The sequence below is a fragment of the Pseudoxanthomonas sp. LH2527 genome (assembly GCF_022539275.1).
GTDB lineage: Bacteria > Pseudomonadota > Gammaproteobacteria > Xanthomonadales > Xanthomonadaceae > Pseudoxanthomonas_A.
The window spans coordinates 1-56,307 of sequence record NZ_JAKZBW010000006.1 but is presented as its reverse complement, the minus strand read 5'-3'; the positions used below and the strand labels follow the sequence as shown (position 1 = coordinate 56,307).

Below are 56,307 nucleotides of genomic sequence, written 5' to 3'. Positions count from 1 at the left end.
AAGGCGGGCCGTCAGACCACCCGGTCCCGGATTGGTTCCGCGCGATCAGCCGCGCTTGACCTGGCCGACCGGCGTGGGGCCTTCGCCCAGGAACTTGCGCGGATTGACCACGCGCCCGTTCTCCCACACTTCGAAGTGCACGTGCGCACCGGTGGAGCGGCCGGTGGAACCGGCCTTGGCGACTTCCTGGCCCACGCGGACCAGGTCGCCGGCACGCACGCTGAGGCGCGAGTTGTGCGCATAGCGGGTGACGTAGCCGTTGCCGTGGTCGACGTCGATGACGTTGCCGTAGCCGCCCTTCACGCCGGCGAAGCTCACCACGCCATCGGCCACCGACAGCACGGGATCGCCCACGCGCGCCTTGAAGTCGATGCCCTTGTGGTTCTGGCCGCCGCCGCCGAACGGATCGGCGCGACCGCCGAAGCCGGAGGTGATGTAGCTGTTGGCGATCGGCATGCGGCCGGGGGTCGCATTGCGGTCCAGCTCGCGGTTGAACAGCAGCGCTTCCAGGACGGAGAGCTGGCGGCCGGAGGCGGCGAACTGCTGCTCCACCTTGTCCACGCCGTCCTTCAGGTCGGCCGGCTTCATGTCGTAGGACACGTCGTTGCCGCCCACGCCCACCGGCTCGTTGAAGTCGAATTCGCCGTCCTGCAGCTGGCCCACGCGGGTCAGGCGCTCGCCGAGCGCATTCAGGCGGTTAGCCTGGGCCTGCAGTTCGCCCAGGCGCGCGGCCATGGCGTTGATTTCCTGCTGGGCGCCACGGCGGACCTGCTCCAGTTCGGCGTGCTGCCGCTCGGCGCTGGCCTGCAGCAGCGACACCTGCGCCATGCCGGCGGCACTGCGTCCGGCCACACCGACCAGCAGGCCGGCCGCCACCAGCACCGCGGCACTGGCCAGCGGACGTGCGTGGAACGCAAGACGGATGCGGTAGGCGCCGTGGGCCGATGCATGGGCCCACCAGGTACGCGTATTGTTTACGATGGTCTTAAAGCTCATAGATACCGATGTCTGATTCGAAGCCCAAGCCGCGCCGTGCCGGCATCGCGCAACCTGTCTTGCAGGCTGCCCTGACGGATGCCGCCACCGACCCGGTGCGTCGTGCCTTGTGGCTCGACGCCTTGGAACAGCAGCTTCGCCCCTGCCTTCCGCCTGCCCTCGCGCCGCATTGCCGGTTGGCGAACGTGGCGGGCAAGCGGCTCGTTTTTATCGTCGACTCGCCCGTGTGGAACGCCCGGCTTCGCCTGGCGGCACCCGAATTGATCAACGTGGCCCAATCCATCGGACTGGCAGTCACCGAAGTCACCGCCAAGACAAGTCCCGCGCCGCTCTCGAAGCCTGCGCAGCACCCGGTCGTACCCGTATCGGAGGCCTCCCGCAGAGGGCTGCAAGCGGCCCTCGACCTCCTGTCCGAACCGGACTCCGCCGGTGCATCCACCCCTGGGGGCGGTCATCGCAGGGGCCGGAAAATTTGACCCGGCCATCACGAGGGACGGGGCATGGTAGCGGCCACCGCCCGTCGGGGCGTTAGCCAGAAGTTAAAACGGCGTTATTTCGGGACCCAATCCCTGACCGGGTTCACAGTTTCGCCAAGGCGTAACCATTCCCTCACCTCCACGTGACGGGGGTGGGAAACCGGGCGACAACGGATTCACCGTCCCGACGGGACGGGGGTCTCAGACGGCCAGGGCCGGCGCCGCATAGGCGACCGGGGACGGCGCGGCACGGTCCTCGAAGGTCACTTCTTCCCAGGCCGAGGTCTCGGCCAGCAGGGCGCGGACCAGCTTGTTGTTCAGCGCGTGACCCGACTTGAAGCCCTCGTAGGCGCCCAGGATCGGGCGGCCGGCGAGGTAGAGGTCGCCGATGGCGTCCAGGATCTTGTGGCGGACGAACTCGTCCGTGTAGCGCAGGCCGTCTTCGTTCAACACGCGGAACTCGTCCAGCACGATGGCATTGTCCATCGAGCCGCCGAGGCCGAGGTTGCGCTCGCGCATGTACTCCAGGTCGCGCATGAAGCCGAACGTGCGTGCGCGCGCGACTTCGTTGACGTAGGCGCCGGTGGAGAAATCCACTTCCGCCCGCGACTGCGAGGCCGGAATCATCGGATGGTCGAACTTGACGGTGAAGCCCAGCTTGAAGCCGTCGTACGGCTCGAAGCGCGCCACCTTGTCGCCCTCGGTGACTTCCACCGGGCGGAGGATGCGGATGAAACGCTTGGGCGCGTCCTGCTCGGCGATGCCGGCGGACTGGATCAGGAACACGAACGGACCGGCGGAGCCGTCCATGATCGGCAGCTCGGCCGAGGACAGTTCCACATAGGCGTTGTCGACGCCGAGCCCGGCCATCGCCGACATCAGGTGCTCGACGGTCTGCACCTTGGCGCCTTCGCAGGTCAGCCCGGTGCACAGCGTGGTCTCGGTGACCAGCTCGGCACTGGCGGGAATCTCCACCACCGGCGCCAGGTCGATGCGCCGGAACACGATGCCGGTATCCACGGGGGCCGGGCGCAGGGTCATGTAGACCTTCTCGCCGCTGTGCAGCCCCACGCCCGTCGCGCGGATCACATTCTTGAGGGTGCGTTGCTGGGCCATCAAAGGAATTCGCAGGTGGGGGGAACCTGGGCGGGCAGCGAGAATATCACGCAGACCACTGAATCTTAACGGAAGAACCGGTCTGTCCCACCCTTGCAACAACGCGCTGGTAAGCGCGCCGGGAAAGGGCTGCCGGACCGGCGACGGTCCGGCAGCGAAGGGACATGGCAGTGCGACCACTACATCTACTCCCTCCCCCGTTCACGGTGGGAGGGTCGGGGTGGGGGCAAACCGAAGACCGGAACGTCGGCCCTTCGATGCGTTGCCGAAGATCGTCGGCGGCGCTCGCCCCCATCCCAGCCTTCCCCCGCAAGCGGGGGAAGGGGCACATCACATCAGTCCGCCTGGCGGCGCAGGAACGCCGGGATGTCCAGGTAGTCCGACGGCAGGTCCGCCGCCACCGGCGCGGAGGCCGGTGCCGACGGTGCCGGCGAGGCCGAGCCACGACGCAGGCCCAGGCCGCTGGTGGCGGCGCTGATCGGGTCCATCGAGAAGCCATCGTCGATCGGCATGCCGGTGGTGGCGTCGCGGACCAGCTTGATCGGCGCGCGCATCGGCTCGCGCAGGTCGCCGCCACGGCCGACCGGCTGGCGGGCGGCGTTGCGGTTCAGGCCGGTGGCCACCACGGTCACGCGCACTTCGTCCTGCATGTCCGGGTCCAGCACGGTGCCCACGACCACGGTCGCGTCTTCCGAGGCGAAGCCTTCGATGGTGCGGCCCACCTCGTCGAACTCGGCCATGGTGAAGTCGGGGCCGGCGGTGATGTTGACCAGGATGCCGTTGGCGCCGTTGAGGTTGACGTCGTCCAGCAGCGGGTTCTGGATGGCGGCCTCGGCGGCGGCCTGCGCGCGGTCGTCGCCGCGTGCCGAACCGGTGCCCATCATGGCCAGGCCCATCTCGCTCATCACGGTGCGCACGTCGGCGAAGTCGACATTGATCAGGCCCGGGCGGACGATCAGGTCGGCGATGCCCTGCACGGCGCCGAGCAGCACGTCGTTGGCGGCACGGAAGGCCTGGATCATGGTGGCGTTGCGGCCCAGCACGGTGATCAGCTTCTCGTTGGGGATGGTGATCAGCGAGTCGCAATGGTGGCTCAGCTCCTCGATGCCCTTCAGCGCGACCTGCATGCGGCGGCGGCCTTCGAATGGGAACGGCTTGGTGACCACGGCGACGGTCAGGATGCCCATTTCCTTTGCCAGCTGCGCGACGACCGGCGCCGCGCCGGTGCCGGTGCCGCCGCCCATGCCGGCGGTGATGAACACCATGTCGGCGCCGTCGAGGGCGTCGATGATGCGCTCGCGGTCTTCCAGCGCGGCCTGGCGGCCGACTTCCGGATTCGCGCCCGCGCCCAGGCCCTTGGTGACGTTGCTGCCCAACTGCAGCTGCAGCTTGGCGCCGCAGTTCTTGATCGCCTGCGAATCGGTGTTGGCGGTGATGAACTCCACGCCATCCACGCTGCCGTTGACCATGTGCGCCACGGCGTTGCCGCCGCCACCGCCCACGCCCACGACCTTGATCACCGCATTCGGGGCCATCTTTTCAACCAGTTCGAAATGTGCCATGTCCTTGTCCTCGTTTATTTAGTTATGTGTTGCTGGGTGGAACGGATACTTCGGTACTACTTCTTGCTGCAAGGAGTGAGGGGAGAGAAGTGAGGAGTGAGCAGAACACCCTCTCTCTCCACGTCGCCGTCTTGCTCTTCTCACTCCTCACTTCTCTCCACTCACTTCTCTCACCTCAGAACTCACCGCGATACCAGTTCTGCAGTTTCTTGAACCAGCTGCCCGCCTTGCCCGTGGGTAGCGACGGACGCCGGGGATGTTCGATCTGGCTGCCCATCAGCAGCAGGCCGACGCCGGTGGCGTGCACCGGGTTGCCGACCACTTCGCCCAGGCCGGTGACGTGCTGCGGGATGCCGACGCGCACGGGCATCTGCAGCATCTCTTCGGCCAGCTCGACCACGCCTTCCATCTTCGCGGCGCCGCCGGTCAGCACCATGCCGGCGCGCACGCGTTCCTCGAAGCCGGAGCGGCGGAGTTCGGCCTGCACCATCTCGAAGATCTCCTCGTAGCGCTGCTGCACGGCCTGCGCCAGCGCGTGGCGCGGCAGGCGGCGCGGCGGTCGGTCGCCGACGCTGGGTACCTGGATGCTTTCCTCCGCCGTCGCCAGCTGGGCGAGCGCGCAGGCATAGCGCACCTTGATCTGCTCGGCTTCCGGCGTGGGCGTGCGCAGCATGTGCGCGATGTCGTTGGTCACCTGGTCGCCGGCAATCGGCAGCGACGCGGTGTGGCAGATCGCGCCCTGCACGAATACCGCCAGGTCGGTGGTGCCCGCGCCCATGTCGACCAGCACCACGCCGAGCTCGCGCTCGTCGCTGGTCAGCACGGCCACGCTGGAGGCCAGCGACGAGAAGATCAGGTCATCGATCTGCAGGCCGCAGCGCTGCACGCACTTGCTGATGTTGGCGGCGGCGGACTGCGCGCAGAACACCAGGTGCGCATCCACTTCCAGGCGCACGCCGGTCATGCCGACCGGGTTGCGGATGCCTTCCTGCGAGTTGTCCAGCTTGTACTCGCGCGGGATGGCGTGGAGGATCTTCTGGTCGGCCGGGATGGCGACGGCCTTGGCCGCTTCCAGCACGCGGTCCAGGTCGCCCCAGGTCACTTCGCCGTCGCGGATCGGCACGATGCCGGGCGAGTTGCGGCACTGTACGTGGTTGCCGGAGATCGAGGCGTAGACCGAGCGGATCTCGCAGCCGGCCATCAGCTCGGCCTCCTCGATCGCGCGCTGGATCGACTGCACGGTGGACTCGATGTCCACCACGACGCCGCGCTTGAGACCGCGCGATTCGTGCGAGCCGATGCCGATCACTTCGATCGGATTGCCCGGTGCGTACTCGCCGACCAGCGCCGTCACCTTGGAGGTGCCGATGTCCAGCCCGACGATCAGCGATTTGTCACCCTTGCGATTCATGTTGCGAAACCGGGAGTTGAGAATGGGGAATGGGGAATCGATGCGTGGGGACGTCGGACGGAGGCAGGACGCGGCATGAACGCGCCGGATGTCGCAATCGGCGGCGGCAACGCCAATCCCGACTCTCCATTCCCGATTCCCGGCTTCGCCCAGACAAGGGCGAAGCCATTGGTGTAGCGCAGGTCGGCGCGCACCAGCGGCTGCGCCTGCGCGGCCGTCAGCAGTTGCGGCAGCATCCGCGCGAAGCGGCCCAGGCGCGGACGCGCGTCGGTGCGGCCGACGACGACCTGGGTGCCGTTGCCCAGCAGCAGCGACCAGCTGCCGCGTGCATCCATCACCAGCGTGGTGACATCCAGGCCCATCGGCGCGAACAGCTGGCGCGACTCGTTGTACAGCGCGGTCACTTCCTGCACCTGCGAATCCGGCCCGCCGAGCTGCGGCAGCTCCAGGCCGGTCAGCTCCTTCGGCATCGGGAACAGGCGACCGTGCTCGGACAGCAGCTTGTCGTTGCCCCAGCGCGCGAACGGCTTGTGCTCGGTGATGCGCACTTCCAGCACGTCCGGCCAGCGCTTGCGCACGTCGGCGCGCTCCACCCACGGCAGTTGCTCGACCGCATGCTTGGCGTCTTCCAGCCGCACCGCGAAGAAGCCGCGACGCGCGTGCGGCAACACCGCCGCCTGCAGCTGCGCCGCGTCCACGCGTGCCAGTTCGCCCTGCACGCGCAGCGTGGACAGCGGCCAGCGATCGGCGCCGATCCAGCCGTTGACCACGGCCACGACCGGCAGCGCCACCAGCGCCAGCGCGATCAGCCAGGTCAGGATGCGCAGGGCAGCGTTCATCAGCCCGCCACCTCCGGCACCGTCTGCTCGAGGATGCGCCAGCACAGCTCCTCGAAGCCGATGCCCACCTGCGCCGCTTCCTTCGGCACCAGCGAGTGGCTGGTCATGCCCGGGGCGGTGTTGACTTCCATCAGCAGGAAACGGCCATCGGCATGGCGCATCACGTCGACGCGGCCCCAGCCGCTGCAGCCGGCTGCACGGAAGCCGTCCAGCGCCAGCGCGCGGATGCGTGCTTCGTCGCCGGCATCGTCCAGGCCCGGGCACAGGTACTGCGTGTCCTCGGCGATGTACTTGGCGTGGTAGTCGTACCAGCCCTGCGCCGGCACGATACGCACCGACGGCAGCGCCAGATCGCCGAGGATGGCGACAGTGAACTCGCCGCCGGTGAGCATCTGCTCGGCCAGCAGTTCGCCGGGATACGACGAGGCGAATGCGACCGCGGGCGCGAGGTCGTCCTCGCCCTGGATCTGGAACACACCGACGCTGGAGCCTTCGGCCGACGGCTTGACGAACACCGGGAAGCCCAGCGTACGCACCGCCGCGACCAGATCGCCGCCGGCGGCAATGCGCACGAAGCTCGCCGTCGGCAAACCCGCGGCCTGCCACACCTGCTTGGTGCGGATCTTGTCCATGGTCAGCGCCGAACCGAGCACGCCGGGGCCGGTGTACGGCACGCCGAGCGACTGCAGCAGGCCCTGCAGCACGCCGTTCTCACCATCGCCGCCGTGCATGATGTTGAACACGCGGTCGACCTTGCCGGCGCGGATCGCTTCGACCAGCGCCGGCACGCCGTCCACGGCGAACGCCTGCACGCCGCGCGCGAGCAGCGCGTCGAGCACGTTCTGCCCGGAGTTCAGCGACACCTCGCGTTCGCTGGACACGCCGCCCAGCAGCACGGCGACGCGACCGAAGCGCGATGCGTCGGTGATGCGCAGCGGCGGCACGGTCAGCGCGCTCATGCGGGATCCCTCGCGGCGAAGCCGTGCGCCGCGATGTGCTGCGACATGTGGCCGATGTCGCCGGCGCCCATCAGCAGCAGCAGATCGCCGTCCTGCAGGACGTCGGGCAGCACGTCGACCAGGTCGCTGACCTGGCTGACGACCACCGGCTCGTTACGGCCGCGCGCACGGATGGCGCGCGCCAGCGACTTGGAATCCGCACCGGCGATCGGCTGCTCGCCGGCCGGATAGACCTCGCTCAGCACCAGCGCATCGGCTTCCGACAGCACGGCAGCGAATGCGTCGAACTGGTCGCGCGTGCGGCTGTAGCGGTGCGGCTGGAACGCGACCACCAGGCGCTTGTGCGGCCAGCCGCCGCGCGCAGCCGCGAACACCGCGGCGAGCTCCCTCGGGTGATGGCCGTAGTCATCGACCAGCTGCACGCGCGCGCCCTGCGGCGTGGCGATCTCGCCCAGGTCGTTGAAGCGGCGACCGATGCCGGCGAACTTCTCCAGCGCGGCGGCGATGTTCTCCGGCGACACGCCTAGCTGCCAGCCCACGGCGGCAGCGGCCAGCGCGTTCTGCACGTTGTGGCGGCCCGGCAGCGCCAGGCTGACGCGGATGCTGGCGTCCTCCGGCAGGCGCAGGGTGAAGTGCATGCGACCGCCTTCCTGCGTCACCTCTTCGGCGCGCACGTCGGCGTTCTCGGCAAAGCCGTAGCTCATCACGTGGCGCGGCGTGTCGGCGGCGATGGCGGCGACTTCCGGATCGTCGATGCACAGCACCGCCAGGCCGTAGAACGGCAGGCGCTGCAGGAACTCGGCGAACGCCGCCTTCACCCGCTCGAAGTCGTTGCCGTAGTTTTCCAGGTGATCGGCATCGATGTTGGTGACGATGGAGATCAGCGGATTCAGGCGCAGGAAGCTGCCGTCGCTCTCGTCGGCCTCGGCGACCAGCCACTGGCCGTCGCCGAGCTTGGCGTTGGCGCCGGCGGCAAGCAGTTGCCCGCCGATGACGAAGGTCGGGTCCAGTCCGCCTTCGCTCAGCACAGCCGCGGCCAGGCTGGTGGTGGTGGTCTTGCCATGCGTGCCGGCCACGGCGATGCCGCGACGGAAACGCATCAGTTCAGCCAGCATCGCCGCGCGCGGGACGATCGGGATGCGCTGGCTGCGCGCTTCCATCAGTTCCGGGTTGTCGTGCTTGATCGCACTCGACACCACCACGCAGTCGGTGCCCAGCACGTTCGACGCATTGTGGCCGCGCATCACCCGTGCACCCAGCGAGGCCAGGCGACGGGTCGCGGCGTTGTCGGCATTGTCCGAGCCGGAGACTTCATAGCCCAGCGTGCACAGCACCTCGGCGATGCCGCTCATGCCGGAGCCGCCGATGCCGACGAAGTGCACCCGACGGAACGCCTGCGCCAGGTTGCCGGTGTGCTGCAGACGGCGCTCGCGTGCGGCGGCGATCATGGGGTACCTCCGCAAGCGGAGGGAATGGGGAATGGGGAATAGGGAATGGGGAATGCGCACGCGCACTTGTCAGCCACGCCGCGATGCCGCGTTTCCATTCTCCATTCCCTATTCCCGATTCCCAGCTTCATAGCGCTTCTTCCAGAATGATGTCGGCGATGCGGTCGGCCGCATCGGTTTTCGCCAGCGTGCGCGCGGCCTCTGCCATCGCCAGGCGGCGGGCGGGGTCGCCGGCGAGGTCGCGCAGCGTCGCGGCCAGTGTCGTGGCCAGTGCCTCGTCCTGCTTCAGCAGTACGGCGGCATCGCGCTCGACCAGGTATTCGGCGTTGCGGGTCTGGTGGTCGTCCACGGCCTGCGCGAACGGCACCAGCACGCTGCCCACGCCGACCGCGCACAGCTCGGCGAGGGTGGAGGCGCCGGAGCGGCAGACGACCAGATCGGCCCAAGCGTAGGCTTCGGCCATGTCGGTGATGAAGGCCTCCACGCGCGCTGCCACGCCGGCATCCGCATAGGCCTTGGCCGCTTCGTCGCGCAGCTTCTCGCCGCATTGGTGGCGCACGTCGACGCTGCCTGCCGGCAAGGCCGCGATGGCCTGCGGAACCGCCAGGTTCAAGGCACGCGCACCCTGGCTGCCGCCGAGCACGAGCACGCGCATCGGGCCGGTGCGACCGGCGAAGCGGATGGACGGTGCCGGCAACTTCGCGATCTCCTCGCGCACCGGATTGCCGACCACTTCCTCGCGTTGCGGGAATGCACCGGGGAAGCCGGTCATCACCCGACGAGCGACCTTCACCAGCATGCGGTTGGTGAAGCCGGCCGCGCGGTTCTGTTCGTGCACCAGCAGCGGCAGGCCCAGCAGCCGCGCGGCAACGCCACCCGGACCGGCAGCGAATCCGCCGAAGCTCACCACCGCGCGCGGCGCGCGGCGACGCAGCACGAAGCCGGCCGCGCGGATCGCACGCAGCACGCGCACCGGCGCACCGAGCAGGGCCAGCGTGCCCTTGCCGCGCAGGCCGGTGATGGCCAGCGTATCCAGCGGGATGTCGTGCGGCGGTACCAGTCGCGTTTCCATCGCGCCGTCGGCACCCAGCCACACCACCGGCACGCCGCGCGCGCGCAGCACCTTGGCCACGGCGAGCGCGGGGAAGATGTGGCCGCCGGTGCCGCCGGCCATGATCATCACGGGAGCCGACATCACCGCGCTCATGCCAGCCTCTCGAAGGTCGGCTCGACGCGCGGTTGCGGGCGGCGGGTGCCGCGCAGCGTCTGCGAGAGCGATGACGCCACGACCGATGCGGGTGCAGGCGTCGCCGGGCGCGGATCGACCGGCGCACGCGGCGCCTCGTTGCCGCCCTGCACGGCCTCGCCCCGCAACGCGACCTGGCGCTGGGTGCGCTCCAGTTCGTACGACACGCGCAGCAGCAGGCCCATCGCCACGCAGGTCATCAGGATGCTCGAACCGCCGGACGAGATCAGCGGCAGGGTCAGGCCCTTGGTCGGCAGCAGGCCGAGGTTCACGCCCATCGACACGAAGCTCTGCATGCCGATCCACAACGCCACGCCGAAGGCGACATAGCCGGCGAAGTGGCGGCGCATCTCCACGCAGCGCAGGCCGATCACGAAGGCGCGGCCGACCAGCAGCGCATACAGCGCCACCACCAGGCAGATGCCGACAAAGCCGAGTTCCTCGCCGATCACCGAGAAGATGAAGTCGGTATGCACTTCCGGCAGGTAGTTGAGCTTCAGCACCGAGCCGCCCAGGCCGATGCCGCCCCACTCGCCGCGACCGATCGCCATCAGCGCATTGGTCAGCTGGTAGCCGCTGCCGAACGGATCGGCCCACGGGTCGGAGAACGAAGTGATTCGGCGCCACCGGTACGGCTCGGCGATGGCGATCACGGCCATGATCGGCAACCCGACCAGCACCGGACCGAACATGCGCGGCATGTTCACGCCGCCCAGCACCAGCATGCCGGCGGTGATGGCCAGCAGCAGCGAGGACGAACCGAAGTCGGGCTGCAGCAGCAGCAGTACCACCAGCACCACCACCACGCCCAGCGGCTTCAGCATCGCGGCCCAGGTCGCATTGACCTCGTCGCGGAAACGCACCAGATAGCTGGCGAGCCAGACGATGAAGAACACCTTCACCACCTCGACCACCTGGAAGTTCGACACGCCCAGGTTGATCCAGCGGTGCGCACCCTTCACGCTCACGCCCAGTCCGGGCACGAACACCATCAGCAGCAGCACCACGCAGCCGAGCAGCAGCAGGTGGTTGCGCGCTTCGATGCTCTTCAGTTCGGTGCGCGTCACCCACCACGCCAGTCCGGCGCCGGCCACCAGGAACATGCCGTGGCGGACCAAGTAGTAGAACGGGTTGCCGTGCTGGTAGATCGACGCCGACGCCACCATCACCACGCCCAACGACGCCAGCGCCAGCATGGCGCCGAGCAACCAGGGGTCGAAACGGCCCCCGATGGCTTCCAGTCGCGTGGCTTGGCGCGGCGTGTCGTTCATCAGCGCACCTTCAACGTGGCCAGGCCAACGAGGACCAGCACGACGGAGATGATCCAGAAGCGCACGATCACCCGCGGCTCCGGCCAGCCCTTCAGCTCGAAGTGGTGGTGGATCGGCGCCATGCGGAACACGCGCTTGCCGGTCAGCTTGAACGAGGCCACCTGTATCATCACCGACAGCGTCTCGATGACGAAGATGCCGCCCATGATCACCAGCACCAGTTCCTGGCGCACGATCACCGCGATGGTGCCCAGCACGGCGCCCAGCGCCAGTGCGCCGATGTCGCCCATGAACACCATCGCCGGATAGGTGTTGAACCACAGGAAGCCCAGGCCCGCGCCGGCGATCGCCGCGCAGATGATGGTCAGTTCGCCCGCCCCCGGCACCGGCGGGATCTGCAGGTAGCTGGAGAACACCGCGTTGCCCGACGCATAGGCGAACACGCCCAGCGCGCAGGCGACCAGCACCGTCGGCATGATCGCCAGCCCGTCCAGGCCATCGGTCAAGTTGACCGCGTTGGAGAAGCCGACGATCCAGAAGTAGGCGATGGCCACGAAGCCGACGCCGGCCAGCGGCAACGCGATCGACTTGAAGAACGGCACGTAGAACGTCGTGGCCGCCGGCACGTCGGCGTACAGGTACAGGTACAGGCCCGCGGCCAGGCCGAAGATCGACTGCAGCAGGTACTTCCAGCGCGACTTCAGGCCGTTGGGATCGCGCTTGACGATCTTGATCCAGTCGTCGTACCAGCCGATGGCGCCGAACGTCAGCATCACCAGCAGCACCACCCACACATACTTGTTGCGCAGGTCGCCCCACAGCAGCACCGACAGCAGCACCGTCATCAGGATCAGCGCACCGCCCATCGTCGGCGTGCCGGCCTTGGAGAAGTGCGACTGCGGGCCGTCCTTGCGGATCGGCTGGCCGCCCTTCAGCTGGCCGAGCTTGCGGATCACCGCCGGGCCCAGCCACAGCGACAGCGCCAGCGACGTCAGCGCCGCGAGGATGCCGCGGAACGTCAGGTAGCCGAACAGGCCGAAGAAGTTTTCCAGGCTCTGCAGCCAGCGAGCCAGTTCAAGCAACATGCGGTGTGTCCTCCCCGGTGGACAGCAAGGCGGCGACGATCCGGTCCATCGCGCTGCCGCGCGAGCCCTTGACCAGGCAGCGCACGCCGTCGCGCAATCCGCCGCGCAGCGCGTCGGCCAGCGAGGCGTGGTCGTCGAAGGCGAGCGCGCCCTCGCCGAAGGCGGCGGCGGCGGCGGCACTGAGCGGACCCAGCGTGTACAGGCGGCGCAGTCCGGCGGCCTTCGCGCGACGGCCGGCGTCGGCATGCAACGCCTCGGCGTCGTCGCCCAGCTCGCGCATGTCGCCCAGCACCAGCCAGCCCTCGCCGCCCGCCTGCGCGCTGGCGGCCGCCAGCGTGTCGATGGCGGCGATCAGCGAGCCCGGATTGGCGTTGTAACTGTCGTCGATCACCACCGCGCCGTTCGGCAACGTGTGCGCGACCTGGCGACCGGCGACCGGCTGCGCGGCCGACAGACCGTCGGCAATGATCGCCAGCGACACCCCGCAGGCCATTGCGATGCCTGCGGCGGCCAGTGCATTGAGCACGTTATGCCGACCCGGCAGGTGCAGCTGCACCGCGATCTCGCCATGCGGCGCCACCAGCACGAAATCCGAACCGTCGGCCGTCGCGCGGATGTCGCGCGCGGTCAGGTCGGCGGTCGCCTCCAGGCCGAAGCGGAGGATGCGGCGGTCGGGCACGCGGCTGGCGAAATACTCGGCGAAGGCGTCGTCGGCATTGATCACCGCGGTGCCGTCGGCGGGCAGCGCCTCGTAGATCGCGCCCTTGGTCTCGGCCACGCCCATCAGCGAGCCCAGGCGCTCCAGATGCGCGGCCGCGATGTTGTTCACCAGCGCCACTTCCGGCGTGACGATGTCGGTCAGGTAGGCGATGTCGCCGGGCTTGCCCGCGCCCATTTCGTAGACCGAGAAGTCGGCGTCGTCCGGCGCCTCGATCACGGCCATCGGCAGGCCGATCTCGTTGTTGCGGTTGCCGGGATTGAAGTAGGCCACGCCGGCGCGCTGCAGGATCGACACCACCAGCGTCTTCACCGTGGTCTTGCCGTTGCTGCCGGTGATCGCGACCGTCTTCTCCACCCGATCGCGCTGCAGGCCGGCGGCGATGCGCGCCAGCGCCAGCAACGTATCCGGCACCACCACCTGCGGCACGTCGACCTTGACCTCGTGGTCGACCAGCACGGCGGCGGCACCACGCATGGCGGCGTCGTAGGCGAAGTCGTGACCGTCGAAGCGCTCGCCGCGCAGGGCGACATACAGGCTGCCCGGCACCAGCGCGCGGGTGTCGTGGGTCAGCGAGCCGATCACCAGGTCATCGCCCAGCAGTTCGCCGCCCGCCCAGTGCGCCAGCAGGGAAAGGGGAAGCCGCTTCATCGACGGTCCTCCAGCGCCTGGCGCGCCACGGCGGTGTCGTCGAACGGATGCTTCACGCCATGGATGTCCTGGTAGGGCTCGTGGCCCTTGCCGGCCACCAGTACGATGTCGTCGGGTCCGGCCTGCGCGACGGCCTGCGCGATCGCCTGCGCGCGGTCGCGCTGCACGAGGATCGCGTCCGGCTTCGCGAAGCCGGCCATGATGTCGGCCACGATGCGGTCGCCGTCCTCGGTGCGCGGGTTGTCGTCGGTCACCAGCACCACATCCGCCAGACGCTCGGCGATGGCCGCCATCTGCGGACGCTTGCCGGTGTCGCGGTCGCCGCCGCAGCCGAACACGCAGAACAGCCTGCCCTGCACGTGGTCGCGCAGGCTGGCCAATGCCTGTTCCAGCGCATCCGGCGTATGCGCGTAGTCGATGACGACCAGCGGACGGCGGTTGCCGGCCGCATCGCTGTCGCCGCCGAGCCGGTTCATGCGGCCGTGGATCGGCGCCAGCCGCGACAGCGTGCGCGCGATGTCGGCCGGCGTGTCGCCCAGCGCATGCAGCGCGCCGGCCACCGCCAGCAGATTGTCCACGTTGAAGCGGCCCAGCAGGCGCGACTGCACCGGCTGGACGTCGTCGCCGAGGACCAGGTCGAAGGCGATGCCGTTGCCGTCCAGGCGCAGCGCGTCCGCGCGCACGCTGGCGTCGGCCTGCCCGCGCGAGCTCACGCCGATGCGCTGCAGGCCATGCGGCAGCCGTGCGAACAGCTCGCGGCCATAGGCATCGTCGAGGTTGATCACGCCCGCCTTCAGGCCGGTGCGGAAGAACAGCAGCGACTTGGCGGCGCCGTAACGCTCCATGTCACCGTGGTAATCCAGATGGTCGCGGGTGAGGTTGGTGAACACGCCGACATCGAAATGCACGGCGTCCACGCGGCCCTGGTCCAGCGCGTGCGAACTGACTTCCATTGCGACAGCCTTGGCGCCGGCATCGCGGAACTGCGCCAGCAGCGCATGCATCTGCAACACCAGCGGCGTGGTGAAGCCGGTGGGCACCACTTCGCCGTACATGCCGGCGCCGAGCGTACCGACGGTCGCGCAGCGCACCCCGCGCAGGTGCCAGGCCTGCGCCAGCAACTGCACGGTGGACGTCTTGCCGTTGGTGCCGGTGACGCCGACCATCTTCATGTCGTGCGACGGAGCGGCATGGAAGCGGTCCGCCATCGTGCCCATGCGCGCACGCAGGCCGGGCACCGCGATCGCATCGCGCGGCGCTTCCAGCCCTTCCGGCACGGGCGGCTCGAACAGGATCGCGCTGGCGCCGTTTTCCTTCGCCTGCGCGGCGAAGTTCAGGCCGTGCGCACCGAAGCCGGCGATCGCGACGAAGGCGTCGCCGGGCTGCACGCTGCGGCTGTCCAGCGTCAGGCCACGCACGACGATGTCGCGCGGCACGTCCACGTCGGGCAGCAGTTCGGCGAGCGCCATCATCCGCCTCATCGCGTCGCACCCGTCGCCGGCAGGGCGGCCTGCGGCGCATCGAACGCGGACGGGTCCATCGTGTCGACCATGTCGTCGGCGATCGGCGTCGGCGCGGGAGCCGGCGCACTGCCGCCCGGCGCGTTCGCGTTCTTCGCCTGCGCAGCGAGCCATGCCTCGATGTCGTCCGGCGGCACGTCCATCAGGCGCAGCGTCCCGTCCATCACGTCGTGGAACACGGGCGCGGCCACCAGGCCGCCGTAGTAGCCGCCTTCCTGCGAATCGTTGATCACCACCACCGCGGCGAAGCGGGGATTGCTGGCCGGTACCAGACCGGCGAAGAACGAGGCGTAGCGGCCCTTCGCGTAGCCGCCGCCAGAGGCGATGCGGGCCGTTCCGGTCTTGCCCGCCACGCGGTAGCCGAGCACGCCGGCGCGCTTGGCGCCGCCCTGCGTCACCACGGTTTCCATCATGCCGACGACTTCACGCGCGATGGCCGGATCCAGCACCTGCGGCGCTTCGCTGCGCTGGCCCTTCACGAACGTCGGCGTGACCAGCCTGCCGCCGTTGCCCAGCGCCGAATACGCACGCGCGATCTGCAGCGGCGTCACCGCCAGGCCGTAGCCGTAGGACATGGTGGCCTTCTGCAGGCCGTTCCAGCGATCCGGCGGCGCCAGCATACCGGCGGACTCACCCGGGAACCCGCTGCCGGGCTTCTGGCCGTAGCCGAAGCTGTGGATGCTCTCGTAGAAATAGGCGTTCGGCAGCTTCTCGGCGATCTTGATCGACCCGATGTTCGAGCTCTTGGTGATCACGCCGGTGACGGTCAGCACGCCGTTGTTCCGCGGCACGTCACGGATGGTGTAACGGCTGTTCAACGCCATGTAGCCCGGATTGGTGTTGACCAGCGTCGACGGCGTCACCACGCCGGCTTTCAGCGCCGTCGAGACGGTCAGCGGCTTCATCGTCGAACCCGGCTCGATCATGTCGGTCAGCGCGCGGTTGCGGCGCGCATCCGGCTTCACCCGCTCGATCGCATTGGGGTTGTAGGTCGGCAGGTTGACCATCGCCAGCACTTCGCCGGTGGCCACGTCCATGATGACGATGGAGCCGCTGCTGGCCTGGTGCTCGAGCAGCGCATTGCGCAGCTCGCGGTGCGCCAGGTACTGGATGCGGCGGTCGATGCTGAGCGTCAGGTCCTTGCCCGGCTGTGCGGAGCGGATCAGGTCGACGTTCTCGACGATGCGGCCGCGATTGTCGCGGATCACCTTCTGCGCACCCGGCGTACCGCTGAGCCATTCGTCGAAGGCCAGCTCCAGCCCTTCCTGGCCGCGGTCGTCGATGTTGGTGAAGCCCAGCACATGGGCCATCGCCGGCCCCTGCGGATAGAAGCGACGGAACTCGCGCTGCGAGAACACGCCGGGAATCCGGTGCGCGAGGATCTTCTGCGCCTCGTCCGGGTTGATCCGGCGCTTGAGGTACAGGAATTCCTTGTCGGCCTTCTGCGACAGGCGGTGGGTCAGGTGGTCGAGCGGCACGCCCAGCACCTGCGCCAGTTCGGGCAGGCGGTCCGGCGCCTTCAGCAGTTCCTGCGGATTGCCCCACACCGATTCCACCGGCGAGGACACCGCCACCGGCTCGCCGTTGCGGTCGGTGATCATGCCGCGCGAGGTGGGGATGGGAATCTCGCGCAGGAAGCGCGCATCGCCCTGGCGCTGGTAGAAATCGTGGTTGATCAGCTGCACGTAGGCCGCGCGCCCGACCAGACTGACCGAGCACAGGCCCATCGCGCCGAGCACCAGCGCGAGGCGGCCGCGCAGGTTGAAGCGCGCGCGGTTGCGGTTCTTGGCGGGCGCGGCGGTCATGGGCGAATCACCACCACGTCGGCCGCTTCCGGGAACTTCATGCCCAGGCGCACGCGCGCGACCTGGTCGATGCGCGTGGCCTCCGCCACGGTCGCCTGCTCCAGCTGCAGGCGACCGAATTCGACGTTCAGCTCGTCGCGCGCGCGCTCCAGCCGCGTCACTTCATCGAACAGCACGCGATGGCGATGGCGCGCATAGACCACGCCGATCGCCGAGGCGATGTTGGCCAGCACCAGCACGATGATCAGGAAGCGGCTCATGCGGTGCCTCCTGTGGAGGCCGGGATTGGGGATTCGGGATTCGGGATTCGGGAAGCAGCCGCAGATGCCGAGCTGCGGCTACCGCCGATGCTCTTGTCCTTCTCTGTTGCGAATCCCGAATCCCCATTCCCGATTTCCAGCTTCTCCGCCACCCGCAGCACCGCGCTGCGCGCGCGCGGGTTGGCGGCGACTTCGTCGGCCTCGCCTTTCTGTCCGCTGCCGATGGCGCGCAGCGTGGGGACGAAGTCCACCGCCACCGGGAACCGGCGATTGGCCGGCGGCGCCTTGGCATGCTTGTTGACGAACTGCTTGACGATGCGGTCTTCCAGCGAGTGGAAGCTGATCACCGCCAGCCGGCCGCCGGTCTTGAGCCGCGCCAGCGCCGCATCCAGTCCGGCTTCCAGGTCCGCCAGTTCGCGGTTGATGTGGATGCGGATGGCCTGGAAGCTGCGCGTGGCCGGATGGATCTTCTCGCCGCGCGGCATGACCGACGCGATCGCGGCCGCCAGGTCGGCGGTGCGGGTGAACGGCTGGGTCGCGCGACGGGCGACGATGGCGCGGGCGATGCGGCGGCTCTGCTTCTCTTCGCCGTAGGTCCACAGCACGTCGGCGATGTCGCGCTCGTCGGCACGGGCGATCCACTCGGCGGCGCTCTCGCCGGACTCCGGATCCATGCGCATGTCCAGCGGACCGTCCTTGCCGAAGCTGAAACCGCGCTCGGCCACGTCCAGCTGCGGCGACGACACGCCCAGGTCGAGCAGCACGCCGTCCAGGCCGGCGGCGGTTTCGTCCCATTGCGCCAGCGAGGCGAAGCTGCCGCGGAAGATCGACACGCGCGCATCGCCCGCGAACGTCTGTTCGGCATGCGCGATCGCGTCGGGATCCTTGTCCATCAACAGCAGCCGGCCTCCCGGGCCGAGTTGTTGCAGCACGCCGCGCGCATGACCTCCGCGCCCGAAGGTGCCGTCCAGATATGTCCCGTCCTCTTTCACCTGCAGCCCTTCCATGACCTGCGTGTACAACACCGGCAAGTGCAGCGCTGGAAGGTGACCGGCCGGCGCGGACTGCCGCTTGCCGTCACCGTGGTTCACAAGCGCAGCTCGAGCATGTGCGCGCTCAGATCGTCGTCAGTGAGGGTCTGACGGATCTGCGCGTGATGCGCCTGTTCGCTCCAGAGTTCGAACTTCTCGCCCATGCCCAGCAGCACGGCTTTCTTCTCGATGCCCACCGCGCTGCGATGGCTGGCCGGCACGCTGATGCGTCCGTTGCCGTCCAGTTCGACCGGCGACGCGGCGCCGATCAGCTTCAGCTGCAGGCTGCGGTGCGCCTTCTGGGTGCTGGGGAGCTTGCTGACCTCGTCGCGGACCCGCTGCCAGACCTTTTCGGGATACAGGTACAGGCTGCCGGCCTCGAAGGGGTTGTAGGTGATGACCAGACGGTTGCCGCACTCGCGCGCGACAAGGTCGCGGTACGCGGTGGGCACCGCGAGCCGTCCCTTGTCGTCCACTGTGATGGCGGTCTCACCCTGAAACACAGGCCTTGCCTTCCCGACGCGCGAATGAGCGATCAATTGAACCACGAAAAACCACTGAAAACCCGGTTTTCCCTCTGTTGCCCACCTTAGCACCGCGCACAGGGTTGTCAACAGGAATGCGGAGCGGAAATCGCTTGGCGGATCAATGGCTTGCAGCGAACTTCAGAGACTTGTTCAAACCTTATCCACAAGTTGCTGTTTCGTCTCAAATTTTGATATTGAGGAACGATTCAGTGAGGTGACCGTCGTTTCACATCAAGCCGGGAAGGCCGGTGCCGGCCGGACTGGAACTGCGCAAATCCCCGCCGCAGAATCGGCCCATGTGCCTCGTCGCCCTCGCCTGGAAGGTCCACCCGCACTGGCGCCTGGTGCTGGCCGGCAACCGGGATGAATTCCATGTCCGGCCCACCGCCCCGCTGGCCCGGTGGGCGGCATCGCCGGCGCTGATGGCCGGGCAGGACCTGCAATCGGGCGGCACCTGGGCCGGGGTGGATGCCACCGGCCGGATGGCGGTGGTGACCAACGTCCGCGACCCCGCCATCCAGGTGCCGGGCGCGCCGTCGCGCGGGCAACTGGCGACGGGCTTCCTGCAGTCGCCGGACAGCGCCGACCACCGCGCCACCGGACTGCTGGCCGCCGCCGAAGCCTTCGCCCCGTTCAACCTACTGCTGGCCGACGCGACCGATTGCGAGTACGTCAGCAACTACCCCACGCCGCGGCGCATCACCCTCGCGCCCGGCCTGCACGGCCTGTCCAACGGCGACCTGGACGAACCGTGGCCGAAGACGATGGCGCTGAAGGCGCGCCTGGCCGACTGGGTGGGTTCCGGCAGTGACGATGTCGCCCCGTTGTGGGCCGCACTGGCGGATGAAACGCCCGCGCCCGATGACCGACTCCCGGAGACGGGCGTCGGCCTGGAACTGGAACGCATGCTGTCGCCCGCCTTCATCCGCAGCGCGCGCTACGGCACCCGCGCGAGCACCCTGATCGCGATCGACCATGCAGGGCATGGCTGGATCAGTGAGCGCAGGTTCGGGCCGGAGGGGGTGTTCGAGGGGGAGACGACGTTGCGGGTCGGGACCGGCGATTAGCGGGTTTTCTCGCACCCGTAGGTTCGCGATCGCGACTTACGTCGCTCCCACAAGGGAAACATCCGAGCTTCGCTTCACCAGCCCCCTGAGTCAGGGGGCGATCCGCACCGCAGGTGCGGATGGGGGTATGGCCGCGAGGGCCTGGGGCCCAAGGTTTGCGCCGCAAACCTTGGGGCTTTTCAAAGCGCCGGCGGCGCTTTGAAAAGCGGCGGAGCCGGCCGGTAAGCCGGGTTCTGTCGTGGACAGTCATTCCTCTAGGCGCAACGTCACCGTTACGCTCAAGCAACCTACCCGGAGACACTGCGGGCCGCAGCATAGCCTCCCTATTTGGTCTTGCTCCCGGTGGGGTTTGCCGTGCCGGTCCGTTGCCGGACTCGCGGTGCGCTCTTACCGCACCATTTCACCCTTGCCTGTGCCCTGCCACCCCTTTGCCGTCTCCGGGAACCCTTGGCCGGCTACGCCGGCAAGCGCGAGGAGAACCGCCGCTTCGATCAGCTGCGGCAAAGGGGTGACAGGGCCATCGGCGGTATCTTTCTGTTGCACTTTCCGTCGGCTCGCGCCGCCCAGGCGTTACCTGGCACCGTGCCCTGTGGAGCCCGGACTTTCCTCGGCATTGTTTCCAATGACGCGACTGTCTGGCCGGCTCCGCCGCGCGCATTGTCGCACAGCCTCCCTGCCCGGTCGGCAGCGTCGTCAGGCCAGTGCGTGAAGTGCCATGCCGGCGAGCGGTATCGCCACGACCATCCAGCCCACCGGCAGGCGCGCCCACACCAGCGCCACGAACCCCGCCACCACCACCATCGCGTCGGCGATGCCCGAGACCGCGCTGGACCACAGCGGATCGCACACGGCCGCCAGCAGCAGCCCGACCACGGCCGCATTGATGCCCGCCAACGCACTCCGCATACGCGGTACTGCGACCATCCGCTGCCAGAACGGCAACACGCCCATCACCAGCAGCCATGCCGGCAGGAAGATCGCGATGATCGCCAGCGCACCGCCCATCCATCCGCCGGGACCGGCCTGCATGGCGGCGCCCAGGTAACCGGCGAAGGTGAACATCGGACCCGGGACGGCCTGCGCTGCGCCGTACCCGGCAAGGAACGCGTCCTGCGACAGCCACCCCGGCGCCACCACGCCCGACTGCAGCAGCGGCATCACCACATGTCCGCCGCCGAACACCAACGCGCCCGCGCGATAGAACGCACCGAACACCGCCGCCGACGATCCCGTCCCCGACCAGACCCACGACGCCACCAGCAACAGGGCGAACGCCACCAGCGCCAGCACGCCCACCCGTCGCGACGGCACGCCCCGCATCCGCATCGGCGGCGAAGCGGTTCCGCCCACCCGCAGTCCCAGCCCCACCAGCGCACCGGCGACGATCACGGCGACCTGCATGCCCGCCATCGGCCAGACCCACAGCGCCGCGGCGCACGCCAGCATCAGCAGCCAGGTGACGGCATCGCGGCAGAACACGCGCGCCATGCCCCACACCGCCTGTGCGACGACGACCACCGCCAGCAGCTTGAAGCCGAGGATGAGCCCCTCCGGTAGCGCATCGCGCCACTGCGACAGACTGGCGCCCAGCGCCACCATCAGCAGCGCGGAGGGAAGCGTGAAGCCGCACCACGCGGCCAGCGCACCGGGCAGACCGGCGCGGCCCAGCCCCACCACCATCCCGACCTGGCTGCTGGCGGGCCCGGGCAGCACCTGGCACAGCGCCACGATGTCGGCGTACTCGGCTTCGCCCAGCCACTGGCGGCGTACCACGAACGCCTCGCGGAAATACCCCAGGTGCGCGATCGGACCGCCGAACGAGGTCAGCCCCAGCCGCAGGAATACGAGGAAGACACGCCAGGCCTCCATCACGTCATCCGCGCCGGCCGCACGCCGTCACGCGTCCGGCTTCATTCCGTACAAGGCCTTGCGCGGCGCGCCGGTGATCTCCGCCGCCAGCTTGGCCGCCGCCGAGGGCGGCAGGTGCTGGACGAGCAGCGCGTAGACGCGGTGACCCTCGACCAGGCGCGCCTCCAGGTCGTCGCCCGCCCCCTGCACCATCACCACGAACTCGCCCTTGCGCTGGTTCTCGTCGGCCTCCACCCGGGCGTGCAGGTCGGCCAGGGTGCCGTCCAGGACGGTCTCGAACAGTTTGGTCAGTTCGCGCGCCAGCACCGCCGGGCGGTCGTCGCCGAAGGCCGCGCGCATGTCGGCCAGCGACTCGGCGATGCGGTGCGAGGACTCGTAGAACACCAGCGTGCGCGTCTCGCCGGCCAGGGCCTGCAACTGTTCACGCCGCGCGGACGCCTTCGCCGGCAGGAAGCCCTCGAAGCTGAAGCGGTCGCTCGGCAATCCGGCCACGCTCAGCGCGGCGATGGCCGCGCAGGCACCCGGCAACGGGCTGACCTTGACGCCGGCCGCGCGCGCGGCGCGGACCAGCCGGAAACCGGGGTCGCTGACCAGCGGCGTGCCCGCATCGCTGACCAGGGCCAGCGAGTCGCCAGACAACAGGCGTTCGACCACGCGCTGCGACAGCGCTTCCTCGTTGTGCTCGTGCAGGGCCAGCAGCGGGGTGGAGATGCCGAAGTGCGACATCAGCTGGCCACTGCGGCGCGTGTCTTCGGCGCAGATCGCCGCCACGCCCTTCAGGGTCTCCAGCGCACGGGGCGTCAGGTCGCCCAGGTTGCCGATCGGAGTGGCGACGATGAACAGGGTTCCGGCAGGCATTCCAGTGGGGCTCGATGGCTGGGGGTAGAATCGTAGCCGGTTCCCCTGCCTGAACACCGACGATGCCCTTGGACCTGCCTGTCGCACGCACGCTTTCTTCCCGCATCCGTCCTGTCCGGACGTTGATGGCGCTGCTGCTGGTCGCCGTACTGGCCAGCTGCGCGACCACGCCGGGCGCAGCCCCTGCCACGTCGGCGACGCGTTTTGCTCCCGCCTTCGCCACTGCCGCGACCCTGGCGCGTCAGGACGCTGCCCTCAGCGGGCAGGCGCGTGCCGACAACGGGAACGAGATCGACCGCCTGCTGGCCACGCTCGACGACGCCACACTGGCCCGCGATGCCGCTGCCCTGCCGACCGGCGACCCGCTGTACACCTTCGCCGGCCGCGCCCTGCAGCGCCGCGGCCTGCCGCTGCCGCGCCCGTTCGATCGCGGTGCGCAATGGCGGTTCGACGCCGGCAATCGCCCGCCCGCCGAGGCCGATGGCTACCGCCCGCCGGTGAAGCTGGCGGTGCTGCTGCCGCTGTCCGGCAACCTGGCCACCGCCGCCGCGCCGGTGCGCGACGGCCTGCTGGCAGGCTACTACGGCGAGCGCCGCCGGCGCCCGGACATCCAGTTCTACGACACCACCGGCACCGCCGCCGGCGCCACCGCGGCGTATGCACGCGCCACCGCCGAAGGGGCCGATTTCGTGGTCGGTCCGCTCGGCCGCGACGAAGTCAGCGCGCTGTTCCAGCAACCGCAGCTCAGCACGCCGATGCTGGTGCTCAACCGCGGCACGGTCCGCGTGCCGGAAGGCAACGCGGGCTTTTCGCTGGCGCCGGAAGACGATGGCCTGGCGGCCGCCGAATACCTGTTCGCGCGCGAGCGCCGCGCGGCGCTGGTCATCGAAGGCGGCGACGACAACGGCCGTCGCGCCTCGCAGGCGTTCGCCGAACGCTTCGCCGAACGCGGTGGCAAGGTCACGCGGGTGATCCGCGTGCAGGACACACCGGGCGACCTGTCTGCCGCACTCGCCACCGCCGCGCAGGAAGGCGCCGACGCGGTGTTCCTGGCGGTGCGCGGCGGCACTGCGCGCGCGCTGACGCCACAACTGGCGCTGGCCGGCCTGGGCGACAAGACGCGCGTGGGTACCTCGCAGCTGACCTCGGGCACCGGCAAGCCGGAAGAAGACATGGCGCTGGACGGCATCGCCTTCCCGACCGACACCTGGACCTCGCGTGGCGTGCCGGCCCTGCCCGCCGCCAGCATGACCGGCGAACGCGTGCCGACCGCGCGCGGCCCGGCGGCCCGCCTGTTCGCGTTCGGCTACGACGCCTGGCTGCTGACCGCCTACCTGGAAAAGCTGGCCACGGGCGTCAACGCCGACCTCCGCGGCGCCACCGGACGCCTGCAGCTGGATGGCTTCGGCAACGTGGTGCGTACGCCCTCGTGGTCGACCTTCGCCGGTGGCCGCCCCACGCCGATCGCGGATGGCGGTTGACCGCCGCGCACGCGGGCACGCCGTCGAAGTCGCCGCGCGCGAGCTGCTGCGTCGCGCGGGACTGACCGACATCGCGGCCAACGCGAACTATCGCGGCGGCGAACTGGACCTGGTGATGCTGGACGCGACGCGGCCGGGCGTACCTGCGGTGGTGTTCGTCGAAGTGCGCTACCGCCAGTCGCAGGCCTTCGGCGGTGGCACGGCGTCCATCGACATCGGCAAGCGCCGACGGCTGGTGCACGCGGCGCAGCGCTTCCTGCAGGATCACCCGGCACTCGCCGACGCGCCGTGCCGCTTCGACGTGGTCGATGCGCAGGGCGATCCGGCATCGCCGCGTCTCGACTGGATCCGCGATGCCTTCAGGGCCGACGAGATCTGATCGACGGCACCTACAATGGCGTGATGGATGCATGCCTTCCTCCCGCCCTGCACGATGCGATGTCAACCCGTCTCGGCGACGGCTGGCTGACCGGTGAAGCCTGCCGCCCGTTCGGCGGCGATGATTCGCGGCGATGGGCGATGCCGGCGGCGGTCGCGTTGCCGCGCACACAGGACGACGTCGTCGCACTGGTCCGCCTGTGCCGGGCGCATTGCGTGCCGATCATCGCGCGCGGCGCGGGCACCGGCACGACCGGCGCGGCCGTGCCGACCCAGGGCGGCGTGGTGGTGTCGTTCGCGCGCATGGACCGCATCCTCGACATCCGCGCCGCCGACCGCTGCGTGGTGGTACAGCCGGGCGTACTGAATGGCGAACTGCAGCAGGCGCTCGCGCCGCACGGCCTGTTCTGGCCACCCGACCCTTCCAGCGCCGAGCTCTGCAGCGTTGGCGGCAATCTCGCCACCAACGCCGGCGGCCCGCGCGCGGTGAAGTACGGCACCGCGCGCGACAACGTGCTCGGCGTCGTCGCCGTGACCGGTGCGGGCGAGCTGATCCGCTGCGGCGGCGCCTACACCAAGGACGCCACCGGCTACGACCTCACCCACCTGCTCGTCGGCAGCGAGGGCACGCTGGCGCTGATCGTCGAAGCCACGCTGAAGCTCGCGCCCAGGCCGCGCGCGCAGGCCGGACTGCGCGTGCTCTACCGCGACGCCGCCACGGCGGCGGCAGCCGTCTCGCGGATCATGGCGCGACCGGCGACACCGGCGATGCTGGAGTTCATGGACCGCAGCGCCATTGCGCTGATCCGCCGCAACGGCAGCGATGTCCCCGAGGCGGGCGCCATGCTGCTGGTCGAAGCCGACGGCGACGACGACACCCTGCCCTATGCACTGCAGGCGCTCGCCGACGCCGCAGAAGGCGATGGCATGCTCGCGCTGGATGTCGCGCAGGACGGTGCCGCGCGCGACCGCCTGTGGGCGGCGCGGCGCGCGCTGTCGCCGGCGCTGCGCACCATCCGGCCAGGCAAGATCAATGAAGACGTGGTGGTGCCGGTCTCGCGCATTCCGGACCTGGTGGCGGCGATGGAAGCGCTGTCGCGCGATGCCGCGCTGCCCATCGTCGTGTTCGGCCATGCCGGCAACGGCAACCTGCACGTCAACATCATGTACGACGATGGCGACGCCGCCGAAACCGCACGCGCGCATGCCGCGCTGCCTAAGGTCTTTGCGCAGGTGCTGGCGCTGGGCGGCACGCTGTCGGGCGAACACGGCATCGGCCTGAGCAAGCGCGATTTCATGGCCGATGCATTCAGCGCCGCCACGCTCGACGCCATGCGCGCAGTAAAGGCTGCGCTGGATCCCGATGGCATCCTCAACCCCGGCAAGGTGTTGCCGCCGCGGAAACCCCTGTAGGAGCGACGTCAGTCGCGACCGCGCAATGTGCTGGCACGAAAAGTCGCCGACAGCCAACAGCGGTTCCGCCAAAGGCTTTGTCGTAGGGGTATGGCGATGACGATGTCCGGTCGCGACTGACGTCGCTCCTACAGTCGCCTTACTGCGCCGCAAAGTGATCGTAACCACGCCGCGCAGACGACCAGGGCCGGCCATCGGCGTGCACCGCCTGTACCCCCTCGCCTGCCAAGATGCGGCCGATGCGGGTGATCCGCAGGCCGAGCTGCGATGAGAGCGCTTCCACGCGCTCGCGCGCATCCATCGGCGCGGTGAAGCAGAGTTCGTAGTCGTCGCCACCGCTGGCCTGCATGGCAGCGCGGGTCGCTTCATCGAACGCCGCGCGCAAGGCCTCCGACATCGGCAAGGCATCGACCTCGACCTGCGCAGCGACGCCGCTGCGCGATGCGATGTGGCCGAGGTCGGCCAGCAGGCCGTCGGAGACATCGACGCAGGCGGTGGCGATGCCCCGCAACGCGCGACCCGCGTCCACGCGTGGCGATGGATGATCCAGTCGCGCACGCAGCGCAGGAACCTGCTCGCCGGACAATCGCGCCAGACCACCCGCCGCGTCGCCGAGCGTGCCGGTCACCCAGACGTCGTCGCCCACGCGCGCGCCATCGCGACGCAGGGCGCGGCCTGGCTCGACCAGCCCCATCGCCGTCACCGAGATCGACAGCGGACCGCGCGTGGTATCGCCGCCGACCAGCGCGATGCCGTGCTCACCCGCCAGATCGAGGAAACCATCGAGGAAGCCGTCGATCCACGCCGCATCCGGTTGCGGCAACGACAGCGAGAGCGTGCACCAGGCGGGCGCGGCGCCCATCGCGGCGAGATCGGACAGGTTCACGGCCAGCGATTTCCAGCCGATGTCGGCCGGTGCGGTGTCGTGGGGAAAATGGACGCCGGCATTCAAGGTGTCGGCGGTGACCACGAGTTGCAGGCCCGGCGGTGGCGCCAGCAGCGCCGCGTCGTCGCCGATGCCGAGCACCACGTCGTCGCGTGTGCCCACGCGGGCACGGATGCGGGCGATCAGGTCGAATTCGCCGGTCGCCATGACGTGATCAGCCGCGCGAACGCGCCAGGTCGATGGCGGCCTGGATCGCCGCACGCGCCTGCGGGCTGTTCTTCCAGCACGAAGCGCCGGTCAGGCCGGCCGCGCTGGCGACGATCCCGGAAGGCTCGGCGGCGGCCAGTTGCCGCAGCGAGGCGATACCCATCTGCTCCAGCCGTTGCACGACGGTGGGGCCGACGCCCTTCAGCGCCAGCAGCGCGTCGCGCTCGTCGGTGGCAAAACGCGCGTCGCCGCCCGCCACGTCAGCGCCGTGCCTGCGCCTCGGCAGGGCGCCACTCCACGGCGGCGTGATCGAGCACGCCGTTGACGTAGGTATGCCCATGCTCGGAGCCGAAACGCTTGGCGGTCTCGATGGCCTCGTTCAGCACCACGCGGTACGGCACGTCGATGCGATGGATCAGTTCGTAGGCGGCGATGCGCAGCACCGCGCGTTCGATGGGATCGACTTCTTCCACCGTGCGGTCGAGGAACGGCAGCAGGGCCTCGTCCAGCGTGGCGCGATGGCGGACGACGCCGCGCACCAGATCCTCGAAGTACTCGAGGTCGGCGATCTCGTGCGCCTGCTCGTGCGCGAACTGCGCGATGACCTGGCCGACTTCGCCACCCGACATCTGCCACGCATACACGGCCTGCAGCGCACGGCGGCGCGCACGCGCACGCGTGACCGGATCGACGCCGTCCTTGCGGTGGGGATGTTGATGTCGGCTCACGTCGGCTCCTGGACTGCGGGGTATTCGGGGGGTTGGCGCAACATCAGGCCAGCTGGCCGAGCAGGTGCGCCATCTCGATGGCGGCCAGCGCGGCTTCCTCGCCCTTGTTGCCATGGCTGCCGCCGGCACGCGCTTCGGCATCCTCGATGCGCTCCACCGCCAGCACGCCGTTGAGCACCGGCACGCCGGTGTCCAGCTGCACCCGCATCAGGCCGTCGGCGCAGCCGTCGGCGACATGCTCGTAGTGCCGCGTGTCGCCGCGGATGACGCAGCCCAGCGCGATGATGGCGGCATGGTCGCCCGCCGCGGCCAGCCGCGCGGCGGCCAGCGGGATTTCCCAGGCGCCGGGCACGCGCACCACGTCGATCGCCTCCTCGCCCACGCCGTTGCCGGCCAGACTCTGGCGCGCGCCGGCGACCAGCACATCGGTGATGCGCGGGTTCCAGCGGCTGGCGATGATCGCGAAGCGGGCGCCTGCGGGCGCGCTCAGATCGCCTTCGTAGTGGGACATGGCGGGTTCCTTGGGGGGTGGAGAGTCTACCAGCCGGGGCGGCGGCGGGTCCGGTCCGGCAGGTCAGGGCTGGACGTACTCGACCACGTCCAGGCCGAAGCCGGCCAGGCCGACCTGCCGGCGCGGCGTGCCCAGCACCCGCAACCGACCCAGGCCGAGGTCGGCCAGGATCTGTGCGCCGGCGCCGTTGCGACGCCACTGGCCCACGTCCTTGGCGTTGGCCGCCACCTCGGGCTGCTTGCGCAACCGCGCCAGCAAGGCGTCGGCGTTGCGCGGTTCGGACAGCACCACCATCACGCCCTGCCCTTCGGCGGCGATCGCACGCAGCGCGTCGGTGGCGTGCACGCCGAAGTCGTCGCGCCGCCAGTGCAGCAGGTCGCTCAGCGGGTTTTCCACCTGTACGCGCACCAGCGTGGGCGTGGCCTTGTCCGGCGTGCCGCGGACCAGGGCGAAGTGCAGGTCGTGGGCGATGCGGTCGCGGTAGGTGACCAGCCGGAACGGGCCGAACTCGGTCTCGATGGCGCGCTCGTCGATGCGCTCCACCGTGTGTTCGGTGGCCAGACGGTAGGCGATCAGGTCGGCGATCGACCCCATCTTCAGGCCGTGCTCGCGCGCGAACACTTCCAGCTGCGGTCGCCGGGCCATGCTGCCGTCGGGATTCAGCACTTCCACCAGCACACCGGCCGGCTCCAGCCCGGCCAGCAGCGGCAGGTCGCTGGCGGCTTCGGTGTGGCCGGCGCGGGTCAGCACGCCGCCGGGCTGGGCGATCAGCGGGAAGATGTGGCCGGGCTGGCTCAGGTCGCTCGGCTTTGCGTCCGGACGCACGGCGGTGCGCACGGTATGCGCGCGGTCGTAGGCGGAGATGCCGGTGGTGACGCCTTCGGCCGCTTCGATGCTGACGGTGAAGTTGGTGTGGAACTGCGCGGTATTGGTCTGCACCATCGGCGCCAGGCCCAGCTGCGCGCAGCGCTCGCGGGTCAGCGACAGGCACACCAGCCCACGTGCATGCGTGACCATGAAGTTGATGTCCGACGGCTTGACCAGCTCGGCGGCCATGATCAGGTCGCCCTCGTTCTCGCGGTCCTCGTCGTCGACGATGACGACCATGCGGCCGTTGCGGATCTCTTCAAGGAGTTCGGGGATCGGGGAAAAAGCCATCTTTCAGTGCTCGGATAACGGAAGAGAAGTCGTCATCCCGGCGAACGCCGGGATCCATCTTGATCTTGATGCTTGGTCTGTCTTGCCAGCGGAACAACAACGTCAAATTGGATCCCAGCGTTCGCTGGGATGACGGTGACGGATGACGGTGACGGATGACGGTGGGGGCGACGGTGTCCATCGACGCATCGGACGCCGCTCAGCGCGCGCCGAGCAGGCGCTCGACATAGCGCGCCACCAGGTCGATCTCCAGGTTCACCGCATCGCCGACGGCGGTCTGCGAAAACGCGGTATGCGACACCGTATGCGGGATCAGCGCGACCTCGAAACCCTCGCCGTCTACCTCGTTGACGGTCAGGCTGACGCCGTCGACGCAGATCGAGCCCTTCTTCGCGATGTACTTCAGCAGCGGCGCCGGGGCGGCGAAGCGCCAGCGCTGCGCGCGCGCGTCGTGGTGCACGGACAGCACGCGGCCGACGCCGTCGACATGGCCGCTGACCAGATGACCGCCCAGGCGGTCGGTCGGGCGCATGGCGCGCTCCAGGTTCACCATGGCGCCTTCCTTCAGCCCACCCAGCGTGGTCAGCGACAGCGTCTCGGTGGACGCATCGGCCTGGAAGGTGGATGCGTCGAACGCGATCACGGTCAGGCACACGCCGTTCACCGCGATGCTCTCGCCGAGCTGCACGGCGTCGAACGGCAGCGAGCCGACCGACACGGTCAGGCGGACGTCGCCGCTGACAGGCTCCAGCGCGGCGATGCGACCGACGCCTTCAATGATGCCGGTGAACATCAGCACACCTCCGCAAGGAGGACGGGGAAAGCACGGGGGAGCATGGAAGGCATGGAACGTCTCTCGCTGGAACTGAGCGGAGACGCCTCCGGGGCGCGAAGGCAAGCGCACGACGCCGCGCGGGCGCGCGGTTCGGCGATGCCGTCTTCTTTCATCCGGACTATGACCGTCGGCTCCGGCATCGGACCGGATCTGCTGACCCTTCGGTGACATTGGAAAGTCCGCACAAGGATGTGCGGGCTCTTGCGAGGGACTCGCATGTCACCCAGGCGCTCGCGGGCTCGTGGGCGTCCCTGGGGACGCGCCACCTACCGCCGGTGGGGAATTGCACCCCGCCCTGAAGACGTCGTTGGTGGTGTGCCGGCGGACCGGCCTGCGCATTCTACACGCCGTCCTGCGGACCGGCCCTTGAACGCAGCGTTCCGCCGTGGATTCACGCCTCGGCGGGCTTCCGGCGCAGGTGCAGGATCAACGGCCAGCGCATGGTGCGCACCCGCTGCGGATCGCCCCAGACCTCGGCCAAAGCCGGCGTGTGGGCATAGACGGGATCTTCGCCGGTGGCGGCGCGGTAGCTGCCGGTCGCCGACAGGCTGCCGAAATAGCCCAGCAGCGTGGGCAGGTTCCATTCGGCGGTCAGCCACAGGCGCGGCGTGGGCAAGAACTCGAACGGCCACACGTAGTCGCCATAGCCCATGTCCACGTCGGCGCGCTCGGGCGGCCAGTACGGGTCGATGTCGTCACGGACCTTCTCGGCCACCTCGGCCAGGTCGTCCTCGAAAATGATGTCCTGGTACGTCCATGCCGCCAGCACGCCGCCCGGCCGCAGCACGCGCTCGCAGGTGGCGAAGAAGCGGTAGCGGTCGAACCAGTGCAATGCCTGCGCCACCGCCACCAGGTCCACGCTGCCATCGGCCAGCGCCGTGGTTTCCGCCGCCTCGATGGCCAGACTGACGTTGCCATCCGGCGCATCCTTGGCCCAGTGGCGCGCGATCTGCGCGGCGCTGGGATCGGTGGCATGCACGTGGGCGAAGCGCGCGGCCAGCCCGCGCGTGGCCTGGCCACTGCCGGCGCCCGGCTCCCACACCTGCGCGGTGGCCGGCACGGCCGAGGCGATCACGTCGTACAGCGCCTCCGGGTAGGTGGGGCGCGAAGCGAGGTAGACGTCGGCGACGCCGGAAAAATGATCCTTGAATGCCATTCTGGCGGGCGGTCAGCGGGCGGGTTGCAACAGGAGGCGGTGATCTTCGCCAATCGTGCGGCTGTCGACAATCTCCAACTGCAGCCGGTCGGCCATCGCCTGGATGCCCAGGCCGCCGAACAGCGGCCGCGCCTGGTCGCCCAGCAGCATCGGCGCCATGTACAGCAGCACCTCGTCGGCCAGTCCCGCCGCCAGGAAGGCACCGGCCAGCGTGGCGCCGGCTTCGGCATGCACTTCGTTGATGCCCCGCACAGCCAGCAGTTCCAGCACCGCCTTCAGGTCGAAGTTGCTGCCGGTGGCCGGCGCCACCACCCGCTGCACCTCGACATCGCGCGGCGGCTTCGCCTCGGCGGTATGCACGTAGAGCGTGGGCGCGTCGCCCTGGCGCGCGTCGCCCTGGCGCACGTTGCCGCGCGCCACGGTGGCCAGGCCGGGATCGAGCACCACCCGCAGCGGCGGCTCGAAAGCCGTGTCGTCGCCGAAGCGCACCGTCAGCGACGGATCGTCGGCCAGTACCGTGCCCGCCCCGGTGAGGATGGCGCCGGCCCGCGCACGCCAACGCATCACGTCGCGACGCGAGGCCTCGCCGCTGATCCATTTGGAGTCGCCATTGGCCATCGCGGTGCGGCCGTCCAGGCTGGTCGCCAGCTTCACCCGCATCCACGGCCGGCCGCGCTCGATGCGCGACAGGAAGCCGCGGTTCAAGCGCCGCGCCTGCGCCTCCATCAGCCCCGCCTGCACCGCGATGCCGGCCGCACGCAGCCGGTCGAAGCCGGCCCCGTCGACCTGCGGGAACGGGTCGCGCATCGCCGCGACCACGCGCGTCACGCCGGCAGCGACCAGGGCTTCCGCGCACGGTCCGGTCCTGCCGGTATGCGCGCAGGGCTCCAGCGTGACGTAGGCGGTCGCGCCCTTCGCGCGTTCGCCCGCCGCCTGCAGCGCGAACACCTCCGCGTGCGGCCCACCGGCCTTCTGGTGCCAACCTTCACCGACGATCCCATCCCCCTGCACAATCACGCAGCCGACCATCGGGTTCGGTCGCGTGGTGTACGCACCGCGCTCGGCCAGCCGCAACGCGCGCGCCATGCACTGGTGGTCGAAAGCGGAGAAGGGGGTGTCAGTCATGCGTCGTCCGCGTGGGATCGAAGGGGGCGCCAGTATGCGCCACGCGCTCGTGGGGCCGGATCGACATGATCACCACCGGCGTGCCGTGCAGCGACGTGCGTTCGTCCGCCTGCCAGCCCAGTGATGCGTAGAAATCCTCGTGCCACAGGGTGAACAAGCGCAGCACGGCGACGCCCTCGCCCGCCGCGTGCGCGACCGCGGCTTCGACGAGACGCCGTCCGCTGCCGCACCCGCGCGCCTCCGGCCGCACGAACAGGCTGCCCAGCCACGGACTGCCGCGATCCTGCAACGCCGGCGCATCCTCGATCAGCAGGCTGACCGACCCCAGCAGGTCGTCGCCGTCCATCAGCAGCAGGGTGGTCGGCAGCGACGTGCGCGTGGCGTGGTCGTGGAGTTCGGCGGTCGCCACGTCCAGCGTCCAGTCGTCGTAGAGCGCGCCCCACTCCTGGTGATGCCAGCGCGCGAGCGATTCGATGCACGCCGGGTGCCGGCCGATCGCCTCGATCCGCACGGCTCAGCGCTTCTTGTTCTTGTCCGCGTGCTTGTCGAACGGGACCACGTCGCCGCCCAGCAGGGACAGCTGGCCGGCGGCAGGCAGGTCGCGCTCCAGCTTCTCGATCTCGTCGCGGAAATCGGCCACGTCCTCGAAACTGCGGTAGACCGAGGCGAAGCGCACGTAGCCCACATGGTCGAGCTTGCGCAGCTCGTTCATGACGAACTCGCCGATCTTGCGCGAGGCGATCTCGCGCTCGCCGCTCATGCGGATGGCATGGATGACCGCACGCACGGCGGCCTCGATCTGTTCTTCCGACACCGGCCGCTTCTGCAGCGCGCGGTCGAAACCGGCGCGCAGCTTGCGCGCATCAAAGGTATCCCGCCGGCCATCACCCTTGATGACCGCCGGCAGCTTGATCTCGATGTTCTCCAGCGTCGAGAACCGTTCCCCGCATGCCTCGCACTCGCGGCGACGACGGATCGTCGCGCCGTCCTCGGACACGCGCGAATCGATCACGCGGGTATCGGTGTGCTGGCAGAAGGGGCAGTGCATGGGTCAGGACCGGGAACGGGGATCAGGGAATGGGGAATGAGGCCGCTGCGTCACAGACGCGCTGCCGCGTTGCAGGGAGCGCCTCATAGCGTATAGCAGCATCGAAACAGAACGATGCCGCGCCAGGCACACATCGGCTTGTCTTGGCTCGACGAAGCCCAGGCGCAGGGCTAGCAGCACCTGCGTCTGGACTTCAGCGAGCGATCCGGCAGCCATCGCCAGAAACCGCAGGTAATCCTTTACTGAGCCACGCGCGTTTCCTTCTGCAATGCAGGAGGGCACTGAGACTACGGCCCGCTTGAGCTGGCTGACTAAGCCGTATCGCTCATCCGCCGGGAAACCCTGCACGAGCTGGTAGACCTCCTCAGCCAACACCATCGCCTCCTCCCAGACACGCAAGTCGCGAAAATCCGTCGCCATATTCCACCTCCCTGTGTGCTATCGGCTCATCCTGAACCGTCATTCCCTGTTCCCCGTTTACGGTTCCCGCATCAATCAGCCGTAAACCGGATACTTCCGGCACTGCGCGGTGACGTTGTCGCGCACCTTCGCCAGCACGGACTCGTCGGTCGGCGCATCCAGCACGTCGCACATCCAGTTGGCCAGGTCGATGCAGTCCTGCTCGCCGTAGCCGCGCGTGGTCACGGCGGGGGTGCCGATGCGCAGGCCGGAGGTCACGAAGGGCTTGCGCGGATCGTTCGGCACGGAGTTCTTGTTGACGGTGATGTGCGCCTTGCCCAGCGCTTCTTCCGCGTCCTTGCCACTGACGTCCTTGCCGATCATGTCGACCAGCATCAGGTGGTTCTCGGTGCCGCCGGAGACGATCTTGTAACCGCGCGCGATGATCGTCTTCGCCATCGCCTGCGCGTTCTTCACCACCTGCGCCTGGTAGGTCTTGAACTCCGGCTCCAGCGCTTCCTTGAAGGCCACCGCCTTGGCGGCGATGACGTGCATCAGCGGACCGCCCTGGATACCCGGGAAGACGATGCTCTGCAGCTTCTTCTCGATCTCCTCGCCGGCGCCCTTGGCCAGGATGATGCCGCCACGCGGGCCGCGCAGCGTCTTGTGGGTGGTCGAGGTGACCACGTGGGCGTGCGGCAGCGGGTTCGGGTACACACCGGCCGCGACCAGGCCGGCCACGTGCGCCATGTCGACGAACAGGTAGGCGCCGACCTTGTCGGCGATGGCGCGGAAACGCGCCCAGTCGACGACCTGCGAGTAGGCAGAGAAGCCGGCCACGACCATCTTCGGCTTGTGCTCCACGGCCAGGCGCTCGACTTCGTCGTAGTCGATCAAGCCCTGGTCGTTGACACCGTACTGCACGGCGTTGAACAGCTTGCCCGAGGCGTTGACCTTGGCGCCGTGGGTCAGGTGGCCGCCGTGCGCCAGGCTCATGCCCAGGAGGGTGTCGCCGGGATTCAGCAGGGCGAAGTACACGGCCTGGTTGGCCTGCGAGCCGGAGTGCGGCTGCACGTTGGCGTAGTCGGCACCGAACAGCTGCTTCACGCGGTCGATCGCCAGCTGCTCGGCGATATCCACGTACTCGCAGCCGCCGTAGTAGCGCTTGTGCGGGTAACCCTCGGCGTACTTGTTGGTCAGCACGCTGCCCTGGGCTTCCAGCACGCGCGGGCTGGCGTAGTTCTCGCTGGCGATCAGCTCGACGTGATCCTCCTGCCGGCGCGCCTCGTGGGCGATGGCCTGGGCCAGTTCGGGATCGTAGGTTTCGATGCGGGCGTCGCGCGGGAACATCGGGTCTCCGGGGCTAGTGCGGGCGGGATGGCCGATTGTAGCTCGCCCGGCCCCCGGCCACCCTGCCCCGGAAAAGGAAAAGCGCGCCGGAGCGCGCTTTTCGGGGACATCGGGCCGGCCGGCTCAGTGGTGCAGCAGCAGGTCGGCGATGATGCCGGTGGCGATCGCGACCATCAGCAGGTTGCCGCGGTCGTCCCGCACCCAGTGGTAACCGCGGGGCGGATGGCGCACGTGGTAACGGTTGTAGTCGTTCACCACGTAGACCGGGCCGCGGTAGTAATCGCGGTAGCGCTGGCCCTTGGCCCAGCGGTGGTAGCCGGGAGCAGGGCGATAGACCACGCGCGGCGGCGCGTAATAGCGGCGATCGTCGTAACGGCGGTCGTCGCGGCGACCCTGATGGTAGCCATGGCGGTAAGCCTGGCGCTGATCGCGATAGTCGCGACGATCATCGCGACGGTCTTCACGCCAGTCGCGGCGATCATCCCGCCGGTCATCACGGCGGTCGTAGTGGTGCGAACGGCCGCGGTCGTGGCCGCGGTCATCGCGTGCCAGCACGGGAGCGGTGACGGCGAAGGCCAGGACGGCACAGGCCATGGTCTGGAAAAGGCGCTTGGTGTTCATGGAAACCCCTCTGGGTGGCACGTGAGTCCATCATGCCGATCACATCTGAACCGATTCCGGCTGGAAAACGGTTACGGCCATGTCAACGACGCGTTGACGAAATGTATTCAGCCGCCGGTTGGCCGGGTACGAGCCGCTATAATCGCCGCCTTCCCCTTTGCCTCCCCGCCCGCCGCTGCCCGGCAGGGCGCCGGGGCCTGCGTATCGGAGCCTGCATGTCCTCGCAATACATCTACACCATGAACCGGGTCAGCAAGGTGGTCCCGCCCAAGCGGCAGATCATCAAGGACATCTCGCTGTCCTTCTATCCGGGCGCGAAGATCGGCCTGCTGGGCCTGAACGGCGCCGGCAAGTCCACGGTGCTGAAGATCATGGCCGGCGTGGACAAGGATTTCGAGGGCGAAGCCCGCCCGCAGCCCGGCATCAAGGTCGGTTACCTGGCGCAGGAGCCGGAACTGAATCCCGAACACACCGTCCGCCAAGCCGTCGAGGAAGGCGTGGGCGACGTGCTGCAGGCGCAGGCCGCGCTGGAAGCGGTGTATGCCGCCTATGCCGAGGAAGGCGCCGACTTCGACGCACTGGCCAAGGAACAGGAGCGCCTTGAGGCCATCCTCGCCGCCGGCGATGCCCACACGCTGGAAAACCAGCTGGACGTGGCCGCCGATGCACTGCGCCTGCCGCCGTGGGACGCCATCGTCGGCAAGCTGTCCGGCGGCGAGAAGCGCCGCGTGGCGCTGTGCCGCCTGCTGCTGCAGAAGCCGGACATGCTGCTGCTCGACGAACCGACCAACCACCTGGACGCCGAATCCGTCGAGTGGCTGGAACAGTTCCTCGCCCGCTACACCGGCACCGTGGTGGCGGTCACCCATGACCGCTACTTCCTGGACAACGCCGCCGAGTGGATCCTCGAACTCGACCGCGGCCGCGGCATTCCGTGGAAGGGCAACTACACCGACTGGCTGGTGCAGAAGGACGAGCGCCTGAAGCAGGAAGACAATCAGGAAAAGGCCCGCCAGAAGGCGATCCAGAAGGAACTGGAATGGTCGCGCCAGAACGCCAAGGGCGGCCGCTCCAAGGGCAAGGCCCGCCTGGCGCGCCTGGAAGAGCTGCAGTCGGTCGACTACCAGCGCCGCAACGAGACCAACGAGATCTTCATTCCGCCGGGTGAGCGCCTGGGCAACAACGTCATCGAGTTCAAGAACGTCTCGAAGAAGTTCGGCGACCGCCTGCTGATCGACAACCTCAGCTTCCTGGTCCCGGGCGGCGCCATCGTCGGCATCATCGGCCCCAACGGCGCGGGCAAGTCGACGCTGTTCAAGATGATCACCGGCCAGGAAAAGCCGGATTCCGGCACCATCACCACCGGTCCGACCGTGCAGTTGGCGTACGTGGACCAGAGCCGCGAGAAGCTGGAAGGCAACCACAACGTCTTCCAGGAGATTTCCGGCGGCCTGGACATCCTCAACATCAATGGCGTCGAGATCCAGTCGCGCGCCTACATCGGCCGCTTCAACTTCAAGGGCCAGGACCAGCAGAAGCTGGTGGGCTCCCTGTCCGGCGGCGAACGCGGCCGCCTGCATATGGCCAAGACGCTGCTGCAGGGCGGCAACGTGCTGCTGCTCGACGAACCGTCCAACGACCTGGACATCGAAACCCTGCGCGCGCTGGAAGACGCGCTGCTGGAGTTCCCCGGCAACACCTTCGTCATTTCGCACGACCGCTGGTTCCTGGACCGCATCGCCACGCACATCCTCGCCTTCGAGGGCGACTCGCACGTGGAGTTCTTCCAGGGCAACTACCGCGAGTACGAGGAAGACAAGAAGCGCCGCCTGGGCGAAGAAGGCGCGCGTCCGCACCGCTTGCGGTTCAAGGCGCTGAAGTGACGCCTGCAGGTTGAGTTACGCGAAAAAGCCCGCCGATCGGCGGGCTTTTTCTTGCAAGGCCCACAGGCCAGGGCCTGCGGCTGTTGCATCCCACCCGCAGCCGCAGACAACGCGCTACCGCGCGGCCGACGTCGCCATCACCACGGCCACCAGCATCGCCACGATCACCTGCGTCGACGCGAAGAAGAGGCCATAGCCCAGAAGCCCACGCAGCAACGACTTCCAGCGCGCATACGGCCGGAAGAGTTGCACCAGCGAAAAGACGCCATAGAGCGTCGACACCAGCACCGACCACGCCGGCGCCTGGGGAACCCAGCGCTGCAGCAACATTGCGATCGACCAGAACACGAAGGTCTGGACGGTCAGGAATGCGGTGATCACCAGCCACTCCGGATAGTTCAGCCCGCCCACACGATGGAAGGACAGCCGGAAGGCGGCGGCCTCGAACGGCAACAGCAGCAGCGTGAACGCCGCGAAATAAGCGTTCATCCAGTACCCGATCGAACGCGAGGTCGCCTCCAGCGCCGTCGCCGGCGCGGCCGTATCGACCGATCCGCCCACCATCATGCCGCCCAGCACATCGCCTCCGGCCAGGTACTTGCTCAGCAGCACCACGACCGCCGCCGTGATCATGATCAACAGCAATGGCTTGACCTGTTTCGCGCGCCGCCCTTCCAGGTAACTGCGCATCAGATGCCCCGGACGCAGCATCAGTTCCTTCAGCGAGTACAGGATGCCCCGATCCATGTGGAGCACGCTGTGCTCCAGCTCATGGCCGAGGAAATGCCAGTCGATGCGATGCGGCGGCGTGGGCTGGCCGCAGGCGGGACAGAACGTCTGGTCGGGATCGACAACGGCGCGGCCGCAGTTGATGCAGGTGCTCGCGTCGCCCATGCCGCTCCCCCGTCGATGGTGCGCGGATTCTAGACATGCCCGGGGTTTGCGTCCAACGCGCGGCCACCTTCGCCCCATCACGGGGAGTGGCCGCACCGCGACGGTGCCGATTAAAGCGCCCCGTCAGCGCGCCGATAGCGCCTGGATAGCGGGACCGACTTCACGCGGCCACCCACCGGCACGTCACGGTCCCGCCCCCCTCGCCCCAAGGAGTTCCATGAACGCATGCGCTGTCGCCTCCGTGTCCGACGCCGGTATCGATGACCACATCCAGTCCGTGTCCGGGCTGTCGGACTCGCTGCTGAAGCAGTTGCGGCAGTCGCTGCAGAAGATCGACGAGATCAACCGCATCACCCGCATCATTTCGATGAACGCGCGCATCGAAGCGGTCCGCATCGGCACCGCCGGCCGCAGCTTCGGGGTGATCGCCGAGGAGATGGATACGCTCTCGCGCCGGGTCAGCGACACCGCGCAGGAGATCGACCGCATGGCCGGCCGCACCAGCACCGATCTGCGCGAACGGCTGGAGCAGTTGCAGACCGACGTGCGCCGCACGCGCCTGACCGACCTGGCGCTGGCGAACATCGACCTGATCGACCGCAACCTGTACGAGCGCAGCTGCGACGTGCGCTGGTGGGCCACCGATACCGCGATGGTGGCGGCCGCACAGGACCCGCAACCGGCGGCCGTGGCCCATGCCAGCCAGCGGCTCGGCCAGATACTGGATTCGTACACGGTCTACTTCGACCTGGTGCTCGTCGACCTGCAGGGCACCGTCATCGCCAACGGGCGGCCGCGCCAGTACCGGTCGGTGGGTCAGTCGGTGGCGCAGCAGCCGTGGTTCCAGTCCGCCATGGCCACGGCCAGCGGAGAGGAGTTCGGCTTCCAGTCGATGCACGCCAGCCCGCTGGCCGGCGGCGAGCGCGTGCTGGTGTACGCCTGCACGGTGCGCGACGGCGGCCGCGTGACCGGACGCCCGCTGGGCGTGCTGGGCATCGTGTTCCGCTGGGACGCGCTGGCGCAGACCATCGTGGCGCGCACGCCCCTGTCGGAAGCGGAATGGCGCCGCAGCCGGGTCTGCATCGTCGATGGGCAGGGCCACGTGCTGGCCGACACGCTGGGTGCAGACGCCGCATCGACGCGACTGGACTTCCCCGGCCGGGCGGACTTGTTCGCCCAGCCGCGCGCGGCGGCCGATCTGGTCATCGACGGACGCACCCAATGCGTGGCGCACGCCGCTTCTCCCGGCTACGAGACCTATCGCACGGGCTGGCACTGCGTGATCACCCAGGGCGTCGACTGACGCCCTCCCCGGCGCTCAGTCCAGCCAAACCTCGCCGTCGCGCACCTGCACGGCGACGGCGCGCAAGGCATCGCCGCGGCACGGACCGGCGACGCAATCACCGCGCAGCAGTTCGAACGAAGCGCCGTGCGCGGCGCAGACCAGATGGCCGTCCTTGCTCTTGAGGAACTGGCCGGGCGCCCAGTCGAGACGGCGACCGGCATGCGGGCAGACGTTCAGCCACGCACGGACGTGCTCGCCATTGCGATACAGGATCAACGACTCGGCATCGTCGCCGATCGAGGCTTCAACCTCGGCGAACCCGCCATCGGCGATGTCATTCAGTGCGCTCAGTCGCATATCGCTTAACGAAGTCCTCACACGGTCATCTGACTGTCATCCGATACTGCCCTGTACCGGCCCCCGCCGCATTCTGTCACGACGCCCCACCATGTACGCACGCCATTTCCAGTTCAACGCCTTCCGCCATGTCTTCGCGCCGCGCAAGCCGCGCCATCCGCTGCTGCGGGTCGGCCTGGGCCTGCTGGGCGTGGTGTTGCTGGGCGTGCTGGTGTTCTTCAGCGTCTTCGTCGGGGCCGCGATGATCGCGGCCGGTGTGGTGTACAAGCTGGTGCGCCAGCGCGGCAAGCCGCAGGCCCGCGACGCACGCGTGGTGGATGCCGAATACCACGTGGTGCGCAAGCAGGTACTGCCGCAGCCGCGCTGACCCTGTGCCCGCGGGGCACCCCGTTGCCCCTACACTCTGCGGCCGCTTCTCTCCTGCATGGCCGCCATGACCGACATCATTCCTGCCCCGCCGGTACCGCGCGTACCCGTCCGCGGTGGTGGTACGTTCCCGGTGCGACGCATCTTCTGCGTCGGCCGCAACTTCGCCGACCACGCGCGTGAAATGGGCGCGGCCGCACCGGCCTCGAAGGCCGAGCGCGGCACCCCGGTGTTCTTCCACAAGCCCGCCGATGCCATCGTCACCGGTGGCGCGGACGTGCCCTATCCGCCCGGTACGCACGATCTTCACCATGAAGTGGAACTGGTCGTGGCGCTCGGCGCCGACGCACCCGCCGGTCCGCTCGCGCGCGAGGATGCGCCGGCGCTCGTGGCGGCCTACGGCATCGGCCTGGACCTCACGCGCCGCGACCTGCAGGCGGCCGCGAAGGCCAAGGGCCTGCCCTGGGACACGGGCAAGGGCTTCGATCATTCCGCGCCGGTGAGCGAACTGGTTCCCGTTGCCGAGGTCGGCACGCTGGAGGACCGCACCCTGACCCTGCGCGTGAACGGCGAAACCCGCCAGCACGGATCGCTGCACGACCTGATCTGGGACGTGCCCGACATCCTGCACGAGCTGTCGACGCTCTATGCACTGAAAGCCGGCGATCTGGTCTTCATGGGTACCCCCGCGGGCGTGGCCGCGCTGGTGCCGGGCGACACCTTCATCGCCTCGCTGGATGGCGTGGTCGAGCTTCGCGGCCGCATCGTCGCCTGATCACCACCATCCCTGTCCCGACCCTCTCACGGTCTTGTAGGAGCGCCCCATGGGCGCGATGCTTTTCTGGTCGCAGACCAAGAGGCATCGCGCCCATGGGGCGCTCCTACAGCGATGCATCGAGGGAGTGCGACGATCCGGCGGATCCCACACCCGATCCGGAAGACGGAGCGGCAAGGCAGCAGGTATAGTCTGCCCCGCCGATGTGTCGGCGACTTCGTGGAGGAGACATCAGCATGGGCATGATCAGCGAGTTCAAGGAGTTCGTTTCGCGCGGCAACGTGGTCGACCTGGCCGTCGGTGTGGTGATCGGCGCGGCTTTCGGCAAGATCGTCAGCAGCCTGGTGGACGGCATCGTGATGCCGCTGGTGGGCCTGATGATGGGCGGCGTGAAGTTCAGCGACCTGGCGGTGACGCTGCGTGCCGCCGAAGTGGACGCCACCGGCAAGGAAATCGTGCCCGCGCTGCTGCTGAAGTACGGTGCCTTCCTGCAGACGGCGATCGACTTCCTGATCATCGCCTTCGTGATCTTCCTGTTCCTGAAGGCCTACAACCGCGTGCGCGCGCCGGCACCGGAAGCCGCCACGCCGGAAGACATCGCGCTGCTGCGCGAAATCCGCGATGCGCTGAAGAAGTAAGCGGACGCTGCATTCCGAACCGGCAACACCGGCAAAGGAACCACGAGGCCACGGGCTGCTAAGCTCGTGGCCTTCGTTTTTCCGGGATATGCCATGCGCCTTGCTCCGCTGTTGCTCGCCCTGACCCTCGCCGTTCCCGCCCTGGCCGCCGAGCGCGAGACGCGCATTCCGGACGCCGCCCTGGCCACCGCCGCCACCCTGCGCGAACAGGCGCTGGCTGACGACACCGGCTGGAAGGTGGTCGAATCGCTGACCACCGAGATCGGTCCGCGCCTGGCCGGCAGCGAGGCCGATGCGAAGGCGGTGGCGTGGGCGCAGGCGAAGTTCAAGGCGCTCGGTTTCGACAAGGTCTGGCTGGAGCCGGTGACCTTCCCGAAGTGGGTGCGCCGCAGCGAGCGCGCCGCGATTCTCGGCGCGCATGCGCAACCGCTGACGGTCACCGCGCTGGGCGGCAGCCCTGCCGGCACCGTGGAGGCGGAGATCGTCCGCTTCGCCGACCTCGCGGCGCTGGAAGCGGCGCCGGATGGCGCGCTGGCCGGGAAGATCGCCTTCGTCGATTACCAGATGAAGGCCGCGCGCGACGGCAGCGACTATCGCAATGGCGGCGCGATCCGCTCGAAGGGGCCGTCGGCGGCGATCCGCAAGGGCGCCATCGCCTTTCTCATGCGCTCGGCCGGTACCGACAACCACCGTGTCGCGCATACCGGCATCACCCGTTTCGATGAGGGCCTCACGCCGGTGCCGTCCGCGTCGCTGACCATCCCCGACGCCGACCAGCTGGCGCGCCTGCTGCAGCGTGGCCCGGTGCGCGTGTCGCTGGCGCTGGACTGCGGCTGGGAGGGCGAGTACACCTCGCACAACGTGATCGGCGAGATCACCGGGCGCAGCCTGCCGAAGGAGGTCGTGGTGATCGGCGGGCATCTGGATTCGTGGGACCTGGGCACCGGCGCGATCGACGATGGCGCCGGCATCGGCATCACCATGGCCGCCGGCCATCTGATCGGGAAACTGAAGCAGGCACCGAAGCGCACGATCCGCGTGATCGCCTTCGCCAACGAGGAGCAGGGCCTGTACGGCGGCAAGGCGTATGCCGAGAAGCACCTGGCCGACATCAGCCGCCACCAGATCGCTGCCGAAAGCGACTTCGGCGCGGGCCGCATCTACGCGTTCAATACCGGCGCGCCGGAGCACGCGCGCAAGGCCACCGAGCAGATCGCGCAGGCGCTGGCGCCGCTGGGCATCGAGTACGCACCGGGCAAGGGCAGCGCAGGCCCGGACATCAGTCCGTTCGCGGCCAAGGGCATGGCGTGGGCGTGGCTGGCGCAGGACGGCAGCGACTACTTTGACCTGCACCACAACGCCGATGACACGCTGAACAAGATCGATCCCGCCGCGCTGGCGCAGAACGTCGCCGCGTATACCGTGTTCGCGTACCTGGCAGCGGAAGCCGAGGGCGACTTCGGCAGTCGGCTGAAGGAATAGGCATTGCGATCCTGCCCAGCCAGTTGCCTGCCTTTGTAGGAGCGGGCCATGCCCGCGATGCGTTTCAGGTGACCGACCGAAAGGCATCGCGCCCTTGGGGCACTCCTACAGGGACCAGCGGGGTCCAGCAGCGGGCCCAGGAGCAGCGGAGCAAGCTCCGCTCTACAGACGCTGCTTCCACTGCGCCAGGAACACCGCCGTCGCGGCGGCGACGTTGAGGCTTTCGACCGCACCGCTGCCGGGAATCGACAGGCGCAGGTCGCAGGCCTCGGCCAGGCGCGCATCCATGCCCTCGCCTTCGGCGCCCATCACGTAGACCATCCGCTGCGGCAGCGCGGCGGCGAACAGGTCGTCGCCACCGCGCGCGAGGGTGGCGGCGAGCGAGAACCCCGCGTTGCGCAGCTGGGCGGCCGCATTGTCGGCCTGCCCCATGCGCACCAGCGGGACCTGCTCGGCGCCGCCTTCGGCCACGCGCGCCGCCGCGCCAGACAGCGCCAGCGTGGAGTCGCGCGGCAGCAGGATGCCGGCCACGCCGAAATGCGCGGCCGAACGCAGGATGGCGCCGAAGTTGTGCGGATTGCCCACGCCATCCAGCCACAGCGCCGCCAGCGGCTGGCCTGCCGGCAATGCCCGCAGCCAGTCGCCCATCGGTACCGGCTCGGCTTTCACCACGTCGGCGACCACGCCTTCGTGGTGCGTGCTGGCGGCCAGCCGATCGAGGTCGCCTTCTTCCACCACGCGATAGCCGACGCGCTGCTTCACGCACCACGCCAGCAACGGCTTCAGCGCGGGAATGCGCGACTCGAGCAGGTAGACCTTGCGGATGGCCTCGGGCCGACGCGCGAACACCGCGTGCACGGCATTCAGGCCGTACATGCGCAGTTCGCTGCGCGAGGCGCCGGCGGCCCGCTCTTCCCGCGGGACGGCCGCATGTGCAGGACGATGATCCTCCTGCGCGCGCGGTGGACGGCGCCGCTCCGGCGGTGAGCCGGGCGGGCGCGGCGGCCGCGTGTTCCAGGGATTGCTCACGTCAGGCCTTCGTCTTCCAGAAATCGGCGTTGCGGATGCCCAGCGCGTCCGGATCGAAGGTCGGGTCCAGGCCCAGCTTCTTCTGCCGCTCGTAGTCGCGCAGCGCGATCAGCGCCGGCTTCTGCAGGATCAGGATGGCGATGACGTTCAACCACGCCATCACGCCCACGCCGATATCGCCCAGCGTCCAGGCCATCGCCGCGTTGTGGTACGCGCCGAACACCACCATGCCGATGATGCCCAGCCGCAGCAGCAAGGTCGCCAGCGGATGCGTCTTCTTCACGCCGGCAAGGTAGGTCAGGTTGGTTTCGGCCATGTAGTAGTAGGCCATGATGGTGGTGAAGGCGAAGAAGAACAGCGCCACCGCCACGAAGATCGCGCCGCCGCCCGGCAGCACCGATTCCACGGCGGCCTGGGTGTACAGCGCGCCCTCGGACGGCTGCAGCCCGGGGACGCCGGTGACGATCGCCTCCAGCTTCTGCACGCCGTTCTCGGTGACAGTGCGGAACGTGTTGTACATGCCGGTGGACAACACCAGGAACGCCGTGGAGGTGCACACCAGCATGGTGTCGAAGTAGATGGCGAAGGCCTGCACATAGCCCTGCTTGGCCGGGTGCGAGACCTCGGCGGCGGCGGCCGCGTGCGGGCCGGTGCCCTGGCCGGCCTCGTTGGCGTAGATGCCGCGCTTCACGCCCCAGGCGATGGCCTGGCCGAGGATCGCGCCGAACGCCGCATGCGCGCCGAACGCGCTGCTGAAGATGTCGGAGAACATCGCCGGCACCTTGTCGGCATTGACGATCATCACCGTCACCGCCATCAGGATGAAGGCCAGCGCCATGAACGGCACCACGATTTCAGCGAACGTGGCGATGCGCTTGATGCCACCGAAGATGATCAGCGCCAGCAGCGCCGCCACGCCCAGGCCGATCCACAGCTTCAGCGCTCCCGCGCCGCCGGCCACCTCGCAGTTGCCCAGGCCGCACAGCACCGTGCTGGCACTGTCGGCGATGGCGTTGGCCTGCACGCCCGGCAGCAGCAGGCCGGTGGCGATGACGGTGGCCACGGCGAACGTCACCGCATACCACTTCAGGCCCATCGCCTTTTCGATGTAGTAGGCCGGACCGCCGCGGTAACGCCCTTCGGCATCCTTTTCCTTGTAGATCTGGGCCAGCGTGCACTCGATGTACGACGTGGACGCGCCGAGGAAGCCCATCACCCACATCCAGAACACCGCGCCGGGACCGCCGTAGGCGATCGCGGTGGCGACGCCGGCGATGTTGCCGATGCCCATGCGGCCGGCCATCGAGATGGCCAGGGCCTGGAACGAGGACACGCCCGCGTCGGATTTCTGCCCGGTCACCGTCAGCCGGCACATCTCGGCGAAGCCGCGCACCTGCATCACGCGGGTGCGGAGGGTGAACCACAGGCCGGCACCCAGGCACAGCGCGATCAGCGCGTTGCTCCAGATGATGCCGTTCAACCAGTTGAAAAAGGCTTCCACGGGGATGCGTCTCCGTTCGTTCGTGCGTGCGCGGGATACGGGAAGGCGGCGCAGGGCGCCACCGGGTCCCTGCAAGATAACCGCAACACGCGCCGCTGCGCAGTCCCTGCGGACGTTTCAGCCCACCCGGACGCGGCCGAACAGCCTCAGGTCGTGCAGTCCGTCCGGCTTGCGGAGGGCGCTGCGCCGGCAGCCTTCCTCGACGAATCCGTTCTTCTCCAGCACCCGCGCCGAGGCCGGATTGGTATCCAGCACGTTGGCCTCGATCCTGACCAGCCCCAGTGCGGGAACCACCCAGTCCAGATAGGCCGCGACCACGCGCGTCATGTAGCCGCAGCCCCAGTGACGCCGGCCGAGCCAGTAGCCGAGTTCGGCGCTGTGCGCTTTCTCGCCCACATGGGGGCGTGCGGCGATGCCGCCGCAGGCCTCGCCGTCGATGTCGATGGCGAACACGGGATGTGCGAAGTCCACCACGCGGCCAGCCAGGAAGGCTTCGCCATCGGCGCGCGTGTAGGGATGCGGGAAGCGGTCGCTCAGGCCGCGCGGCACCTGCGGATCATCCGCATGCTGCAGCAGCGACGCCAGGTCATCCTGCCGCCAGGCGCGCAGCAGGAATCCCTCGCCCTCGATGCGCACGCCGGCATGCGGGCGTGCGCCGGGCTCAGCCATGGCCACCCACGGACGGCGTCTCCGCCTCCAGCTTGCCCAGTTCGTGCGCCACCGCGTCCGGCGAGCGCGTGAACGGGGCCAGCAACGCGTAGAACGCCGGCACCACGTACAGCGACAGCAGCGTGGAGAAAGTCACGCCGAAGATCACCACGATGCCGATGGTCGCGCGGCTGGCCGACCCCGGACCGCCTGCCAGCACCAGCGGCACCGCGCCCATCACGGTGGCCACGGAGGTCATCAGGATCGGGCGCAGGCGTACGCGGGCGGACTCGGCGATGGCCTGGCCGACGCTGGCGCCGTCATCGCGCAGCTGGTTGGCGAATTCGACGATCAGGATGCCGTTCTTCGCCGCCAGGCCGATCAGCATGACGATGCCGATCTGGCTGAAGAGGTTGAGCGTGCCGCCGGTGACCCACAGGCCGATCAATGCCCCCAGCACCGCCAGCGGCACCGTCAGCATGATGATCAGCGGATGGATGAAGCTCTCGAACTGCGCCGCCAGCACCAGGTAGACGATCAGCAACGCCAGCGTGAAGGTCAGCAGAATGGCGCCGCCGGCTTCCTGGTACTCGCGCGACTCGCCTTTCCAGTCGATCTGCGCGTAGTCCGGCAATTCCTCCGCCACCACCTGCCGCGTCCACTCCAGCGCTTCGCCCATGCTGTAGCCCGGCGCCAGGCCGGCACTGATGGTGATCGCGCGCAGGCGATTGAAGCGGTTGAGGCTGCCGGGCTCGGCGATCTCGCTCAGTGTCACCAGGTTGGACAGCGGGATCAGCGCGCCATTGCCGCCGCGCACGTAGGTGTTCGCCAGGTCCTCGGGATTGGCGCGACGCTCGCGGCCGGCCTGCAGCATGACGTCGTATTCCTCGCCGCTGTCCACGTAGGTGGTCACCTGGCGCGACCCCATCATCGTCTCCAGCGTGCGGCCGATCTCCTGCACCGACACGCCGAGGTCGGCGGCGCGGTCGCGATCGATGTTCACGCGCATCTGCGGGCGCGTTTCCTTGTAGTCCGAATCCGGGTCCTGGATGCCGGGATTGGATTCCAGCCGTTGCAGGATGCGGTCGCGCCACTGCGCCAGTTCGGCGTAGTCCGGGCCGCCGAGCACCAGCTGGTAACGCTGGCCGCGGCTGCCTACCAGGCCACCGGGGACATTGGCGCGCGCCTGCACCCCGGGCAGCTTGGCCAGCTCGCCGCGCAGCTGCGCCACCACGTCGTCGGTGGCGACGTCGCGCTCGTGCCAGTCGTGCAGGAACACGATCACCTGACCGGTGTGCATGTCCTCGCTGCCGCCAAAGCCGCGCGGCGTGCGCGAGTTGGCGCGGTCGACGGGCTTGTCCTCGCCCACCTGCGCCATGACGATCTTCTCGACCTGCTGCATCTGGCCGACCATGTAATCGAAGCCGGCCCCCTCCGGGCCGTCGACCATCACGAAGAAGCGCCCGCGATCCTCGGGCGGCGCCAGTTCGCTGGGAACGCGCAGACCCAGCGCGACGATGGCGATGCCGCAGATGGCCATCGCCGCGAACAGCATGCCGAGGATGCGCTTGCCCGACAGGGCCACCAGCCGTTCGACATGCCGGGCGTATCCGTTGCTGACGCGGGTCAGCGTGCGGTTGGTCCACGCATTGAGTCCGCGCGGCTCGGTATGCGGCCGCACCAGCTTGGACGACATCATCGGCGTCAGCGTCAGCGCGACGAACGCGGAGATCGCCACCGCCGCCGCGAGGGCGACGGAGAGCTCACGGAACAGGCGTCCGGTGTTGCCTTCCATGAAACCCACAGGCAGGAACACCGCCACCAGCACCGCCGTGGTGGCGATCACCGCGAACGCCACCTGTGAGGTGCCGCGCCGCGCCGCCACCAGCGATGGCTCGCCCAGGTCGGCGCGCCGCTGCACGTTCTCCAGCACCACGATGGCGTCGTCCACCACTAGGCCGATGCAGAGCACCAGCGCCAGCAGCGTGAGCAGGTTGATCGAGAAGCCGAAGGCGTACAGCGCGATGAAAGACGCGATCAGGCAGACCGGTACCGTCACTGCGGGAATCAGCGCCGCGCGCAGGCTGCCCAGGAACAGCCAGATGACCAGGAACACCAGCACCATCGCCTCACCCAGCGTCCAGTACACGCGCTCGATGGAGGCTTCGATGAAGGTGGTGCTGTCGTAGGCGATGAAGATCTCGGTACCTTCCGGCAGCGTCTGCTGGATGACCTCCGCTTCGGCACGTGCCGCGCGCGCCACGTCCAAGGCGTTGGCGGTGGAGGTACGCACGATGCCCAGGCCGACGTTCGGCACGGCGTTGCTGCGCAGATAGGAGCGACGCTCCTCGGCACCCAGCTCCACCTTGGCCACGTCGCCAAGCCGTACCACGTAACCGTCGGCGCCCTTGCGCAGCGGCAGCTGCGAGAACTGTTCCGGCCGCTGGTAGCCGCGCTCGACGCGCAGGGTGAAGTCGCGGGTGGCGGATTCGATGCGGCCGGCCGGCAGTTCCACGTTCTGCGCCCGCAGCGCGGTCTCGACATCGCTGGTGGTGACGCCGCGCGCGGCCATCGCCTCGCGGTCCAGCCAGATGCGCATGGCGTAGCGTTGGCCGCCACCCAGCTGCACGCGGGCCACGCCGTCGAGCGAGGACAGCCGGTCCAGCACGTAGCGGTCGGCGTAGTCGGTCAGCTCCATCGTGTCCATCACGGTGGAGCGCATGTTCAACCAGATGATGACGTCGGCGTCGGCTTCGACCTTGGAGATCTCCGGCGGATCGGCCTCGTCGGGCATGCGGTCCATCACCCGGCTGACGCGGTCGCGCACGTCGTTGGCGGCGGCCTCGATATCGCGGCTGAGGTTGAACTCGATGGTGACGTCGGAGCGGCCGTTGCGGCTGCTGGACTGGATGGTCTTGATGCCCTCGATGCCGGACAGGCCGTCTTCGAGGATCTGGGTGACGCGCGTCTCGACGACGGCGGCCGAGGCGCCCGGGTAGTTCACCTCCACCGACACGATGGGCGGGTCGATGTTGGGCAGCTCGCGCAGGGTCAGGCGCAGGAACGACATCACGCCCAGCACCACCAGCAGCAGGCTGACCACCACCGCGAAGACGGGGCGCTTGATCGACAGGTCGGAGAGCTTCATGGCGCTCAGCCCTGGCCGTCGGCCGCGGGCGCGTCCTGCTTCGCCGGCGCGGCGGGCGCGGCATCGGCCACCTTCACGCCCGGACGCAGCTTGCCGGTGCCGTCAATGACGATGCGGTCGCCGGCGGCGACGCCCTTGAGGATTTCGACCTTCCCGTCGCGGCGCACGCCGGCGGTCACCGGCGCCTGTTCGACGCTGCCGTCCGCCTTGACCCGATAGACGAAGGAGTCGCGACCCACCTGCACCACCGCGATCTCCGGGATCACCAGCGCCTGCCGCTCGGGGCGGAACAGGCGCACGTCCAGCAGCATGCCGGGGCGCAGCTTGCGTGCCTCGTTCGGGAACACCGCGCGCACGGTCACCGCGCGGGTGTTGGCGTCGATGCGCGCCTCGATGGTTTCCACCTGCCCCTCGAACGACTCGCCCGGATAGGCGGCGGCAGTCGCGGTCACGGCGTTGCCGGCCTCGACCGAGGCCAGCGCCGCTTCCGGCACCTGGAAGTCCACATACATGCGCGAGATGTCGTCGAGCGTGGCGATGGTGCTGTTGGCGGTGATCAGCGAACCGGGGCTGACCTGGCGGATGCCCAGCACGCCGGCGAACGGCGCGCGTACGCTGCGGTCGCCGATGTCGGCGCGCGCCTGGCGCACGCGCGCGGCGGCGGCGTCGCGAAGGGCGAGCTGGGTATCGAGTTGCGAGCGCGCGATCAGCTGCTGGTCGGCCAGTTCCTTCTGCCGGCGGTAAAGCCGCTCGGCTTCGGCGTAGGTCGCCTCGGCCTGGACCAGCGTGGCCTGCGCGGCATCGCCCTTCAGGGTGACCAGCTTCTGGCCGGCACCCACCTGCTGCCCGCTCTCGAAGTGCACGTCCTGCACGATCTCGCTGACCTTCGCGGTCAGGGTGACGGATTCGCGCGCCTTGGCCGTACCCAGCGCCTGCAGGGTGTCGTTCCAGGCGGTGAGCTGGATCTGCTGGGTGGTCACCGGAATCGGCCGCTCCGCCGGCCCGCCGTTGGCCTTCGCCTGCGCCTCGTCGTCGCCGCAGCCGGCGAGCATCAGCAGGGGCAGGGCGACCGCGAGCGCGCGGAGGACGGATCGGCTGAGCATGGAGGGTCCCGTAATCATCATTATTCGAGGAGTTTACCGACCCTACGGGACACGCAGTGTCACGGATGCGGCGGCACGTGCCGTAAACGCGCCAAAGGGCGGACGGTGCACACCGCCCGCCATGACCAATGGCCCTTGCGGGCCGGATCCGTGCTGAACGGCTACTCCAGGCCCAGGTGGGCGAGCACCTGCAGCGCCAGCGCTTCGGGGGCCTGTTCACCTGCGTGCAGGTGCAGCTCCGGATGCTCGGGCACCTCGTACGGCGAATCGATGCCGGTGAAATTGGGGATCAGGCCCGCGCGCGCCTTGCGGTACAGGCCCTTCACATCGCGGGCCTCGGCCAGCGCCAGCGGCACGTCGACGAAGACCTCGACGAACTCGTCGTCGGCGAAACGCTCGCGCGCCATCCGCCGCTCGGCGCGGAATGGCGAGATGAAGCTGACCAGCACAATCAGGCCGGCGTCGGCCATCAGCCTGGCCACTTCCGCCACGCGGCGGATGTTCTCCACGCGATCCTCGTCGGTGAAACCCAGGTCGCGGTTCAGGCCGTGGCGCACGTTGTCGCCGTCCAGCAGGAAGCTGTGGTAGCCGAGCGCATGCAGGCGCTTGTCCACCAGGTTGGCGATGGTCGACTTGCCCGCGCCGGACAGGCCCGTGAACCACAGCACCTTCGGCGCCTGGCCCTTCTGGCGCGCGCGCGCGGCCTTGTCGACATCGACATGCTGCCAGTGCACGTTGCCGGCACGACGAAGCGCGAAATCCAGGGTGCCGGCGCCGGCGGTGGTGTTGTCGTAGCGGTCGATCAGGATGAAGCCGCCCAGCGCGCGGTTGCGTGCATAGGCCTCGAAGGCGATGGGCTCGTCCAGGCTGAGGTTGCAGTAGCCGACCTCGTTGAGCTCCAGCCGCTTGGCGGCCAGGTGCTCCTGGGTGTTCACGTCGATGCGGTGCTTGATCTCGGTGACCGTGGCGGACACGGTACGCGCGCCGATCTTCAGCCAATAGGGCCGTCCCGGCAGCAGCGGCGCGTCGGACATCCACAGCACATGCGCGGCGAACTGGTCGGCCACTTCCGGCGGATCGCCACCGGCGGCGATCACGTCGCCACGGCTGATGTCGATCTCGTCGGCCAGGGTCAGCGTCACCGCCTGCCCCGCACCGGCCGAAGCGACCTCGCCATCGGCGCCGAGCACCTGCGTCACCCGCGAACGGCGCGCCGACGGCAGCACGATGATCTCGTCGCCGGGCTTCACCGCGCCGGCGGCGATGGTGCCGGCGTAGCCGCGGAAATTCTGGTGCGGGCGGTTCACCCACTGCACCGGCAGGCGAAGGGCGCCGCCATCGTCCTGCGCATCGACCTGCACCCGTTCCAGGTGCTCCAGCAGCGCCGGACCGGCGTACCACGGCGTGCGCGCGGACCGCGAGGACAGGTTGTCGCCTTCCAGCGCAGACAGCGGGATGCAGGTGACCTCGGCGATGCCCAGCCGCTGCGCCAGCGCGCGGTAATCGGCGGCGATGCGCTCGAACACGGCCTCGTCGAACTCGACCAGGTCCATCTTGTTCACCGCCAGCACCACGTGGCGGATGCCGAGCAGCGAGACGATGTAGCTGTGCCGGTGGGTCTGCGTCAGCAGACCTTTGCGCGCGTCCACCAGCACCACCGCCAGGTCCGCGGTGGACGCGCCGGTGGCCATGTTGCGCGTGTACTGCTCGTGGCCGGGGCAGTCGGCGACGATGAACTTGCGCTGGTCCGTGTCGAAGTAGCGGTAGGCCACGTCGATGGTGATGCCCTGCTCGCGCTCGGCGGCCAGACCGTCCAGCAGCAGCGCGTAATCGATGCGCTCGCCCTGCGTGCCGTGCTTGCGGCTGTCCTTCTCCAGCGCCGCCAGCTGGTCGTCGAACAGGCGCTTGCTGTCGTGCAGCAGGCGCCCGATCAGCGTGCTCTTGCCATCGTCCACGCTACCGCAGGTGATGAAGCGCAGCAGCGGCTTGGATTCGTGTTGTTTGAGGTAGGTGGCGATGTCGCTGCCACCGGGAATGGGGAATGGGGAATGGGGAATGGCGGCAGCGTCCGCCTTCGACACCGCGCCCGCGTCCACATCCACACCCTCCATCTTGCGTACCGTCGGCTCTTCCATTCCCGATTCCCGATTCCCGATTCCCGGCTTCATCAGAAATACCCCTCCAGCTTCTTCTTCTCCATCGATGCGCCGGGATCGTGGTCGATCACGCGGCCCTGGCGTTCGGAGCTGGTGGTCACCAGCATCTCGGCGATGATCTTCTCCAGCGAATCGGCCTCGGACTCGATCGCGCCGGTCAGCGGGTAGCAGCCCAGGGTGCGGAAGCGGACGCGGCGCTGTTGCGGCACTTCGCCCTCGCGCAGCGGCAGGCGCTCGTCGTCGACCATCAGCAGGGCGCCATCGCGCTCGACCACCGGCCGCTCGGCGGCGAAGTACAGCGGCACCACCGGGATGTGCTCGCGGTAGATGTAGAGCCAGATGTCCAGTTCGGTCCAGTTCGACAGCGGGAACACACGCACGCTCTCGCCGGTGTGGATGCGGGCGTTGTAGAGGTTCCACAGTTCGGGACGCTGGTTCTTCGGGTCCCAGCGGTGCCTGTCGTTGCGGAAGGAGAACACGCGCTCCTTGGCGCGCGACTTCTCCTCGTCGCGGCGGGCGCCGCCGATGGCCGCATCGAACTTGTAGTGGTCCAGCGCCTGCTTCAGGCCCTGGGTCTTCATCACGTCGGTGTGGACGGTGGCGCCGTGGCTGATCGGGCCGATGTCGCGGGCGATGCCGTCCGGGTTGATGTGCACGCGCAGGTCCACCCCGGTCTCGGCGGCGCGCTGGTCGCGGAACGCGATCATCTCGCGGAACTTCCAGCGCGTATCCACGTGCAGCAGCGGGATCGGCGGGCGCGCCGGGGCGAAGGCCTTCAGCAACAGGTGCAGCAGCACCGAACTGTCCTTGCCCACCGAGTACAGCAGCACCGGGTTGCGGAATTCGGCGGCGACCTCGCGCAGGATGTGGATGCTTTCCGCTTCAAGGCGGTCGAGGTGGGACAGGCGGGGTACGGCAGTCATCGAGGCAGGCAGCGGGGACGGTGGGTCCGGACGGGCTAGCCTAGCAGGGCGTCGCCAACGGGTCCGGGAGGGCGGGCAGTATTCGGCGGTGGGTGCATGCCGGCGAAATAAGCGCAGGCCATAAGCCCATAACCATGCGTCCTTTCTGGCGGTCCCGGCGTCTCCCTACCATCGGTCGTCCCCCTCGCGCCCACGGGCCATGCCGATGTCCGCCACCCAGCCTGTCCTTGCCCCCATCCCCCTCGCGGAGGAACGGCGGGCGCTGCTGGCCCAGGCCGTGGCCGGCCTGGACGGTGCCAGTCTGTGGTGGGTCTCCGGCTATGCCGCCGGACTGGCGCAGGCGCAGTTGGCAGCGCCGACGGCCTCCGCCGCCGCATCGCCCAAGGCGATCGCCCCGGCGCCCGGCGCCCCGGCCGCGCAGCGCCTGACCATCGTCTACGGCAGCCAGACCGGCAACGCCCGCCGCGCCGCCGAAGCCCTGGCGCAGCAGGCCGAAGGCGCCGGCGTGTCGGTGCGCCTGCTGCGCGCCGATGCCTACCCGCAGCGCGAACTGGCCAGCGAGCGTCTGCTCTATATCGTCATCAGCACCCAGGGCGAAGGCGATCCGCCGGACGACAGCATCGGCCTGGTCGAGTTCCTGCGTGGCAAACGCGCGCCGAAGCTGCCGGAACTGAAGTACGCCGTGCTCGGCCTGGGCGACTCCAGCTACGCCGATTTCTGCGGCATCGCCACGCGGCTCGACGCGCGCCTGGCCGAACTCGGCGGCAGCCGCCTGCTCGCCACTGGCCTGGCCGACCTCGACATCGACACCGTCGCCACCCCGTGGCGCGAACAGGCACTCGCGCAGGCCCGCGAGCTGCTGAGGGCGCCGGCCACAGGCGCCGCGCCACTGGCGACGGTGACGCCGCTGCGTCCCGGCCACGCCGCGCTCTGGACGCACGAACACCCCTTCCCCGCCGAGCTGCTGCTCAACCAGCGCATCAGCGGCCGCGACTTCAAGGGCCCGCGCTTCGGCCAGCACGGCGTGGCCGACAAGGACGTGCGCCACATCGAACTGTCGCTGGAAGGCAGCGGCCTGCACTACGAGCCCGGCGACGCACTGGGCGTGCGCCACCGCAATCCTGCCGTGCTCGTCGATGGTGTGCTGGAGGCGCTGCGGCTGGACGGCGACACCGCCGTCAGCGATGGCGGCGACACCCTGCCGCTGCGCGAATGGCTGGCCGCGCGCCGAGAACTGACCCGGCTGTCGCGCCCGTTCCTCGCCACGCACGCCGCACACGCGCAGGCCGATGAACTCAACACCCTCCTGGCACCCGCGCAGAATGCGGCGCTGGCGCAGCTGTTCAACACGCACCAGCTGGTCGACGTGCTGCGCCGCTGGCCCGCCGGCTGGTCCGCGCAGGAGCTGGTCGCCGCGCTGCGGCCGCTGGCACCTCGCCTGTATTCCATCGCCTCCAGCCGCAAGCGCGTGGGCGAGGAAGCCCACCTGACCGTCGACGTGCTGGGTTACGACGCATTCGGCCATGCGCATGGCGGTGCGGCCAGCGGCTTCCTCGCCGCCCGCGAGGAAGGCGATCAGGTGCCGGTCTACATCGAGGCCAACGAGCGCTTCCGCGTGCCGGCCGACGGCAGCCGCGACATCCTGATGATCGGCCCCGGCACCGGCGTGGCGCCGTTCCGCGGCTTCGTGCAGGAGCGCGCCGAGACCGGCGCACGCGGCCGCAACTGGCTGTTCTTCGGCGCAGCGCACTTCAACCACGGCTTCTTCTACCAGAGCGAATGGCAGGACGCACTGCGCAGCGGCGAACTGCATCGCCTGGACCTGGCCTTCTCACGCGACCAGGCACGCAAGATCTACGTGCAGGACCGCCTGCGCGAACGCGGCCGCGACGTCTACGACTGGCTGCAGAACGGCGCGCACCTGTACGTGTGCGGCGCCATCGGCATGGGCAAGGATGTGCATGCCGCGCTGCAGTCCATCGTCGCGGAGCATGGCGGGCTGGATGAAGAAGCCGCCCGCGAGTACCTGGTGCAGTTGCAGACGGAGGGGCGCTACGGGCGCGACGTGTACTGACGACCCGCCCCCACCCTTCCCCCGCCTGCGGGGG

The 56,307-nt window shown here is 69.0% G+C and carries 50 protein-coding genes, 1 other RNA gene, 2 pseudogenes and 1 riboswitch; of the genes and pseudogenes, 12 read left to right on the top strand and 41 right to left on the bottom strand.

The genetic code is table 11. From position 1 onward, the window contains the following. Nucleotides 1-45 precede the first annotated feature (45 nt). Nucleotides 46-996, bottom strand: coding sequence for a M23 family metallopeptidase (locus MMG85_RS05250; RefSeq protein ID WP_241045065.1), 951 nt, complete (start codon nt 994-996; stop codon nt 46-48). Nucleotides 997-1,004: 8 nt separating this feature from the next. Here MMG85_RS05250 and MMG85_RS05245 point away from each other — a divergent pair, with 8 nt between their 5' ends. Beyond that, on the top strand, nt 1,005-1,472 hold the full coding sequence (locus tag MMG85_RS05245) for a DUF721 domain-containing protein (protein ID WP_241045064.1): 468 nt from the start codon (nt 1,005-1,007) through the stop codon (nt 1,470-1,472). Nucleotides 1,473-1,673: 201 nt separating this feature from the next. Here the strand turns inward: MMG85_RS05245 and lpxC are convergent, their stop codons facing one another. From lpxC to mraZ, 15 genes and pseudogenes are all read right to left on the bottom strand, one after another. Continuing rightward, the gene (lpxC, locus tag MMG85_RS05240; RefSeq protein WP_241045063.1) at nt 1,674-2,588 is read right to left on the bottom strand and encodes a UDP-3-O-acyl-N-acetylglucosamine deacetylase; all 915 of its coding nucleotides are present in this window, start codon (nt 2,586-2,588) and stop codon (nt 1,674-1,676) included. Nucleotides 2,589-2,923: 335 nt separating this feature from the next. Then, a complete protein-coding gene (ftsZ, locus tag MMG85_RS05235) occupies nt 2,924-4,150 on the bottom strand; it encodes a cell division protein FtsZ (RefSeq protein WP_055940273.1) in 1,227 nt (408 codons plus the stop codon). A gap of 175 nt (nt 4,151-4,325) precedes the next feature. Further along, the gene (gene ftsA, locus MMG85_RS05230; RefSeq protein ID WP_055940270.1) at nt 4,326-5,561 is read right to left on the bottom strand and encodes a cell division protein FtsA; all 1,236 of its coding nucleotides are present in this window, start codon (nt 5,559-5,561) and stop codon (nt 4,326-4,328) included. Further along, a complete protein-coding gene (locus MMG85_RS05225; protein WP_241045062.1) occupies nt 5,558-6,400 on the bottom strand; it encodes a cell division protein FtsQ/DivIB in 843 nt (280 codons plus the stop codon). Before MMG85_RS05225 ends, ftsA begins: the two co-directional genes overlap by 4 nt. Beyond that, the gene (locus tag MMG85_RS05220; RefSeq protein WP_241045061.1) at nt 6,400-7,359 is read right to left on the bottom strand and encodes a D-alanine--D-alanine ligase; all 960 of its coding nucleotides are present in this window, start codon (nt 7,357-7,359) and stop codon (nt 6,400-6,402) included. Before MMG85_RS05220 ends, MMG85_RS05225 begins: the two co-directional genes overlap by 1 nt. Further along, entirely contained in the window at nt 7,356-8,807 is a 1,452-nt protein-coding gene (gene murC / locus MMG85_RS05215; protein WP_241045060.1) for a UDP-N-acetylmuramate--L-alanine ligase, read from the bottom strand. The genes MMG85_RS05220 and murC overlap by 4 nt, the downstream gene beginning before the upstream one ends. 127 nt (nt 8,808-8,934) lie before the next feature. Further along, nucleotides 8,935-10,002, bottom strand: a complete 1,068-nt coding sequence (gene murG, locus MMG85_RS05210; RefSeq protein WP_241045059.1) for an undecaprenyldiphospho-muramoylpentapeptide beta-N-acetylglucosaminyltransferase — start codon at nt 10,000-10,002, stop codon at nt 8,935-8,937. Nucleotides 10,003-10,010: 8 nt separating this feature from the next. Continuing rightward, on the bottom strand, nt 10,011-11,324 hold the full coding sequence (gene ftsW, locus MMG85_RS05205; RefSeq protein ID WP_241045058.1) for a putative lipid II flippase FtsW: 1,314 nt from the start codon (nt 11,322-11,324) through the stop codon (nt 10,011-10,013). Further along, nucleotides 11,324-12,409: a phospho-N-acetylmuramoyl-pentapeptide-transferase gene (mraY, locus tag MMG85_RS05200; RefSeq protein WP_241045057.1), complete on the bottom strand. Its 1,086-nt coding sequence runs from the start codon at nt 12,407-12,409 to the stop codon at nt 11,324-11,326. Before mraY ends, ftsW begins: the two co-directional genes overlap by 1 nt. Next, nucleotides 12,399-13,778 carry a UDP-N-acetylmuramoyl-tripeptide--D-alanyl-D-alanine ligase gene (gene murF, locus MMG85_RS05195; protein WP_241045056.1) on the bottom strand — a complete coding sequence of 460 codons (1,380 nt, stop codon included), beginning with the start codon at nt 13,776-13,778 and terminating at the stop codon, nt 12,399-12,401. The genes mraY and murF overlap by 11 nt, the downstream gene beginning before the upstream one ends. Then, entirely contained in the window at nt 13,775-15,259 is a 1,485-nt protein-coding gene (locus MMG85_RS05190) for a UDP-N-acetylmuramoyl-L-alanyl-D-glutamate--2,6-diaminopimelate ligase (protein ID WP_241045055.1), read from the bottom strand. The genes murF and MMG85_RS05190 overlap by 4 nt, the downstream gene beginning before the upstream one ends. 134 nt (nt 15,260-15,393) lie before the next feature. Continuing rightward, nucleotides 15,394-17,103: pseudogene (locus MMG85_RS05185) on the bottom strand (penicillin-binding transpeptidase domain-containing protein); the annotation flags it as partial. Continuing rightward, nucleotides 17,100-17,363 carry a cell division protein FtsL gene (gene ftsL, locus MMG85_RS05180; RefSeq protein ID WP_055940252.1) on the bottom strand — a complete coding sequence of 88 codons (264 nt, stop codon included), beginning with the start codon at nt 17,361-17,363 and terminating at the stop codon, nt 17,100-17,102. The pseudogene MMG85_RS05185 and the gene ftsL, both read right to left, overlap by 4 nt. Then, on the bottom strand, nt 17,360-18,454 hold the full coding sequence (gene rsmH, locus MMG85_RS05175) for a 16S rRNA (cytosine(1402)-N(4))-methyltransferase RsmH (RefSeq protein ID WP_345778839.1): 1,095 nt from the start codon (nt 18,452-18,454) through the stop codon (nt 17,360-17,362). The genes ftsL and rsmH overlap by 4 nt, the downstream gene beginning before the upstream one ends. Continuing rightward, on the bottom strand, nt 18,451-18,897 hold the full coding sequence (mraZ, locus tag MMG85_RS05170) for a division/cell wall cluster transcriptional repressor MraZ (protein ID WP_055940247.1): 447 nt from the start codon (nt 18,895-18,897) through the stop codon (nt 18,451-18,453). The genes rsmH and mraZ overlap by 4 nt, the downstream gene beginning before the upstream one ends. A 320-nt stretch (nt 18,898-19,217) precedes the next feature. On the opposite strand from mraZ, the gene MMG85_RS05165 reads away from it, so the two are divergent. Continuing rightward, the gene (locus tag MMG85_RS05165) at nt 19,218-19,988 is read left to right on the top strand and encodes an NRDE family protein (protein WP_241045054.1); all 771 of its coding nucleotides are present in this window, start codon (nt 19,218-19,220) and stop codon (nt 19,986-19,988) included. Nucleotides 19,989-20,194: 206 nt separating this feature from the next. On the opposite strand, the gene rnpB is transcribed toward MMG85_RS05165, so the two are convergent. From rnpB to rsmI, 3 genes are all read right to left on the bottom strand, one after another. Then, an RNA gene (gene rnpB / locus MMG85_RS05160) (RNase P RNA component class A) lies at nt 20,195-20,635 on the bottom strand. Between the two features lie 46 nt (nt 20,636-20,681). Further along, complete coding sequence (gene chrA, locus MMG85_RS05155) at nt 20,682-21,857, bottom strand: chromate efflux transporter (protein WP_241045053.1); 1,176 nt, start codon at nt 21,855-21,857, stop codon at nt 20,682-20,684. A gap of 27 nt (nt 21,858-21,884) precedes the next feature. Further along, entirely contained in the window at nt 21,885-22,715 is an 831-nt protein-coding gene (gene rsmI / locus MMG85_RS05150; protein WP_241045052.1) for a 16S rRNA (cytidine(1402)-2'-O)-methyltransferase, read from the bottom strand. A gap of 224 nt (nt 22,716-22,939) precedes the next feature. Here rsmI and MMG85_RS05145 point away from each other — a divergent pair. The 3 genes and pseudogenes from MMG85_RS05145 to MMG85_RS05135 all read left to right on the top strand — a co-directional run. After that, nucleotides 22,940-24,196: pseudogene (locus MMG85_RS05145) on the top strand (penicillin-binding protein activator); the annotation flags it as partial. Beyond that, on the top strand, nt 24,186-24,575 hold the full coding sequence (locus MMG85_RS05140) for a YraN family protein (protein ID WP_241045051.1): 390 nt from the start codon (nt 24,186-24,188) through the stop codon (nt 24,573-24,575). The pseudogene MMG85_RS05145 and the gene MMG85_RS05140, both read left to right, overlap by 11 nt. 23 nt (nt 24,576-24,598) lie before the next feature. Beyond that, nucleotides 24,599-25,987: an FAD-linked oxidase C-terminal domain-containing protein gene (locus tag MMG85_RS05135; RefSeq protein WP_241045050.1), complete on the top strand. Its 1,389-nt coding sequence runs from the start codon at nt 24,599-24,601 to the stop codon at nt 25,985-25,987. A gap of 139 nt (nt 25,988-26,126) precedes the next feature. Here MMG85_RS05135 and thiL read toward each other — a convergent pair whose 3' ends face one another. The 13 genes from thiL to MMG85_RS05070 form a co-directional block, all read right to left on the bottom strand. Continuing rightward, nucleotides 26,127-27,080 (bottom strand): thiamine-phosphate kinase, encoded by a 954-nt coding sequence (thiL, locus tag MMG85_RS05130; RefSeq protein ID WP_241045049.1) that lies wholly within the window; start codon nt 27,078-27,080, stop codon nt 26,127-26,129. 7 nt (nt 27,081-27,087) lie between these two features. Continuing rightward, nucleotides 27,088-27,339: a helix-hairpin-helix domain-containing protein gene (locus tag MMG85_RS05125; protein ID WP_241045048.1), complete on the bottom strand. Its 252-nt coding sequence runs from the start codon at nt 27,337-27,339 to the stop codon at nt 27,088-27,090. A gap of 1 nt (nt 27,340) precedes the next feature. Then, nucleotides 27,341-27,808, bottom strand: a complete 468-nt coding sequence (gene nusB, locus MMG85_RS05120) for a transcription antitermination factor NusB (RefSeq protein ID WP_241045047.1) — start codon at nt 27,806-27,808, stop codon at nt 27,341-27,343. A 43-nt stretch (nt 27,809-27,851) separates the two neighbouring features. After that, nucleotides 27,852-28,319, bottom strand: a complete 468-nt coding sequence (gene ribH / locus MMG85_RS05115) for a 6,7-dimethyl-8-ribityllumazine synthase (protein ID WP_055940229.1) — start codon at nt 28,317-28,319, stop codon at nt 27,852-27,854. A 63-nt stretch (nt 28,320-28,382) separates the two neighbouring features. Further along, on the bottom strand, nt 28,383-29,477 hold the full coding sequence (ribB, locus tag MMG85_RS05110; RefSeq protein WP_241045046.1) for a 3,4-dihydroxy-2-butanone-4-phosphate synthase: 1,095 nt from the start codon (nt 29,475-29,477) through the stop codon (nt 28,383-28,385). Between the two features lie 199 nt (nt 29,478-29,676). After that, nucleotides 29,677-30,270: a riboflavin synthase gene (locus MMG85_RS05105; RefSeq protein WP_241045045.1), complete on the bottom strand. Its 594-nt coding sequence runs from the start codon at nt 30,268-30,270 to the stop codon at nt 29,677-29,679. 139 nt (nt 30,271-30,409) lie between these two features. Continuing rightward, a riboswitch (FMN riboswitch) is annotated at nt 30,410-30,619 on the bottom strand. Between the two features lie 84 nt (nt 30,620-30,703). Then, nucleotides 30,704-31,468, bottom strand: coding sequence for a class I SAM-dependent methyltransferase (locus MMG85_RS05100; protein WP_241045044.1), 765 nt, complete (start codon nt 31,466-31,468; stop codon nt 30,704-30,706). 12 nt (nt 31,469-31,480) lie between these two features. Beyond that, nucleotides 31,481-32,593 (bottom strand): bifunctional diaminohydroxyphosphoribosylaminopyrimidine deaminase/5-amino-6-(5-phosphoribosylamino)uracil reductase RibD, encoded by a 1,113-nt coding sequence (gene ribD / locus MMG85_RS05095; RefSeq protein ID WP_241045043.1) that lies wholly within the window; start codon nt 32,591-32,593, stop codon nt 31,481-31,483. Next, nucleotides 32,586-33,104, bottom strand: a complete 519-nt coding sequence (locus MMG85_RS05090; protein WP_241045042.1) for a GNAT family N-acetyltransferase — start codon at nt 33,102-33,104, stop codon at nt 32,586-32,588. Before MMG85_RS05090 ends, ribD begins: the two co-directional genes overlap by 8 nt. A 3-nt stretch (nt 33,105-33,107) precedes the next feature. Beyond that, complete coding sequence (gene nrdR / locus MMG85_RS05085) at nt 33,108-33,641, bottom strand: transcriptional regulator NrdR (RefSeq protein ID WP_241045041.1); 534 nt, start codon at nt 33,639-33,641, stop codon at nt 33,108-33,110. 3 nt (nt 33,642-33,644) lie between these two features. Further along, nucleotides 33,645-34,061, bottom strand: coding sequence for a four helix bundle protein (locus tag MMG85_RS05080; protein ID WP_241045040.1), 417 nt, complete (start codon nt 34,059-34,061; stop codon nt 33,645-33,647). A gap of 75 nt (nt 34,062-34,136) precedes the next feature. Next, nucleotides 34,137-35,390 carry a serine hydroxymethyltransferase gene (gene glyA / locus MMG85_RS05075; RefSeq protein ID WP_241045039.1) on the bottom strand — a complete coding sequence of 418 codons (1,254 nt, stop codon included), beginning with the start codon at nt 35,388-35,390 and terminating at the stop codon, nt 34,137-34,139. 123 nt (nt 35,391-35,513) lie between these two features. Beyond that, nucleotides 35,514-36,011, bottom strand: a complete 498-nt coding sequence (locus MMG85_RS05070; protein WP_055940215.1) for an RcnB family protein — start codon at nt 36,009-36,011, stop codon at nt 35,514-35,516. 215 nt (nt 36,012-36,226) lie between these two features. Between MMG85_RS05070 and ettA the strand changes: the two genes are divergently transcribed. Next, nucleotides 36,227-37,894, top strand: coding sequence for an energy-dependent translational throttle protein EttA (ettA, locus tag MMG85_RS05065; RefSeq protein ID WP_055940213.1), 1,668 nt, complete (start codon nt 36,227-36,229; stop codon nt 37,892-37,894). 114 nt (nt 37,895-38,008) lie between these two features. Here the strand turns inward: ettA and MMG85_RS05060 are convergent, their stop codons facing one another. Then, complete coding sequence (locus MMG85_RS05060; protein ID WP_241045038.1) at nt 38,009-38,788, bottom strand: DUF3667 domain-containing protein; 780 nt, start codon at nt 38,786-38,788, stop codon at nt 38,009-38,011. Between the two features lie 217 nt (nt 38,789-39,005). Here MMG85_RS05060 and MMG85_RS05055 point away from each other — a divergent pair, with 217 nt between their 5' ends. Continuing rightward, complete coding sequence (locus tag MMG85_RS05055) at nt 39,006-40,091, top strand: cache domain-containing protein (protein ID WP_241045037.1); 1,086 nt, start codon at nt 39,006-39,008, stop codon at nt 40,089-40,091. Nucleotides 40,092-40,106: 15 nt separating this feature from the next. On the opposite strand, the gene MMG85_RS05050 is transcribed toward MMG85_RS05055, so the two are convergent. After that, nucleotides 40,107-40,430, bottom strand: a complete 324-nt coding sequence (locus tag MMG85_RS05050; RefSeq protein WP_241045036.1) for a Rieske 2Fe-2S domain-containing protein — start codon at nt 40,428-40,430, stop codon at nt 40,107-40,109. Between the two features lie 91 nt (nt 40,431-40,521). On the opposite strand from MMG85_RS05050, the gene MMG85_RS05045 reads away from it, so the two are divergent. From MMG85_RS05045 to MMG85_RS05030, 4 genes are all read left to right on the top strand, one after another. Beyond that, nucleotides 40,522-40,797 (top strand): hypothetical protein, encoded by a 276-nt coding sequence (locus tag MMG85_RS05045; RefSeq protein ID WP_241045035.1) that lies wholly within the window; start codon nt 40,522-40,524, stop codon nt 40,795-40,797. Between the two features lie 66 nt (nt 40,798-40,863). Beyond that, nucleotides 40,864-41,571 (top strand): fumarylacetoacetate hydrolase family protein, encoded by a 708-nt coding sequence (locus MMG85_RS05040; protein WP_241045034.1) that lies wholly within the window; start codon nt 40,864-40,866, stop codon nt 41,569-41,571. A gap of 236 nt (nt 41,572-41,807) precedes the next feature. Then, on the top strand, nt 41,808-42,209 hold the full coding sequence (mscL, locus tag MMG85_RS05035; protein WP_241045033.1) for a large-conductance mechanosensitive channel protein MscL: 402 nt from the start codon (nt 41,808-41,810) through the stop codon (nt 42,207-42,209). 93 nt (nt 42,210-42,302) lie between these two features. Further along, nucleotides 42,303-43,691 (top strand): M28 family peptidase, encoded by a 1,389-nt coding sequence (locus MMG85_RS05030; RefSeq protein WP_241045032.1) that lies wholly within the window; start codon nt 42,303-42,305, stop codon nt 43,689-43,691. Between the two features lie 162 nt (nt 43,692-43,853). On the opposite strand, the gene MMG85_RS05025 is transcribed toward MMG85_RS05030, so the two are convergent. From MMG85_RS05025 to cysD, 7 genes are all read right to left on the bottom strand, one after another. Next, nucleotides 43,854-44,720, bottom strand: a complete 867-nt coding sequence (locus MMG85_RS05025; RefSeq protein ID WP_345778838.1) for a TrmH family RNA methyltransferase — start codon at nt 44,718-44,720, stop codon at nt 43,854-43,856. A 1-nt stretch (nt 44,721) separates the two neighbouring features. Continuing rightward, nucleotides 44,722-46,221: an alanine/glycine:cation symporter family protein gene (locus MMG85_RS05020; RefSeq protein ID WP_241045031.1), complete on the bottom strand. Its 1,500-nt coding sequence runs from the start codon at nt 46,219-46,221 to the stop codon at nt 44,722-44,724. 117 nt (nt 46,222-46,338) lie between these two features. Then, nucleotides 46,339-46,890, bottom strand: a complete 552-nt coding sequence (locus MMG85_RS05015) for a GNAT family N-acetyltransferase (protein ID WP_241045030.1) — start codon at nt 46,888-46,890, stop codon at nt 46,339-46,341. After that, nucleotides 46,883-50,017, bottom strand: coding sequence for an efflux RND transporter permease subunit (locus tag MMG85_RS05010; protein ID WP_241045029.1), 3,135 nt, complete (start codon nt 50,015-50,017; stop codon nt 46,883-46,885). Before MMG85_RS05010 ends, MMG85_RS05015 begins: the two co-directional genes overlap by 8 nt. A 5-nt stretch (nt 50,018-50,022) precedes the next feature. Beyond that, nucleotides 50,023-51,069 carry an efflux RND transporter periplasmic adaptor subunit gene (locus MMG85_RS05005; RefSeq protein WP_241045131.1) on the bottom strand — a complete coding sequence of 349 codons (1,047 nt, stop codon included), beginning with the start codon at nt 51,067-51,069 and terminating at the stop codon, nt 50,023-50,025. 212 nt (nt 51,070-51,281) lie between these two features. Continuing rightward, complete coding sequence (cysN, locus tag MMG85_RS05000) at nt 51,282-53,255, bottom strand: sulfate adenylyltransferase subunit CysN (protein WP_241045028.1); 1,974 nt, start codon at nt 53,253-53,255, stop codon at nt 51,282-51,284. 32 nt (nt 53,256-53,287) lie between these two features. Next, a complete protein-coding gene (gene cysD, locus MMG85_RS04995) occupies nt 53,288-54,199 on the bottom strand; it encodes a sulfate adenylyltransferase subunit CysD (protein WP_055940192.1) in 912 nt (303 codons plus the stop codon). A gap of 205 nt (nt 54,200-54,404) precedes the next feature. Between cysD and MMG85_RS04990 the strand changes: the two genes are divergently transcribed. Beyond that, entirely contained in the window at nt 54,405-56,273 is a 1,869-nt protein-coding gene (locus tag MMG85_RS04990) for an assimilatory sulfite reductase (NADPH) flavoprotein subunit (RefSeq protein ID WP_241045130.1), read from the top strand. Nucleotides 56,274-56,307 lie beyond the last annotated feature (34 nt).

Excerpts from the sequence above, each read along its gene's own strand:
- MMG85_RS05250 (WP_241045065.1), bottom strand. The coding sequence starts at position 996 with ATGAGCTTTAAGACCATCGTAAACAATACGCGTACCTGGTGGGCCCAT.
- MMG85_RS05245 (WP_241045064.1), top strand. The coding sequence starts at position 1,005 with ATGTCTGATTCGAAGCCCAAGCCGCGCCGTGCCGGCATCGCGCAACCT.
- lpxC (WP_241045063.1), bottom strand. The coding sequence starts at position 2,588 with ATGGCCCAGCAACGCACCCTCAAGAATGTGATCCGCGCGACGGGCGTG.
- ftsZ (WP_055940273.1), bottom strand. The coding sequence starts at position 4,150 with ATGGCACATTTCGAACTGGTTGAAAAGATGGCCCCGAATGCGGTGATC.
- ftsA (WP_055940270.1), bottom strand. The coding sequence starts at position 5,561 with ATGAATCGCAAGGGTGACAAATCGCTGATCGTCGGGCTGGACATCGGC.
- MMG85_RS05225 (WP_241045062.1), bottom strand. The coding sequence starts at position 6,400 with ATGAACGCTGCCCTGCGCATCCTGACCTGGCTGATCGCGCTGGCGCTG.
- MMG85_RS05220 (WP_241045061.1), bottom strand. The coding sequence starts at position 7,359 with ATGAGCGCGCTGACCGTGCCGCCGCTGCGCATCACCGACGCATCGCGC.
- murC (WP_241045060.1), bottom strand. The coding sequence starts at position 8,807 with ATGATCGCCGCCGCACGCGAGCGCCGTCTGCAGCACACCGGCAACCTG.
- murG (WP_241045059.1), bottom strand. The coding sequence starts at position 10,002 with ATGTCGGCTCCCGTGATGATCATGGCCGGCGGCACCGGCGGCCACATC.
- ftsW (WP_241045058.1), bottom strand. The coding sequence starts at position 11,324 with ATGAACGACACGCCGCGCCAAGCCACGCGACTGGAAGCCATCGGGGGC.
- mraY (WP_241045057.1), bottom strand. The coding sequence starts at position 12,409 with ATGTTGCTTGAACTGGCTCGCTGGCTGCAGAGCCTGGAAAACTTCTTC.
- murF (WP_241045056.1), bottom strand. The coding sequence starts at position 13,778 with ATGAAGCGGCTTCCCCTTTCCCTGCTGGCGCACTGGGCGGGCGGCGAA.
- MMG85_RS05190 (WP_241045055.1), bottom strand. The coding sequence starts at position 15,259 with ATGAGGCGGATGATGGCGCTCGCCGAACTGCTGCCCGACGTGGACGTG.
- ftsL (WP_055940252.1), bottom strand. The coding sequence starts at position 17,363 with ATGAGCCGCTTCCTGATCATCGTGCTGGTGCTGGCCAACATCGCCTCG.
- MMG85_RS05165 (WP_241045054.1), top strand. The coding sequence starts at position 19,218 with ATGTGCCTCGTCGCCCTCGCCTGGAAGGTCCACCCGCACTGGCGCCTG.
- chrA (WP_241045053.1), bottom strand. The coding sequence starts at position 21,857 with ATGGAGGCCTGGCGTGTCTTCCTCGTATTCCTGCGGCTGGGGCTGACC.
- rsmI (WP_241045052.1), bottom strand. The coding sequence starts at position 22,715 with ATGCCTGCCGGAACCCTGTTCATCGTCGCCACTCCGATCGGCAACCTG.
- MMG85_RS05140 (WP_241045051.1), top strand. The coding sequence starts at position 24,186 with ATGGCGGTTGACCGCCGCGCACGCGGGCACGCCGTCGAAGTCGCCGCG.
- MMG85_RS05135 (WP_241045050.1), top strand. The coding sequence starts at position 24,599 with ATGGATGCATGCCTTCCTCCCGCCCTGCACGATGCGATGTCAACCCGT.
- thiL (WP_241045049.1), bottom strand. The coding sequence starts at position 27,080 with ATGGCGACCGGCGAATTCGACCTGATCGCCCGCATCCGTGCCCGCGTG.
- ribH (WP_055940229.1), bottom strand. The coding sequence starts at position 28,319 with ATGTCCCACTACGAAGGCGATCTGAGCGCGCCCGCAGGCGCCCGCTTC.
- ribB (WP_241045046.1), bottom strand. The coding sequence starts at position 29,477 with ATGGCTTTTTCCCCGATCCCCGAACTCCTTGAAGAGATCCGCAACGGC.
- MMG85_RS05105 (WP_241045045.1), bottom strand. The coding sequence starts at position 30,270 with ATGTTCACCGGCATCATTGAAGGCGTCGGTCGCATCGCCGCGCTGGAG.
- MMG85_RS05100 (WP_241045044.1), bottom strand. The coding sequence starts at position 31,468 with ATGGCATTCAAGGATCATTTTTCCGGCGTCGCCGACGTCTACCTCGCT.
- ribD (WP_241045043.1), bottom strand. The coding sequence starts at position 32,593 with ATGACTGACACCCCCTTCTCCGCTTTCGACCACCAGTGCATGGCGCGC.
- nrdR (WP_241045041.1), bottom strand. The coding sequence starts at position 33,641 with ATGCACTGCCCCTTCTGCCAGCACACCGATACCCGCGTGATCGATTCG.
- MMG85_RS05080 (WP_241045040.1), bottom strand. The coding sequence starts at position 34,061 with ATGGCGACGGATTTTCGCGACTTGCGTGTCTGGGAGGAGGCGATGGTG.
- glyA (WP_241045039.1), bottom strand. The coding sequence starts at position 35,390 with ATGTTCCCGCGCGACGCCCGCATCGAAACCTACGATCCCGAACTGGCC.
- MMG85_RS05070 (WP_055940215.1), bottom strand. The coding sequence starts at position 36,011 with ATGAACACCAAGCGCCTTTTCCAGACCATGGCCTGTGCCGTCCTGGCC.
- ettA (WP_055940213.1), top strand. The coding sequence starts at position 36,227 with ATGTCCTCGCAATACATCTACACCATGAACCGGGTCAGCAAGGTGGTC.
- MMG85_RS05060 (WP_241045038.1), bottom strand. The coding sequence starts at position 38,788 with ATGGGCGACGCGAGCACCTGCATCAACTGCGGCCGCGCCGTTGTCGAT.
- MMG85_RS05055 (WP_241045037.1), top strand. The coding sequence starts at position 39,006 with ATGAACGCATGCGCTGTCGCCTCCGTGTCCGACGCCGGTATCGATGAC.
- MMG85_RS05050 (WP_241045036.1), bottom strand. The coding sequence starts at position 40,430 with ATGCGACTGAGCGCACTGAATGACATCGCCGATGGCGGGTTCGCCGAG.
- MMG85_RS05045 (WP_241045035.1), top strand. The coding sequence starts at position 40,522 with ATGTACGCACGCCATTTCCAGTTCAACGCCTTCCGCCATGTCTTCGCG.
- MMG85_RS05040 (WP_241045034.1), top strand. The coding sequence starts at position 40,864 with ATGACCGACATCATTCCTGCCCCGCCGGTACCGCGCGTACCCGTCCGC.
- mscL (WP_241045033.1), top strand. The coding sequence starts at position 41,808 with ATGGGCATGATCAGCGAGTTCAAGGAGTTCGTTTCGCGCGGCAACGTG.
- MMG85_RS05030 (WP_241045032.1), top strand. The coding sequence starts at position 42,303 with ATGCGCCTTGCTCCGCTGTTGCTCGCCCTGACCCTCGCCGTTCCCGCC.
- MMG85_RS05015 (WP_241045030.1), bottom strand. The coding sequence starts at position 46,890 with ATGGCTGAGCCCGGCGCACGCCCGCATGCCGGCGTGCGCATCGAGGGC.
- MMG85_RS05010 (WP_241045029.1), bottom strand. The coding sequence starts at position 50,017 with ATGAAGCTCTCCGACCTGTCGATCAAGCGCCCCGTCTTCGCGGTGGTG.
- MMG85_RS05005 (WP_241045131.1), bottom strand. The coding sequence starts at position 51,069 with ATGCTCGCCGGCTGCGGCGACGACGAGGCGCAGGCGAAGGCCAACGGC.
- cysN (WP_241045028.1), bottom strand. The coding sequence starts at position 53,255 with ATGGAAGAGCCGACGGTACGCAAGATGGAGGGTGTGGATGTGGACGCG.
- cysD (WP_055940192.1), bottom strand. The coding sequence starts at position 54,199 with ATGACTGCCGTACCCCGCCTGTCCCACCTCGACCGCCTTGAAGCGGAA.
- MMG85_RS04990 (WP_241045130.1), top strand. The coding sequence starts at position 54,405 with ATGTCCGCCACCCAGCCTGTCCTTGCCCCCATCCCCCTCGCGGAGGAA.